Source organism: Rhodanobacter sp. C01 (assembly GCF_002001045.1).
Classification (GTDB): Bacteria; Pseudomonadota; Gammaproteobacteria; order Xanthomonadales; family Rhodanobacteraceae; genus Rhodanobacter.
This window is the reverse complement of sequence record NZ_MUNR01000005.1, coordinates 113992-171662: the sequence shown is the minus strand read 5'-3', so window position 1 is coordinate 171662 and position 57671 is coordinate 113992. Positions and strand designations below refer to the sequence as shown.

The 57671-nt window shown below is 63.7% G+C and carries 46 protein-coding genes, 1 tRNA gene and 1 pseudogene (2 of these 48 only partly in view); 20 read left to right on the top strand and 28 right to left on the bottom strand.

Annotation, left to right across the window (positions count from 1 at the left end):
* A protein-coding gene (locus B0E50_RS02160; RefSeq protein WP_077439547.1) for a hypothetical protein crosses the window boundary here: on the bottom strand, positions 1-85 show its 5' end (the start). Its footprint begins 167 nt before the window's first position; the window shows 85 of its 252 coding nt (coding positions 1-85); the start codon lies at positions 83-85; its stop codon lies off the left edge, out of view.
* A 170-nt stretch (positions 86-255) separates the two neighbouring features.
* On the opposite strand from B0E50_RS02160, the gene B0E50_RS02155 reads away from it, so the two are divergent.
* Entirely contained in the window at positions 256-924 is a 669-nt protein-coding gene (locus B0E50_RS02155) for a DUF4142 domain-containing protein (RefSeq protein ID WP_077439435.1), read from the top strand.
* Positions 925-1281: 357 nt separating this feature from the next.
* Here B0E50_RS02155 and B0E50_RS02150 read toward each other — a convergent pair.
* From B0E50_RS02150 to B0E50_RS02135, 4 genes are all read right to left on the bottom strand, one after another.
* Positions 1282-1357, bottom strand: a tRNA-Thr gene (locus B0E50_RS02150).
* A gap of 37 nt (positions 1358-1394) precedes the next feature.
* Positions 1395-2069 (bottom strand): SPOR domain-containing protein, encoded by a 675-nt coding sequence (locus tag B0E50_RS02145; protein WP_077439434.1) that lies wholly within the window; start codon positions 2067-2069, stop codon positions 1395-1397.
* A 31-nt stretch (positions 2070-2100) separates the two neighbouring features.
* A complete protein-coding gene (locus tag B0E50_RS02140; RefSeq protein WP_077439433.1) occupies positions 2101-2871 on the bottom strand; it encodes a type III pantothenate kinase in 771 nt (256 codons plus the stop codon).
* Positions 2868-3857 carry a biotin--[acetyl-CoA-carboxylase] ligase gene (locus tag B0E50_RS02135; RefSeq protein WP_077439432.1) on the bottom strand — a complete coding sequence of 330 codons (990 nt, stop codon included), beginning with the start codon at positions 3855-3857 and terminating at the stop codon, positions 2868-2870. The genes B0E50_RS02140 and B0E50_RS02135 overlap by 4 nt, the downstream gene beginning before the upstream one ends.
* A 278-nt stretch (positions 3858-4135) precedes the next feature.
* Here B0E50_RS02135 and B0E50_RS02130 point away from each other — a divergent pair, with 278 nt between their 5' ends.
* Both B0E50_RS02130 and B0E50_RS02125 read left to right on the top strand, forming a co-directional pair.
* A complete protein-coding gene (locus B0E50_RS02130) occupies positions 4136-4399 on the top strand; it encodes a hypothetical protein (RefSeq protein WP_254427151.1) in 264 nt (87 codons plus the stop codon).
* Between the two features lie 11 nt (positions 4400-4410).
* The gene (locus B0E50_RS02125; RefSeq protein WP_077439430.1) at positions 4411-5205 is read left to right on the top strand and encodes a M90 family metallopeptidase; all 795 of its coding nucleotides are present in this window, start codon (positions 4411-4413) and stop codon (positions 5203-5205) included.
* A gap of 15 nt (positions 5206-5220) precedes the next feature.
* Here the strand turns inward: B0E50_RS02125 and B0E50_RS02120 are convergent, their stop codons facing one another.
* The 4 genes from B0E50_RS02120 to dusA form a co-directional block, all read right to left on the bottom strand.
* Positions 5221-6645, bottom strand: a complete 1425-nt coding sequence (locus B0E50_RS02120; protein ID WP_077439429.1) for an ATP-binding protein — start codon at positions 6643-6645, stop codon at positions 5221-5223.
* Positions 6611-7303, bottom strand: a complete 693-nt coding sequence (locus B0E50_RS02115; RefSeq protein WP_077439428.1) for a response regulator transcription factor — start codon at positions 7301-7303, stop codon at positions 6611-6613. Before B0E50_RS02115 ends, B0E50_RS02120 begins: the two co-directional genes overlap by 35 nt.
* Positions 7303-7623, bottom strand: coding sequence for a hypothetical protein (locus B0E50_RS02110; RefSeq protein WP_077439427.1), 321 nt, complete (start codon positions 7621-7623; stop codon positions 7303-7305). Before B0E50_RS02110 ends, B0E50_RS02115 begins: the two co-directional genes overlap by 1 nt.
* Positions 7624-7705: 82 nt before the next feature.
* A complete protein-coding gene (gene dusA / locus B0E50_RS02105; protein WP_077439426.1) occupies positions 7706-8713 on the bottom strand; it encodes a tRNA dihydrouridine(20/20a) synthase DusA in 1008 nt (335 codons plus the stop codon).
* 280 nt (positions 8714-8993) lie between these two features.
* Here dusA and B0E50_RS02100 point away from each other — a divergent pair, with 280 nt between their 5' ends.
* From B0E50_RS02100 to B0E50_RS02055, 11 genes are all read left to right on the top strand, one after another.
* Complete coding sequence (locus tag B0E50_RS02100) at positions 8994-9617, top strand: XrtA/PEP-CTERM system exopolysaccharide export protein (RefSeq protein ID WP_077439425.1); 624 nt, start codon at positions 8994-8996, stop codon at positions 9615-9617.
* Between the two features lie 37 nt (positions 9618-9654).
* Entirely contained in the window at positions 9655-11205 is a 1551-nt protein-coding gene (locus tag B0E50_RS02095) for an XrtA system polysaccharide chain length determinant (RefSeq protein ID WP_077439424.1), read from the top strand.
* A complete protein-coding gene (locus B0E50_RS02090) occupies positions 11202-11972 on the top strand; it encodes a polysaccharide biosynthesis protein (protein ID WP_254427148.1) in 771 nt (256 codons plus the stop codon). Before B0E50_RS02095 ends, B0E50_RS02090 begins: the two co-directional genes overlap by 4 nt.
* Positions 11973-12169: 197 nt before the next feature.
* Complete coding sequence (locus B0E50_RS02085) at positions 12170-13480, top strand: outer membrane beta-barrel protein (protein WP_168170785.1); 1311 nt, start codon at positions 12170-12172, stop codon at positions 13478-13480.
* Positions 13477-14259 carry an alpha/beta fold hydrolase gene (locus B0E50_RS02080; protein WP_217343184.1) on the top strand — a complete coding sequence of 261 codons (783 nt, stop codon included), beginning with the start codon at positions 13477-13479 and terminating at the stop codon, positions 14257-14259. Before B0E50_RS02085 ends, B0E50_RS02080 begins: the two co-directional genes overlap by 4 nt.
* Entirely contained in the window at positions 14259-15074 is an 816-nt protein-coding gene (locus tag B0E50_RS02075) for an alpha/beta fold hydrolase (RefSeq protein WP_077439421.1), read from the top strand. Before B0E50_RS02080 ends, B0E50_RS02075 begins: the two co-directional genes overlap by 1 nt.
* Positions 15071-15211: a hypothetical protein gene (locus tag B0E50_RS18115; RefSeq protein ID WP_168170783.1), complete on the top strand. Its 141-nt coding sequence runs from the start codon at positions 15071-15073 to the stop codon at positions 15209-15211. The genes B0E50_RS02075 and B0E50_RS18115 overlap by 4 nt, the downstream gene beginning before the upstream one ends.
* Positions 15212-15213: 2 nt before the next feature.
* Positions 15214-16944: a hypothetical protein gene (locus B0E50_RS02070; RefSeq protein WP_254427147.1), complete on the top strand. Its 1731-nt coding sequence runs from the start codon at positions 15214-15216 to the stop codon at positions 16942-16944.
* A gap of 97 nt (positions 16945-17041) precedes the next feature.
* Entirely contained in the window at positions 17042-18589 is a 1548-nt protein-coding gene (locus tag B0E50_RS02065) for an oligosaccharide flippase family protein (RefSeq protein WP_168170782.1), read from the top strand.
* Positions 18586-19719 (top strand): GNAT family N-acetyltransferase, encoded by a 1134-nt coding sequence (locus tag B0E50_RS02060; protein WP_168170781.1) that lies wholly within the window; start codon positions 18586-18588, stop codon positions 19717-19719. Before B0E50_RS02065 ends, B0E50_RS02060 begins: the two co-directional genes overlap by 4 nt.
* 170 nt (positions 19720-19889) lie before the next feature.
* Positions 19890-20717 (top strand): hypothetical protein, encoded by an 828-nt coding sequence (locus B0E50_RS02055; protein WP_077439418.1) that lies wholly within the window; start codon positions 19890-19892, stop codon positions 20715-20717.
* Positions 20718-20740: 23 nt separating this feature from the next.
* Here B0E50_RS02055 and B0E50_RS02050 read toward each other — a convergent pair whose 3' ends face one another.
* From B0E50_RS02050 to B0E50_RS01990, 13 genes are all read right to left on the bottom strand, one after another.
* Complete coding sequence (locus tag B0E50_RS02050; protein ID WP_077439417.1) at positions 20741-21508, bottom strand: glycosyltransferase family 2 protein; 768 nt, start codon at positions 21506-21508, stop codon at positions 20741-20743.
* A gap of 10 nt (positions 21509-21518) precedes the next feature.
* The gene (locus B0E50_RS02045; protein ID WP_077439416.1) at positions 21519-22709 is read right to left on the bottom strand and encodes a hypothetical protein; all 1191 of its coding nucleotides are present in this window, start codon (positions 22707-22709) and stop codon (positions 21519-21521) included.
* Positions 22709-23875 (bottom strand): glycosyltransferase family 4 protein, encoded by a 1167-nt coding sequence (locus B0E50_RS02040; protein ID WP_077439415.1) that lies wholly within the window; start codon positions 23873-23875, stop codon positions 22709-22711. The genes B0E50_RS02045 and B0E50_RS02040 overlap by 1 nt, the downstream gene beginning before the upstream one ends.
* On the bottom strand, positions 23872-24513 hold the full coding sequence (locus B0E50_RS02035) for a polysaccharide deacetylase family protein (protein WP_077439414.1): 642 nt from the start codon (positions 24511-24513) through the stop codon (positions 23872-23874). Before B0E50_RS02035 ends, B0E50_RS02040 begins: the two co-directional genes overlap by 4 nt.
* The gene (locus tag B0E50_RS02030) at positions 24510-25685 is read right to left on the bottom strand and encodes a glycosyltransferase family 4 protein (protein ID WP_077439413.1); all 1176 of its coding nucleotides are present in this window, start codon (positions 25683-25685) and stop codon (positions 24510-24512) included. The genes B0E50_RS02035 and B0E50_RS02030 overlap by 4 nt, the downstream gene beginning before the upstream one ends.
* A 3-nt stretch (positions 25686-25688) precedes the next feature.
* Complete coding sequence (locus tag B0E50_RS02025; protein ID WP_077439412.1) at positions 25689-26804, bottom strand: glycosyltransferase; 1116 nt, start codon at positions 26802-26804, stop codon at positions 25689-25691.
* Positions 26801-28162 carry a phenylacetate--CoA ligase family protein gene (locus B0E50_RS02020; RefSeq protein ID WP_077439411.1) on the bottom strand — a complete coding sequence of 454 codons (1362 nt, stop codon included), beginning with the start codon at positions 28160-28162 and terminating at the stop codon, positions 26801-26803. Before B0E50_RS02020 ends, B0E50_RS02025 begins: the two co-directional genes overlap by 4 nt.
* Before the next feature lie 106 nt (positions 28163-28268).
* Positions 28269-29531 (bottom strand): O-antigen ligase family protein, encoded by a 1263-nt coding sequence (locus B0E50_RS02015; protein ID WP_077439410.1) that lies wholly within the window; start codon positions 29529-29531, stop codon positions 28269-28271.
* Positions 29519-30628, bottom strand: coding sequence for a polysaccharide deacetylase family protein (locus tag B0E50_RS02010; RefSeq protein ID WP_077439409.1), 1110 nt, complete (start codon positions 30626-30628; stop codon positions 29519-29521). Before B0E50_RS02010 ends, B0E50_RS02015 begins: the two co-directional genes overlap by 13 nt.
* A gap of 69 nt (positions 30629-30697) precedes the next feature.
* Positions 30698-37135: a non-ribosomal peptide synthetase gene (locus B0E50_RS02005; RefSeq protein WP_168170780.1), complete on the bottom strand. Its 6438-nt coding sequence runs from the start codon at positions 37133-37135 to the stop codon at positions 30698-30700.
* A gap of 2 nt (positions 37136-37137) precedes the next feature.
* Positions 37138-44382, bottom strand: a complete 7245-nt coding sequence (locus tag B0E50_RS02000) for a polyketide synthase (RefSeq protein ID WP_254427146.1) — start codon at positions 44380-44382, stop codon at positions 37138-37140.
* Between the two features lie 54 nt (positions 44383-44436).
* Complete coding sequence (locus tag B0E50_RS01995) at positions 44437-45354, bottom strand: cupin-like domain-containing protein (protein WP_077439407.1); 918 nt, start codon at positions 45352-45354, stop codon at positions 44437-44439.
* A 204-nt stretch (positions 45355-45558) separates the two neighbouring features.
* Entirely contained in the window at positions 45559-46347 is a 789-nt protein-coding gene (locus tag B0E50_RS01990) for a hypothetical protein (protein ID WP_217343182.1), read from the bottom strand.
* 447 nt (positions 46348-46794) lie between these two features.
* Between B0E50_RS01990 and B0E50_RS01985 the strand changes: the two genes are divergently transcribed.
* Both B0E50_RS01985 and B0E50_RS01980 read left to right on the top strand, forming a co-directional pair.
* Positions 46795-47775: a cupin-like domain-containing protein gene (locus tag B0E50_RS01985; protein WP_139350721.1), complete on the top strand. Its 981-nt coding sequence runs from the start codon at positions 46795-46797 to the stop codon at positions 47773-47775.
* A gap of 103 nt (positions 47776-47878) precedes the next feature.
* Positions 47879-48559 carry a J domain-containing protein gene (locus B0E50_RS01980; RefSeq protein WP_217343180.1) on the top strand — a complete coding sequence of 227 codons (681 nt, stop codon included), beginning with the start codon at positions 47879-47881 and terminating at the stop codon, positions 48557-48559.
* A 42-nt stretch (positions 48560-48601) separates the two neighbouring features.
* On the opposite strand, the gene B0E50_RS01975 is transcribed toward B0E50_RS01980, so the two are convergent.
* From B0E50_RS01975 to tviB, 4 genes are all read right to left on the bottom strand, one after another.
* Positions 48602-49990 (bottom strand): TIGR03013 family XrtA/PEP-CTERM system glycosyltransferase, encoded by a 1389-nt coding sequence (locus tag B0E50_RS01975; RefSeq protein WP_254427145.1) that lies wholly within the window; start codon positions 49988-49990, stop codon positions 48602-48604.
* A gap of 224 nt (positions 49991-50214) precedes the next feature.
* Positions 50215-51024: a 4'-phosphopantetheinyl transferase superfamily protein gene (locus tag B0E50_RS01970; RefSeq protein ID WP_077439402.1), complete on the bottom strand. Its 810-nt coding sequence runs from the start codon at positions 51022-51024 to the stop codon at positions 50215-50217.
* 23 nt (positions 51025-51047) lie between these two features.
* A complete protein-coding gene (locus B0E50_RS01965) occupies positions 51048-52100 on the bottom strand; it encodes an SDR family oxidoreductase (protein WP_077439401.1) in 1053 nt (350 codons plus the stop codon).
* Complete coding sequence (tviB, locus tag B0E50_RS01960) at positions 52100-53377, bottom strand: Vi polysaccharide biosynthesis UDP-N-acetylglucosamine C-6 dehydrogenase TviB (protein ID WP_077439543.1); 1278 nt, start codon at positions 53375-53377, stop codon at positions 52100-52102. The genes B0E50_RS01965 and tviB overlap by 1 nt, the downstream gene beginning before the upstream one ends.
* A 396-nt stretch (positions 53378-53773) precedes the next feature.
* On the opposite strand from tviB, the gene B0E50_RS01955 reads away from it, so the two are divergent.
* Together B0E50_RS01955 and B0E50_RS01950 are read left to right on the top strand one after the other, a co-directional pair.
* Positions 53774-54550 (top strand): ferredoxin--NADP reductase, encoded by a 777-nt coding sequence (locus B0E50_RS01955; RefSeq protein WP_077439542.1) that lies wholly within the window; start codon positions 53774-53776, stop codon positions 54548-54550.
* Between the two features lie 91 nt (positions 54551-54641).
* Positions 54642-55121, top strand: a pseudogene (locus B0E50_RS01950) (DUF456 domain-containing protein); the annotation flags it as partial.
* A gap of 35 nt (positions 55122-55156) precedes the next feature.
* On the opposite strand, the gene B0E50_RS01945 reads toward B0E50_RS01950, so the two are convergent.
* Together B0E50_RS01945 and B0E50_RS01940 are read right to left on the bottom strand one after the other, a co-directional pair.
* Positions 55157-55411, bottom strand: a complete 255-nt coding sequence (locus B0E50_RS01945) for a hypothetical protein (RefSeq protein WP_254427157.1) — start codon at positions 55409-55411, stop codon at positions 55157-55159.
* Between the two features lie 104 nt (positions 55412-55515).
* Positions 55516-56184 carry a hemolysin III family protein gene (locus B0E50_RS01940; RefSeq protein WP_077439398.1) on the bottom strand — a complete coding sequence of 223 codons (669 nt, stop codon included), beginning with the start codon at positions 56182-56184 and terminating at the stop codon, positions 55516-55518.
* Between the two features lie 506 nt (positions 56185-56690).
* Here B0E50_RS01940 and B0E50_RS01935 point away from each other — a divergent pair.
* Both B0E50_RS01935 and B0E50_RS01930 read left to right on the top strand, forming a co-directional pair.
* Positions 56691-57362 (top strand): energy transducer TonB, encoded by a 672-nt coding sequence (locus B0E50_RS01935; RefSeq protein ID WP_077439397.1) that lies wholly within the window; start codon positions 56691-56693, stop codon positions 57360-57362.
* A 290-nt stretch (positions 57363-57652) separates the two neighbouring features.
* A protein-coding gene (locus B0E50_RS01930; RefSeq protein WP_077439396.1) for a cysteine dioxygenase family protein crosses the window boundary here: on the top strand, positions 57653-57671 show its beginning. Its footprint extends 560 nt past the window's final position; only the first 19 of its 579 coding nucleotides appear in the window; the start codon lies at positions 57653-57655; its stop codon lies beyond the right edge, outside the window.

The following is a 57671-nucleotide window of genomic DNA, read 5'->3' as shown; positions in this document are numbered from 1 at the left end:
CTTCCATGCCATGCAGTACCGGCTTTTCGGGCAGGACGGCACCATCAACCTCGTGAAAACTCTGCACCACGTAAAGTGTTTCCATGACCCGCTCTCTCTGCTGGCACTTGCAGAGCGTGCCGCCGCCGAAGTGCACGATGCGCGACAAAGCCGTTAAGTACGCATTGACGTTCAGTCCCGGTATGGGTTTTTGTCACGAACTCTTTTCGGTCGATACGCTCTCATCTTGGTTCTCCAGCCACCGGGAAGATCGACATGACTTCGCGACACTTGCTCCAGGTGTTCATCAGCGCCTTGCTTCTGAGCGTGGCTTGTACAGCCATGGGCCAGCCTGATGACTCACCCGACATGAAGAGTTCAACCAGCGCCGAGGACAGCACGTTCTTGCAACATGCCGCGGCCGGCCGTCTGGCCGAGATACAAATGGGGAAAATGGCGCTGGACAAGTCCTCCGATGCCAAGGCCAGACAACTGGCACAACGCACCATCGATGACACCAACGGGACCAATGACCAACTGAAGATGCTGGCCCGGAACAAACAGGTAATGCTGCCCACGGGTCCCTCACCGGATGCTCTGAAAGAAATCGGGAAGCTGCAAGCGAAGAGCGGCAGTGCGTTTGACCAAGCGTGGTCGAAGGCCATGGTCAAGGATGATCAGGCTGCCGCGAAACTGTTCACGCAGGAAAACAAGCAGACGAAAGACACGGATCTGCATAAATTCACGCAAGCCACGCTGCCCACGCTCCAAGCCCATCTGAAGTCGGCTCAGGAACTGGCCGCTGTCTCCGATGCACGCGACAAGGCCATGGATCAGACCACCAAGTCGCTGGCGAACGATCCCATGAGCAATATGCCTGCCGCGACGGCTCCGACAGTTGCGGCACCTGCCGTGCCTGTTCCTGCACCCGTTGCCAAGCACTGAACACGAGTGGCGCCCAAGACAGTCGCCTGTCATCCATGCACTCAAAAGGAGCGGCAAGCCAGCGGGTCAATTTCGTGATGAAAATCACAAAATAGTGCTCGGCAACATGAGTGAATGTGAACTGTGTCACCTCTGTAGCTGTTGTCGCCGTGAGGCGCATAATCCCACGCCGTCCCCCGGCATAGATGGCCAAGCCCGCTCAGGCGGGCTTTTCTATGCCTGACCTTGGCTTCGCTGTCATCAACTTGCATCGCATCCACGGCGGCGAATGGCGGCAGGGACACACTTGAGCATGCGGCTGCTTCCGGAATCCGGCCCAGCAAAAAGGCCTGCATCGCTGCAGGCCTTTGGCGTTGCTGGTGCCGGCACCCGGATTCGAACTGGGGACCTACTGATTACAAATCAGTTGCTCTACCAACTGAGCTATGCCGGCGAAGGACGGGGATTCTAGCAGGCTCCATCATCCGAGCTCAAAAACAGCCGGTGCTGTGCGAGCCGATCCCGCTGGTTTGGATGCGACTGCGCCAGTCGAAATGGCTGCCGTCGGCCACGACCAGATCAAGCCAGTATTCGGGCACGCTGTCGCCGCGTTCGCTCATGCGGGCCGGAAAGCCTGCCGCAATAACCTCGTCGCGGCGCTTGCGCGCGTTGGCCGGGTCCTTGAACACGCCCAGCGAGATGGTGTTGGGCTGATCGCCCGAGCTGACCACGAAGTAATCGTTGAAATTGTGCGCGCCGAGCTGTCGTGCTTGCTCCAGCGCCTGCTGCCGGCTGCCTGCTGCCGGCAGATACACCCACCAGCCGCTGGTCTGGCTGGCCTGTTCCTGGCGCGAGCGCATGCGTGTGGCCTGTGCAGCCAGTGCCTGACGCGCATTGCGCAGGTCCTGCGGTGTGGCAAACGGACCGAGCGCGAGGCAGCTGTAGCTGATTGCCTGCGACGAAGTTGCTGCTGCCGAAGTAACTGCAGCAGCTGGCACCGAGACGGCACTTACAGGCGTCGTCGGCAATTCCGACAGCAGGCGCAGTTCCGCCACACCAGGATCGGTCGGACTGCCACCGTGCGCATACGGCTGCCCCAGCAACAGCCAGGCGCCCACCGCGATATTGAACGCACTCAAGAGGACAAACAGCAGACGCAGGAACATCGAACCCCCATCACCGGCAGCAACCTTCATTCTAGCTGGGGAGTGCCGTCGCCACCTGCGTATCCGCCCATACAGCCAGGCCACGCAGCACGCCATCGTGACTCAGCCGCACCGGCAACGAGAGCAGCGGCAGCAGGACCGCGGCACCGCCGCCGCCCAGTACCAGTGCCGGTGCCAGTGACGCGCTACCCAGCCGCATCGCCATGCGCGTGGCGAAACGTTCGACCAGTGCCGCTGCCGCCTGCCAGCAACCCGAAGCCACCGCATCGGCGGTATTGTCGGCCAGTTCCAGAATCTCGCCAGGTCGTTCCAGCCGCACCCGCACGGTCGCATCCAGCAGGGACTGCTGCATCAGCTGCGGCCCCGGTGCAATCAAGCCACCCAGATGCCGTCCGTCGGCGGCCAGCGCATCGAGCGTGAGCGCCGTTCCCACGCTCGCCAGCACGCACGGTGCGCAACCGTCGGCATGTGCCGCCACCATGGCAAGGAAGCGGTCCACGCCCAGTCGCTCCGGTTCGGCATAGGCATTGCGCACCCCGCAGGCACTGGCGGGCGTACGCAACCAGTGCAGCTTGCTGTTGAACTGCTTCGCCACGCTGGCACTCACCTGCGCCTCGCGTCGATCATCAACCACCGAAGCGGCCACCACCATGGTGGGGTGCGGCAACCCGGCCCAGGCCTGATCGAGCGCGGCGGCAATATCCTGGTTCCAATCTGCCGCGCCTTGCGCCAGCCATGCGCCGGGTTGCGACTGCAGCGCCCATTTCAACCGCGTATTGCCCAGATCGAGCAGCAGTTTCATGCGCGCCGCACCGTGACATCCGCACTGTCGATCCGGCGCAGGCTGCCGTCGGCCACGCGCACCTGCAGCGCACCGCGGGCATCCACGCCGGCACCGATGCCGTCGAACACGCCGAGCGCACCGCTCAGTTGCAGCGGCTGGCCATGCAGCAGGTCGTGCCGGGCGTAGTCGGCGACGAAGCCGGCAAAACCGTCGTGCTCGAATTGCCGCAGACCATCCGCCAGCGCAGCGATCAACGCCGCGGCCACGCGATTGCGGTCCGGTGGCGAGCCAGCGGCCAGCGTGGCCAGGTCGCAGGCTGGCTGTCCGGCCTGGGCATGCAGCGCCGGAGTCAGCCGCAGATTGAGGCCGATACCGATGACCGCCGCGCATGGCCCCTGGTATTCGCCGCTCAGCTCGACCAGGATGCCGCCCAGCTTGCCACGCGGCTGTCCGCGGGAAATGGCCAGCAGGTCGTTCGGCCATTTCAGGCCTGCCCCGGCCACACCCAGTTGTTCCAGCGCGCGCAGCACGATCACCCCGATCGCCAGTGACAGGCCGCTCAATGCGGCAAACCCTGCATCGAAGCGCTTGAGGCAGGACAGATACAGGTTCAGCCCGGGTGGCGACAACCATGCACGACCGCGCCGACCACGTCCGGCGGTCTGCGTTTCCGCCAGCAACACGCTGAGATCCGCTGCCGCAGCTCCACGCCGCTGCAGTTCACTGGAAGTGGAATCCAGCTCCCAGTGCACTTCCAGCGCGCCCAGTTCGCGTTGCAATGACGCTGGCAATGCGGCACGGATCCGCTTCGCATCCAGCATCTGCAGCGGCCACGGCAGCTGATATCCGCTCGCGCCATGCGCCTCGATCGGCACGCCACGAGCGCGCAAGGCCTCGATCTGCTTCCAGATGGCCGCACGCGTCACTCCGGTCTGCTCAGCCAGGCCGGCGCCGGAAAGCGGTTCGCCGGCAGCCAGCAGGGCCAGCAACTGCGCCGGTTGCATCAGGCGCCCTCGCCCATGGGTATGACAACCGGCCGGTGGCCGCTATGAATGGAGAACATGGGCAATATCGACATGCGCAGATTCTAGCCCGGCCGGCACGACGCGGTATCCGGCACTCTCGACCCATTGCCGGAGGGCTGGTTGGCAGCACTGGCACGACCATGATGTTTCTGAGACGATCCTCAGTCTTCGCTTGCGGGGCAGGGAGTTTGGTCACCATGCGTGCCACCCATTGGCTTATCGGATGCACTTTGTGCCTTGCCGGCATCGGGAATGCCGTGGCAACGAACCTGGACACCCAGGAGCAGGACAGCGCCCAGCACACGGGCACCGACAGCGCCAGTTCACACGATGCCAACAGCAGCGGCGGCGATGTATTCGGACTGACCCGTGACACCCCCTCGCGCAACACCGGCAGCGACAGCACCGGCAATACCTCCGGCAACAGCAACGATCGCTCCGGCAGCACACCCGCCGCGCCAGCACCTCCTCGCCAGCCGCATCTTGGCTGGCAATCGCTGCTGCCCGGATCCATCCAGTAGCGCCAGGCATCATGCCGGGGCGTTGGTGGGCAACACTGCGGGCACGCTTCGAACCCACGCCGATTGCCGATCCACTATGGCGGCGCGCGCTGGGTGCCTGCCCGCTGGCGCGCCGGCTGGATAGCGAGCGGCAGCGCCAGCTTCGTCGACTGGCCACATTGTTCCTCGCCCGCAAGCGCTTTCATGCACTGGCCGGCGCTGTACTGGACGATTACTGGCGGCTGTTGATTGCCATGCAGGCCTGCCTGCCAGCGTTGCAGCAAGGAGCCACCAGCTTGCGCGGGTGGCGCGACGTGTTGATCTATCCGGGCGAGTTCAAGGTGCGTCGCAACCATCACGACGAGCATGCCGGCGTGGCCACCGAAGGCGACGGAGCCTCGATCGGCGATGCGTGGCAAGGCAGTCCGCTGGTGCTTTCGCTGGCCGACGTGCAACTGGATCTGGAGCAGCCGTGGGACGGCTACAACGTGGTCGTGCACGAGATGGCACACAAGCTGGACATGCTCGACGGACCGCCGGATGGCGTGCCGCCACTGGTGGAAATTCCGCGGCGACGCTGGATCGAGCAGTTCGAGCTGGCCTACAACCGCCTGGCCATGGCGCCGTTGGACGGCCTCGACAGCCCGATTGACCGCTACGCGGCGGAAAGCTCGAGTGAGTATTTCGCCGTGGTCAGCGAGCTGCACTACTCGCAGCCTGCACTGTTGCGACAGGCGGAGCCGACCATCGCCGAACTGCTGGAAGCGTTCTATGGCCGTTCGCCAGCCGAAGGTCGTGAACCGCCCGGTTTCCGCCGAGCGGGCTGAGCGCCGGGGAGCACGTCAACTTGCCGCCAGGGTGACCGTGAAGCGGGCTCCACCGAATTCCTGCGAACGATCCACCACCAGCTCACCGTTATAAGCGTGCACGATGTCCTGCACGATCGACAGACCGATGCCATGGCCCTGCACGCGTTCGTCACCACGCACACCACGCTGCAACACTTTCTCGATCTTGTCCGGAGCGATGCCCGGACCATCATCTTCCACACTCATTTGCAGACCCGGACGCTGCCGTCCCGGTTGCGGTTGCATCCGGACCACCAGCAATACGCGATGGGCCGCCCACTTGAACGCGTTCTCGAGCAGATTGCCCATCAACTCCAGTAGATCACCCTGCTCGCCATAGAACACCGCGCCGTCCTCGATATCGAACTCGCACAGTACGTTCTTGACGGCATGGACCTTTTCCAGACTCTGCACCAGGTCTTCGGCATGACTGGCGATCGGTACGGCACTGGCGAAGGTCTGCCGACCGGAAGTGGCAGCCCGCGACAACTGATAGGCGACCAGCTCATCCATCCTGCGCACCTGCATCAGCACGCCGTTGCGCCGCGACGTCTCGTCGCCGGTGGACGATTCCAGCTGCGAGCGGATCACGGCCAGCGGTGTCTTCAGGCTGTGCGCCAGATCCGCCAGGGTGTGCCGGTAACGCGTGCGCTGCTCGCGTTCGTTGGTGATGAACGCATTGATGCGTTCGGTCAGGCCGGTCAGCTCCATCGGATACTGGCTGTCCAGCCGTTCGCTGTCACCGTGCTCGACCCTTGCCATGTCGCTGGCCACCTTGCGCAGGGGGGTCAGGCTCCAGCGCAACAGCAGCAGCTGCAGCACGATCAGCATCACGCCCAGGATCGACAGCCAGATCACCAGCGTGCGCCGGTATGCCGCACTCTCGCCCTCGAACTGCTCCTCGGTCTGCGCCACCGTCATGGTGAGCCGCACCGACTTCTTCTCGTCGGTATCCCACGCCACGCCGTAGCTGTAGTAGTAAAGCCGGCCCATGCGTGTATCGATCGGGCCGACGAACTCGCCTTGGCCCGGCTCCAGTGGCTTCAGGAAACTGAAGTCGCGACCGATCGACGACGAAGACTCCCAGTGGAATCCGTGGTCGCCGACAGCCACCGCGTACAGCCCGGAACCGGGCCGCAGGAAATTCGGGTCGGGCAAGGTGTCCGATGACGGTGGCAGCAGCTTGCCGTAGCGGTTGACGTCGGTATTGGTGATATACGCGATGACGTAGTTCTGCAGCCGGTCATGCAACGCGCTCAGCGCGCGCTCCTTGTTCGCCTGCGACAGGGTCAGCCCGACCAGCCCGAGGAAGCCCGCCAGCACGAAGCCGGTGGCAATCGCCGCGCGCGCCGCCAGTGACAGCGGCTGGCGCGGCGACTCCGGCTCATTCGTCGTCGCCGTCGGTGCGCGGGATGGCAAAGCGGTATCCGCGTCCACGTACCGTCTCGATGGGTTTGAGGGTGCCTTCCGGGTCGAGCTTGCGCCGCAACCGGCCGATGAACACTTCGAGCACGTTGGAATCGCGGTCGAAATCCTGCTGGTAGATGTGCTCGGTGAGATCGGCCTTGGAGACCAGCTCGCCGGCATGCAGCATCAGGTATTCCAGCACCTTGTATTCGTAGCTGGTGAGGTCGACCAGCTTGCCTTCCACCGTCACCGTTTGCGCGGTGGTGTCCAGCTTGATCATGCCGCAGGCGAGGATCGGCTTGGACCAGCCGCTGGCGCGACGCACCAGCGCGTTGATGCGCGCCAGCAGCTCCTCGACGTGGAACGGCTTCACCAGGTAGTCGTCGGCGCCGTACTTGAGCCCCTCGACCTTGTCCTGCCAGCTGCCGCGTGCGGTCAGGATCAGGATCGGGTAACGCTGGCCGGCCTCGCGCAGCGCCTTGACCAGATCCATGCCGGACATTTTCGGCAGGCCCAGATCAATGATCGCCAAGTCGAACGGCACCTCGCGGCCAAGGTAGATGCCTTCCTCGCCATCCTGTGCCGCATCGACCGCAAAACCGTCCCGCTTCAGGCGCGCCGCCAGCGTTTCGCGCAACGGCGCCTCGTCCTCCACCAACAGGATGCGCATCAGTGTCTCTCCTTGCTGCCCGCGTTCTTGACGGGCGGAATTTTGATTGATGGTGCCGGAGCGGGATTCTTGCTTGCCTCGGACGAAACCGCCATCACCCGTACATGCCCATCCGGCGTGAGTACCTTGATGCGGTACTCCTGCCGGCGGCCGACCCCGCGTTGCTCGGCCGAAAGCACCTTGCCACGGGTCTCCTGCTGCACCTGGAGTACCGCCTGGTCCATGGTCACCGATTCGGCCGACTGGGCCGCGACCGCCGACGCCACGCCCGACAGTATTGATATCAGCAGGGCAAAGATGAAGTTTTTGTACGTCGTCATGCGTGAAAATCCCGCCCGACACGGGCCAGAGCGTCCAGCGTAGGCAGTCACGGCTGAATACTGACCGGATGGCCGGCGCCTGTCACGCCGCTACCGAACATGGTGCCATTGCCTGCTCCAGCAACGCCCAGCCGGCTCCCGGCAAATGCGCGCCCTCGCTCAGCGTGCGACGGAACGCACGAGCGCCTGGCTCTCCCTGGTACAGCCCAAGCAGGTGGCGGCTGATGTGCTTGAGCGCGGTGCCGCGCGCCAGCTCGGCCTCGACATACGGCCGCAAATGCTGCAGCACGCTCTCCCGCGTCGGCAGCGGCTCGCCGCAGAGCGCGGCTTCGATCTGCGCCAGCAAGTACGGATCGTGGTAGGCCGCACGGCCCAGCATCACACCATCCAGGCGTGCCAAATGCGCCTGCACCTCGGCCACCGTGGTGATGCCGCCGTTGATCACCACCACCAGTTGGGGGAATTCGCGCTTGAGCCGGTACACGCGCTCGTAGTCGAGTGGCGGGATCTCGCGATTCTCCTTCGGCGACAGACCCTGCAGCCAGGCCTTGCGTGCATGTACCACCAGCACCTCGACTCCGGCCTGCAACATGGTCTCGGTAAAATGCTGCAGTCCAGCATAATCGTCCTGATCGTCCACACCGATGCGGCACTTCACCGTTACCGGGATTCCCACAGCATCACGCATTGCCTTTACACAGTCGCCGACCAGCGCCGGCTCGCGCATCAGGCAGGCACCGAAGCGCCCCGACTGCACCCGATCGGACGGGCAGCCCACGTTGAGGTTGATCTCGTCATAACCCGCCTCGGCACCGAAACGCGCCGCCTGCGCCAGTTCGCGCGGCTCGCTGCCGCCCAGTTGCAGGGCCAGCGGATGCTCCTGCTGGCTGTGTTCGAGCAGGCGCAGCTGCCCGCCGCGCACCAGCGCCGCACTGGTCACCATCTCGGTATACAACCGCGCTCGCGGCGACAGCAGCCGATGGAAATAGCGGCAATGCCGGTCGGTCCAGTCCATCATCGGGGCAATGCAGACGCGCCAGTCGACGCCCTCTGCAGCAGGGACAGTCCGGGGGGAAGTGGTGGCGAACATGGGGCTATGGTCGCCGAAAACCATCACGTTGTCCTGCTGTAACCGAAGTCGCCAGACCAAAGACAGCCCCTTTGCCCTCTCCCTTGCCCTCTCATGGCATCGTGTTGCGCCCCTCGCGCAATGCCATCCAGACGCAGGTTCGTCCGAGGTTACGTGGGCCGCACAGAAAAGCGTCGCGTAACACTGGCCAGATTGCCTACAACCATTTCCATAAACGTGACGCAGTTCAATTGACTTATGATAACGTTTGTGGTCCCGAACAGATGGTTGTCAAGCCGCCATGAAGAGTTTCTGTCGCCTGCTCGCGCTATCTCTCGTCCTGATGCTTGCTGCCTGTGCCACCGTGCCCGGGTCGGACAAGGCACCCCCACTCGATCCCGACGTCCAGGCCGTGACCTCCTATCACATCGGCGTGGATGACCAGCTGCAGATCTCGGTCTGGCAAAACCCGGAACTGAGCGTGAGCGTCCCGGTGCGTCCGGACGGCATGATCACCGTGCCGCTGATCGGCGATGTCCAGGCTGGCGGTCATACGCCGGAGGAAGTGGCCACCACGATCAAGGGCAAGCTGCAGTCCTTCGTGCGTGACCCCCAGGTCGCGGTAATCCTGACCGAGTTGCGCAGCCACGAATACCTGTCGCGAGTCCGCGTGACCGGTGCCGTACGTACACCGGTATCGGTACCGTACCGCCAAGGCATGACCGTCCTTGATGCCGTGTTGGCGGCCGGCGGCCCCACCGAATTCGCGGCCCCTGATCGCACCGAGCTTTATCGCGAGAGCAAGGGCGGGATCACCACAGCCTACGCCGTACGTCTCGACAAGGTTCTGCAACGAGGCGATCTAACCACCAATTACCCGTTGCAGCCAGGCGACGTCATCACTGTGCAACAACGCGCTTTCTGATATCGAGGGAGCCGGGTTGAGGGACCAGGGGGATGCAATGAGTGAAGAACTCGTACCTTTCGGAAGCTTGCTGCCCGTAGTGCTGAGCGAAGCACGGCGCCATCGGATCACGATGTGTCTGATTTTTGCGGCCATCGCAATGGCGGCGCTGGTCATCGGTGTGCTGTGGCCGAAAAAATTCAATGCCTCCACAACCATCCTGGCGCAGGAAAGCAGCATCATCACCCCGCTGATGGAGGGGGCCGCGTCGCCCACCGCCAACAAGAACCGCGCCGGCATCGCGCGTGACGTGATCTTCAGCCGCAAGGTGATGGACCAGATCCTGATCACCGGCGGCTGGATGAGGACCCATCCGGCGCCGATCGAGCAGGACCGCATCATCGAAGGGATCAAGGCTCGCACCACGGTGCAGATCTCACAGGACAACCTGATCACGATCAGCTACTACGATTCCGATCCCGGACGGGCCTATGACGTCACCCGACAGCTTGCCCGGCTGTTCATCAGCGAGAGCCTGGCCTCCAAGCAACGCGAAAGCCGCGACGCCTACGAATTCATCAACAGCCAGGTCGAGGCCTACCGGACGAAGCTGACCGACGCCGAAGACAAGCTCAAGGCATACCGCGATGCCAACGCCGATGCACGCCCCGGCAGCGAAGCCGATACCAATTCGCGGATCAGCCAGTTGCGCAGCCAGATCGAAAGCTCGCGCATGGATCTGATGGAAAAGCGCTCGCAGGAGGCATCGCTGAATGCGCAGCTGTCCGGCGAATCCGAAGTCAACGCGGTTCAGACCACCCAGGGCATCTATCAGGCTCAGCTTGCCGAATTGCAGACCCAGCTCGACAAACTGCTGCTGACCTATACCGCCCAGTATCCCGACGTGGTTCGTGTCCGCCACCAGATGCAGGATCTGCAGCAGCAACTTGCGCAATCCGAGCAGCGCAAGCAGAACGCCAGCCTCGCCGGCATGCCGACGACACTCGACAACGGCGTGCAAATCAACCCGCTTTATCAGCAGTTGAGAAGCCAGGTATCGGCAACCCGCAGTGACATCGCCGCGACCAGCGCACGCATGAGCGCGAGCGAAGCCATGCTGCAGTCCGAACTGGAGCGCAGCAATCGCATCGCCAACTCGGAAAACGTGACCTCCGAATTGACGCGCGACTACAACGTCAACCGCGACGTCTACCAGGATCTGCTCAAGCGTCGCGAGAATGCGCGTGTCTCGATGAACCTGGATGCCGAACAGCGCGGCCTCACATTCCTCATCCAGAACCCTGCCGTGATGCCACTCGTCCCATCGGGTCTGCGCTTCATGCATTTTGCCATCGCGGGGATCGCACTCGCGCTGGCAGTTCCGTTCGGGCTGCTGTTCGCTCTAGTGCGATTCGATCCGAGGGTACGTTCGGTCGAACAACTGGAGCACTCCACCGGGCTGATGGTACTGGCAACGGTCCCGTTCTACTCCACGCCACAGGACCGTCGCCGCGAACAACTGCGAAACGTGTTCCTTGTCGCGACCGTCCTCACAGTCGTCGTGGTCTACCTGCTTCTGTTCGGGCTCAAGCTGAAGGGGATGGCATGAACGGCAAAGATGATGACAAGCTGATTGCCTTTCCCAGCAACCCTGAACTTGAGGTCACGACGGGCAATCATGGCGCGGCCGGTCATTCGATCGCCCGCATGCACGAAAGCACCGCACTGGCGCCGCAACAGCTGGAGCAACGTCGGCTGATCCATCGCGAAGCATCGCTTCGCGAACAATCCGATGCCTTTCGCGAAATTCGTACGCGCCTGCTCAGCCTTGGCGGCGCACAGAACTTCGTGACCCTGGTGGTATCGGTGAGCCCGCGATCGGGTGGCAGCTTTGTTGCCCGCAACCTCGCTACCGCCTTTGCCTTTGACGAGGCCAAAAGCAGCCTGTTGATCGACTGCAACCTGCGCTATCCGGTTCAGCATGAGGCACTGGGCGTGAATCCGGTCGGTGGTGGCCTGATCGACTATCTCGAACATCCGGCGCATGGCATCAAATCGGTGCTTTACCACACCGGCATCCCGCGTCTTCGCCTGATGCCGGCGGGCAAATTGCGTGAAAACGTCGCCGAATACTTTTCCTCATTTCGCATGCGCGCGGTCATCGACTCGCTGCGCTGCCGTTATTCGGATCGCTACCTTTTTCTTGATGGTCCGGCGATCAAGGGATCACCGGATGCACGAATCCTGTCCGAACTGGCCGACTTCGTGGTCGTGGTTGCGGGCTACGGTCGTGACACGCCGGCATCGATCAGCCAGGCCGTCTCCCATTTCGATACAAACAAGCTTGCCGGAGTGGTGTTCAATCACGCCCCCTGACCGGAGTCCTGACGTCGATCACGCATGACTTGTCGCCAGACGGACGTGTAGCCGCCCGGTCGGTGCAACAAGGGCAAGCAAGGGATATGGCGAAAGGGAGCGTGCCAGAAAGGCAACGGGGACGATCCAAATTCGACTACATGCAGTGCTGCGTCACCGGGCACCCGCCACAGATGCATCCATGGGGGAGAGGGAATATGCCAGCATCCATCAAGCTTGCCTGCACGACGACGCTGGCGCTGGCCGCTGCCTCAGGCGCGGCTTTCGCCGGACAGCTCGACTACACGCTGTACACCGGCATCGAGCACAGCAGCAACATCAACCTGAGCACGACCGACCCGATCAGCCAGAACATCCTGATACCCGGCCTGGACTTCACGTACACGCAACAGGGTTCAACCCTCCAGGCCAATATCGCCGGCGACCTTGAGTATCGCGATTTCTTCGGCAATAGATTCAATAACCAGACACAGGTCCAGCTTGCCGGCCAGGCCAACTGGACCGTGTCACCGCAGCGCCTGGATTTCACCGTGCAGGATTTCGCGGGAATCCAGCCGATCGACTCGCTGGCCAGCAATGCACCGAACAACCAGCAGCAGACCAACGTGTTCGCGCTCGGCCCTACGCTGCACTTCCAGCTCGGCGGCACGTTGCGCGGGCAGGCAGAGTTGACCTATATCAACAGTTACGCGCAGAAGACCGATGAATTCAATTCGCAGCGCGGGCAGGCTGCGTTGCGCATCTTCAAGGAGCTCAATCCCACCGATCTGCTGTCGGTCAACATCGAGAGCCAGCGCATCGCTTTCTCAAACAGTGACGGCGGCCCCGACTACACCCGCAACGAGGTGTATGGTGAATATGTGAGCAAACTGACGCACTTCGATCTCGACGCCGTACTCGGCTGGTCGCAAATCGATTTCGATGGCGCAGGCGCGCAGACCGCGTCGAGTCCGCTGGCGCGGGTGTCCCTGGATTGGCGCTTCACGGAACGCAGCACCTTCACTGTCGCTGCAGCTCATCAATATTCCGATGCAGCACAGGGCATGATGGTGCAACCCGGCATCGGCCAGATCGTCGTCCCGACCACGGGTGGCATCAGCGCCGGCGACACCACGATCAATTCGCAGGTATATCTGGAACGGACTGTCGAACTGGGCTATGCATATCGCGCCGACCGGTTCACGGTAACCGTGGCTCCGTCCTACACCAAATTGAGCTATCTCAACGGGCCAACATTCAACCAGAGCGGCCATGGCGGAAATTTTGCCATTGACTATCGACTGCGGCCGACGCTAACCCTGACGGCATTTGCCAATCAGCAAACCACGAAATACCAGACCCTCGACAGACGTGACAACACCGTCAACTACGGGCTGAACCTGACCGAGCAATGGACGCCGCACTGGAGCTGGCGTGCCTCCGTGAGTCGTCAACGGCGCAACAGCAATTCGCTGGATCAGAGCTATCGGGAAAACGAAATCTATCTCGGCATCGTGTACAAGCGATGATGACGCAGGTCGAAGCAGAACTGCCATGCCACTTCGGGGCGAGCGGCGAGTTGTTCGGCATCTACCATCCCGCGCCTGCCTCTCCCAGCAAAGCCGTCTTGTTGTGTCCGCCATTTGGCCAGGACCTGGTTCGCAGCCATCGACTCTATCGGCAACTGGCTCATGCCCTCGTCGCGCAAGGTATCGCGGTGTTGCGTTTTGACTATTACGGTAGCGGCGACTCGGCCGGCAAAAGCATGGACGTCGACTGGACCCGCTGCATCGACGATACCCTGGCTGCCGCCAGCGAATTGCGTGCGCTCAGTCGCTGCGACTGCGTAGCCGCCTTCGGCGCCAGGCTCGGGGGCAGCGTCGCCCTCGCAGCCGCCACCGCCGCACGCCTCGTCGAACTCGTCCTATGGGACCCGGTGCTCGACGGCGCCACCCACGTCGACCGGCTCGATGCGCTGCAGGCTTCGCTGCAACACGACACGATACGTTTCACCAGACCGCGGACCAGTGAGGATATCGCGGGCCAGTGGCTCGGCTTTGTCATCGACGCCAAGTTTCGCCAGCAGCTGATCGACCTTCACCCTGATCCGCCAACCATCCCGACACTGTTGCTGGATTCATTGCCGGCCGCGGCGACGCACGACTGGACACGCCTCGCTGCCACCGATATGACGGTAACGCCACTGCAAGCTCCGACGCCCTGGGACGATCTCGATCGCCTGGAACTGGCGATCCTGTCGCACGAGCTGATCCAGCTCGCGTGCAGCCGCCTGCGGGAGACGCCTTGATGCAGGAACACGCCTACCGTTTCGGACGCGCCAAGCATCTGGTGGGCATGGTGGGCCTCCCTCCATCGCTCTCCGGCAATATCGGAGTGATCGTGCTCAATGCCGGCCTGGTGCATCGGATCGGACCGTTCCGGCTGCATGTGGAGATGACTCGCCGCCTGAATGCCTGCGGCTATCCGACGTTGCGCTTTGACTTGTCGACACTGGGCGACAGCGGTGCCAGCAGCGAGTCGCAATCGCGCGAGCAGCTGGTTTGCGCCGATGCAGCCGACGCCATGGCCCTGCTGAGCGAACGAGCCGGCTGCACGCGTTTCGTCCTGATCGGACTGTGTTCCGGTGCCGTGAACGCGCACCGGGTGGCCTGTACCGATGCCAGGATCGTCGGCGCGATCTTTCTCGACGGCTATGCCTACCGTACCCTCGGCTACCGGGTACGCCACTACCTGCCGCGGATATTGAATCCGGCGCGAGTCTTCCGCTTCCTGACACGTCGCCTGCACTCAGCCCAGCAGGTCGATGCCCCGGTTTTCGGTGTCGATTTCCCGCCGGTGACGCAAGTACGTGGCGACCTGCAAGACATGCTGCGGCGCGGCCTGAAGCTGTGCTTCGTCTACAGCGGCGGCGCAAGCAAGTATTTCAACCACCTCCGCCAATTCCGCGAATGCTTCGGCCGTGTGGGCACTCATCCGGACGTCAGCGTCAGCTTCCTGAAGGAAGCCGACCATACCTACATTCTCGCAGTCGACCGTGCCCACCTGCTCGACCTCATCGAGGGCTGGCTCCATCGCAACCTCCCTGCGAGTACTTCGGCATGAACACCCCCATCGCCACCGGTGGCACCGGGCATATCGGCGGACGCGAGACCGGTGCGAGAAGCATGCGCAGCGGACGCCGTGACATGCTTGACGCTCATGCCCACGCGTTTCGCGATAGTGAACCCGTGGAGAAGTGACCATGCGCACGTTGCCGTTTGTCATGCTGCTCCTGGGTGCCATGGCGCTGAGCGTCGCGATGTTGTCGAATTCCGACGCATCGACCCGACACCACTCACCCACTGCGGCCGGCACGCCCGCCAACAGTCATGCCGGCGCTGCTCACCACGATCCAGCTCCTCCCGGCGCACAACCGGACCAGCGCATCGTCCTGCACAGGAACGCGGGCTCCGACAAGGCGGTTCTGGTATCTGTCGGTATTCCGTTCGCACCCGGTGTTCTCGACGATCCCCGCATGCTGCGCATACTCGACGCACACGGTGCGGAAGTGCCTGCCGCTGTCCAAACCACCTTGAAGTGGCACTTCAAGGATGGAAGCGTGCGTGCCGTGCGCGTGCAATTCGACGCACAACTGGACACCGACGAGTCCACGTTCTATTTCGCGTTCGGCAAGCCACGTACGCTCGATCTTGCTCCGTGGCCATATGCCAAGGGTCTCGTCGCGGGCGATCAGGGTCTGCTGGTGCCAACGGTCGTGGCGACCCTGACGCCCGAATGGCTGTGCCAGTCGCTGATCGCGGGGCCACAGCAACCGGCCGCTCCGAATGAGCCCTACGCCAACTACGTTTCCACGCAATTCGACTGGGCCCGTGACTTGCCGGTCAAGGACTCGACGGCGTGGCTGTTCGATCGCCCCACCACCTTGTACAAGGCTTATATCCGAACCGGTCGGTTCGACTACCTGCAGGCCGCCATCCTCAGCTACCACTTCTACATGAAATACATTCGCCGCGATGGATTGCCGATGAGTCCGTCCTGCGCCGGCGGGTGGTCGTACGGTGGCAAACCTTGTGACGTGAAATACGTCTACATCGAGCCGATCCTGCTGGCGCTCGCCCTGACCGGGGATGACAGCGCGCACGATGCCCGCATGGTCGACGACATGGCGACGCTGTGGGCAAACGGTGGCTGGAGCGGAGAACCCGGGCCATACACCGGCGCCGGTCAGTACTTCACGGAACGCCTGGCGGGCCTCGGCTTGCTGGAGACCGTGAGTGCCTACGAGCTTACCGGCGAAGCCCACGATCTCACCCGCGTCAGGGAGCGCATCGACTGGCTCTACGCACACCAGCAGAACAACCCGGATGGCCTGGGCAACGACGGCTCATGGCGCAACAGCTGGAACCTCCACGAAAACGATTCGTGGAAACCCGAAACCGACGTGCGCGGAACATCCCCGTGGATGACCGAAAACATCATCGATGGTCTGTGGCACGCATGGCTGGTTACCGGTGACAAGCGCATCCCGGAAATGATCACGGGATTCGGCCGCTACCTGGAGCACTATGGCTGGATCAGCCCCGACCTCATCGTGAAGCCGCACGACTGGCGCGACCCATGCACGGGCCCCGACGGCCTGATCGGCTGGTACTGGTCGTCGGCCCACGCCACGACCAAGGCACTGGAAGCCATCCAGGACTCCGAAGGCTGGTACAGCGATTCGCACAATGTAGAGCTCGCGCTGCCGATCGCGGCTGCCTACTATTTCGAGCGCGATCCGAAGCAGAGCGCCGCCCTCAAACATCGATTCGACGAACTTGTCTCGTCCTACGACAGCGCATGTGCGGCCAACAGCAAGACGCTCCGCCGATTCAACTGGAACAATCGCGGCACCGGTGTGGCGCAGTGGTTGATCCGTCAGCCGGCGGGCAGTGGCGAGCCGCAGTCCTCCACGAAACATGAGACGCCATGAATCAGCCAAAGACATCGATTCACGCTGATTGGCGCGCCCCTCGACGCAGGCTGCCCGCAACCGCCACGGCATGGGCATGTCGCATGGTGCCCACGGCATGAACCAACGCCTCGCCGTTCTTCGCAGCGTCACCATCGTCTCGGTCTCGACCTATATCGAGTACGCGCTCGGCCTCGTCGTCAGCATATGGATCGCGCGCGCGCTGGGGCCAGCCGACTTTGGCCGCTATGCCTTCACGGTCTGGTTGTGCGGCTGGCTGATCACCTGCAGCAACAACGCCTTGACGACATCGTCCACCAAGTTCATCGCCGAGGCCGATGGCGCGGGCGAGCCTGGCATCGCCTCGCACATCTCGCACCGGCTTGGCCAGCTCCAGCACGCCAGCTCGTTCATCGTGCTGGCGCTGTTCGTGTTGGCGACATTCATCGTCAAGCCCACCGAATGGAATCAGTTCCTGCTCCCGGTAACGGTGCTGGTGGTCGTGGCGGTGGGCGCCAAGGCCAACTACGCCATGTTGGTGGCGATCGAAAAGGGGCAGGAGCATTTCGAGCCGGAGGCGATCGCCACTGTGATTGGCGGTGCGATCGGGGTGGCCCTGGTGATCGGTGCAGCCACCATGCACGCCGGGCTGCTCGCCTTCATCGCCATCTTCGCGATCGCGTGCCTGACCCTCAATCTGCTCAACCGCCTGGCCTATCGAAAATATTGCCGACCCTACGCGAGCGGCCCCATTCCGAAGGACATCGGCACGCGCCTTTACCGGCATCTGCGCCTGACCGCCGTCCTGGTGCTGCTGGGTTCGTTCAAGGGCAGCACGATCGAGGTCTTTCTGCTCAATACGTTCGCCAGCACGACCGCGGTCGGCTTCTTCGCGATCGCCCTCACCCTCACCCGCGGTGCGGTGCAGCTGTTCTCGGTGGGGCTCACCTCGACCCTGCTGCCATACATGGCCAAGTCGTTCGGACAGCACGGACAGGAACATGCCACGCACTTCCTCGCCGAGGCCACCCGCTTCTACTGGGCTGTCGGCATTGCGATCGCCGGCCTCGGCCTGGTGACGACACCCGAAATCGTCACCCTGATGTACGGCAACCGCTATGTCCACGCGATACCGGCGATCGAGGCCATCCTGGTCCTGGGCGGCTTGCTGCTTATCGTCAACAGCATCTCGGCGTTCCAGACCGTGGTCGATCGCCAGGACGACCGCATCCGCATCACGATCATCGCCCTGGTGGCCAATGCCGTGTTGGGCATCAGCCTGATCCCGCATTTCGGGCTGGTGGGCGCCGTGCTGACTTACGCCGGTACACGCATCACCGAACTCGGGCTCGCCATCTTCTATCTGCGACGCGCCACCACCGGCGGCATTCCGGTAGCCCCGATGGCACGGCTGTTTGGCGTCGGCATCGTCGCGACCGCAGTGGCATGGCTGGTCACGGCAGTGCTGCCCAGCCATTACGGCTTCATCGCCGGCGCCGGCACCTTTGTCGCCGTGTACGTTCCGGCAAGCATCCTGGTGCACTACTGGACCGACGATGACTATCGGTTGATGACGACAATCACCAGTCGCCTTGGCCTGCCGGGCAAGATGTTGATGCGCCTGTTGAATGGCCTGCACCGACCATGGAGCAAGACACTGCCATGACGGCTCTGAGAAACGATCAGCTGCCATGGGAAACCATCGACAATGCCGCAGCATTGCGAGGTTTGCGCGACGAACTGGCGCGCCTGGCGGAAATATCCGGCGCCGCATCCGGCATCGTGCAGCATCCGGACTGGATACTGTTCGAACTGGAAAGCCGCGGCAGCACGGCGTCGCTTCATCTCGTGCTGGCCCGGGACGACAATGGCCGCATTGTCGGCTATGCACCGTTTATCGTCAGGCAAGGCACCACCCGTGTTGCATTCGGCGGGCGCCAGATCCCGATCTATCGGGGCCGTATGCTGCGTCTGCTCGGGGCCGGCATCGTCGCGGCACCATGCGACCGCGCGCACGCCGAGAACACGATTTCTGCCGCACTCCAGCGTGATCCAACGGTTCGTGTCATCCATATCCAGGAGACCGCGCTGCCGAATGATCTGGCCATCGCGCTGTCGCAGGGCCAGCAAACCTTCACCTGCGTGCGTTCGAACCTGCTCGATCAACTGAACTGGGCGATCCAGCCGCAAGAGTCGCTCGCGACATATCTCACCAAGCTTGGATCCAAGCGCCGCAACGATCTGACACGCCGGCTGCGCAATGTGTACAAGAAGCTCGGTGCGCAAGCGCAGCTGCGCATCTTCGATGCACCGGAACAGATCGACGACTACTGCCAGCTGATGAACCAGGTGTACGCGCGGAGCTGGCACGCAACTGCACTGACCATCGACTGGGAGCTGCCATCACGCCGTGCGCTGTTTCAGCAACTGGCACGTGATCGCCACATAGTCGGGCATGTGCTGATGCTCGGCACGCAACCGATCGCGTATGTGCATGGCTATCGCCTCGGCGGCCGCTACCTGCTCGACGACACCGGCTACGACGAGGAATTCGCCCAGCTTGGCGTGGGCTCGGCGCTGGTATTCCAGTCGATCCAGGATCTCCTTGAGCGCCATCCCGACGAGCTGATCGACTTCGGCTACGGCGACAACCAGTACAAGCGGGTGCTTGCCGACCAGAACAATCCGTGCGGCTCCCTGCATATCATCCGCGGCATCGGTCCGCTCGCATGCTTCCAGATGATCACGCCGCTGCGCTGGGCCTATCGTTGCCTGCGCCGGATGCAACGCAAATAACGCGCAACCGCGGCGATGCGCTGACCGGGCCGCATGAAGAAGTTCGCTGGAGATTCATGATGCACTGGAAACTGAAAGCCCGTATCCAAAACACGGTCTCGCTGCTCCCATCCCAATCCTCGTACGCCGCCTATTTCTGGATCCAGCGGCACTTCGGTGGGCTGCGAAGAATGAATCCGGTTTCCCGCCTGACTGCCGGCATCGAGACCTGGCAGCGAATCAGGAAACTGGGCTACGACCCAAGCGGAAAAACCTTCTTCGAGGTTGGCACGGGACGCGCACCCATCACGCCCCTCGCGTATTGGCTCATGGGTGCGAAGGGCGTGATAACCATTGACCTGAATCCTTACGTGAAACCGGAACTGGTCAAGGAAAGCCTGCAGTACATGGCGGACAACCATGCGGAGATTCAACGCCTGTTCGGCCCCTTGCTCGATCAGGGCCGCCTGGATGCGTTGCTCAAGCTGCATCTGCAGACGGACTTCGGCATCGACGCTCTGCTCGGGCTGTGCAACATCCAGTACATCGCCCCAGGCGATGCCACGCGGACTGGGCTGGACCCCGGCGGCATCGACTTCCATACCTCGTTCAATGTCTTCGAACACATCCCGCTGGCCATCCTGGAAAAGATCCTCGCTGAAGGAAACCGGATCATCCGCGATGGCGGCCTGTTCGTTCACCGCATCGATTATTCCGACCACTTCTCGCACTCGGACAGCAGCATCTCGCCGATCAATTTCCTGCAGTATTCCGACACCGAATGGGACAAGTACGCGGGCAACCGCTACATGTACATGAACCGGCTGCGGCACGATGATTTTGTAAAACTGTTCGAGGCGGCAGGGCAGCACATCCTGGCAACCGAACCCACGGCGCATCCGCCATCGCGCGAGCTGCTAGGCAGTCATCGCCTGAAGATCGACGAGCGCTTCGGGATGAAATCGCAAGAGGTGTTGGCCACCACAGATGCGTGGATCGTGTCGAAGAAACGCGACTGACAAGACATTCACCACCACCCCACTCATGCTGGCGGTTGCGCACCCCTTCGCTTGGCCAGGGCATGCCATGCGTAGCGAAACATGCACCACACCGAACGCGCCATGCCAAGCTTCTCCACCTCGCGGTAGATCGCCCATTGCCATGCGGCAGCACGCAGCTTGTTGGCTGATAGCGAACGCTCACGTACCAGGTACCAGGCCAGCGGCTCTGCAGACTCGACACACACCGCTGACCCAGCGCGACGCACCTGCTCCAGCCAGAAAACATAGTCCTCGTGACCGATGCGTCGGAACGGCACGTCTCCCAGGCTGCGCGCGTACATGCCGGTCAGGTTGCCGATGAAGTTGCTGGCCAGCATGTCGCGCCACTCGACTCGTGCCGGCGGCGTCACCTGCCCCAGTACGCGGCCATCCTCGGCGACGCGCCAGTACGCCGCATAACTGATCAGCGCACCGCTTTCGCGCATGCCTGCCAACTGCCGCTCCAACTTGGCCGGATGCCACCAGTCGTCGGCATCGAGGAAGGCAATGAAGTCGCCGTGCGCGGCCGCGATGCCGGCGTTGCGGGCCGCCGCCACACCGCCATTGCCCGATTGCCGCTGCACGCGTACGCGTGTGTCTGCGCGCGCATAGGCTTCGAGAATCTCCAGCGAATCATCCCGTGAGCCATCGTCGACCGCAACCAGCTCCACGTTGGCATGACTCTGCGCCAGCACCGAGTCGACTGCCCGACGGAGCCACGCGGCAGCGTTGTATACCGGCATGATCACGCTGACCAGATCACCGCTCACCGTCTGTCCCTCATGCGCTCCGCATGGCACGTGTGGCAGCTATGCCTGGCGGTGGCGGCAACTCGTAGTCGCGATAGTCCCCGGGGTTGCCCGCATGACCCGCTTCCGCCGCCTTGATGATGTTGTACACCTCGCGCGCGGTGACGTAGTGCAGTACGTAGTTCGCGCCGTCGTTATAGGTCTGCTCGAGATGGTTGTGCATGCGATGCGATGCGTCACCCAGCAACGTATCCATGTCACGCTCCTGGGTTCCATGGGTATGCACCTTGACGAAGACCCATTCGGGGCGTCCCTCGACATGCACGCCAGTGCGCACCCAGGCATCCACCCGCGCCGGGGTCGGTGGACAGGCACGGCGCACGTCAGCATTCTCGATGCGAGGAATGAACCCATAGCGGCGATCACGCCAGTTCAGACCCAGCGGTCCCTGCACGATCATCAGGTCCCCGCTGGCCTTGCCGCCCACCCGCACCGGCTCACCGGTGTTGTGCGACTTCGGCCGCAGCGGATCATCGGTGGCGTAGTAGATCGCGTTGATCATGCGCGTCTGCGTATCGCTCGGGGCCGACGGCAAGGTGAAATCGGCATAACAGCCCAGCTCGCGCAGCAGGATCAGCTCGTTGTTGAGACCGCACCAGCGCCCGTCCGCACGCGAGTTGTCCAGGCTCCAGTTGCCGTGGATGAAACCGAAGCGCAACTGGCCGCTGCGCGGATCACGCGGCAATGCCCCGTGGCGCTCGTGCAACAGCTCGTTGAAACGACTGATCGTCGCGTTGAAGTTTTCCGCGGTGTCATCATCGTGATGCAGGTGGATCTCGATCTCGCCGTAACCTTCCGCACACAGCGCAGCGATTTTCTGCAGGTGTTCCTCGAGGTATTCCTCCTCGGGATAGAAGAAGCTGTGCTGCGGCGGCCTGCCGTCTGCATCGCGATGGGCGGCGGCGAGCAGGCGATAGTCACGGCACCAGCGATCGACCCGCTCGCGTTGGGTGGCCAGATCGACCCGTCCCCAGGCCGGCTCGAAGTGGTCGACGAAGCAGAACATCACGTGCACCGGCCCACTGACAGGAGGCGATGGCGGCCGGCGACGCAGATAGCTGGCGAGCCATATCTGCATGTTGCGCGCGCGAATGGCCCACAGCAGCACCAGCGCGCCCACCACGAAAAGCAGGACGAGGATCAGCAGGACGATGGTCACCATCAGCTGGATGCTCCCAATGGCAGCAGGGTCAGCAGTTGCTCGGCGTTGTTGCGCCATTGACGCTCGCGCGCAATGTAATCCCGCGCAGCCGCACCGACGCGATGCCGTTCGTCTTCGCGTGCAGCCAGATCCAGCACGCGTTGGACACAAACGTCCGTCTCCCGGCGCGGAAACAACCAGCCAGTCTGGCCATCGCGGATCACTTCCGCCACGGGCGCGTAATCGGGTGCCACCACCGCCACGCCCATGGCCATGAATTCGAACAGTTTCATCGGCGAACCGTACTGGTTCGAATCCGGGAGCACTGCATAGTCCATGCAGGCAATCCAGGCGGCAATTTCATCGTGCGCCACCCGGCCCGGCAGCAGCACACGCCCGGCGAGGCCACGCTCGGCCACCAAGGCACGCACCACCGGCAACGTGCGACCGTCGCCGACGAGGACCAGGGCCAGCTGCGGAGCCTCGGCAAGGCGCGTGGCAATCGCATCGACAAAGGCATCGACACCATGCCAATGCGCAAATACACCGATGTGACCGCATACCACACGATCGGCCAGGCCACGCTCGGCGCGCATGCGCACGCGATCGAAACGGCCGGGATCGAAACGCACCAGATCGGCGGCGTTGGGAGAAATCACCGATGGCGCAATCGCACCGTAGGCCGCCTCGGCCTGTGCACGGAAATAGGTGGAAATGAATACCAGGCCGGTGCAATTGCGCAGACACCAGCCTTCGATGCGTCGAGCCAGTCCCCGCAGGCGCAGCGGCCGCACACGCTCGACCAGGGCCGAGTCGTTGATCTCGAGGACCAGCGGAATCCCGCGACGACGCGCCAGCCAGACAGTGGCAAAAAGGAACAGCGAGTAGCGCTCGTAGATCAGCTGTGGGCGCAACCGGCGAATCGCTGCGCTCATGCGCAACAGGGTCACGAAGTTGTAGCCTAGCTCGAGCATCTCGAACAGTACGCCGGGCAACCGGGCAATTGCACCGGCCAAGCGACCCCGACCCGAGGCAGCCTGCGCAGCCGGCTCATGCTCGGGATCGGCACCCGGAAACGACATCAGCGTGACCTCGTGACCGAGTTCGCGCAGGGCATGCACGATGCCGCGGATGTGCACGCCTTCGACATGCCGACCACGCGTGCGATGGTGATACAGGATCCTCATGCGGCTTCCGGCGACAGTGCGCGGAATTCGTGTCCGCTGGCCCGCCATTGGGGCAGCAATGTGCTCAATGCCTCGCCCGCACAATCACTGTCGTCATGCATCAGCACGATGTCACCGGCAATGGGGGGACGCTTGTGCATCCGCGCAGCCAGTTCCGCGCCCGACTTGTGCTGGTAGTCGAGGCTGTCGTAGGACCAGTACGCCACGCTGCGACGACGACGCGCCAGATGCAGCAGCAGGGGCATGGTCAGGCAACCTTGCGGTGGCCGTATGCGATGCAAGGGACACTGGTCGAATGCGGCAAGCACCTCATCCGTGCGGTCGAGCTCGGCCACTTGCTCGTGCAGCGACATCTGGGCGAACTGATGGTGCCAGAACGAGTGATTGCCGAGCAGGTGCCCCTCGGCCACGATGCGCTCGACCACAGCCGGATAGAGTTCGGCCTTGCGTCCCACCACGAAAAAACTGGCATGGGCGCCGGATTCGGCCAGCAGGTCCAGCAGGCGCGGGGTGTACTCCGGATGCGGACCATCGTCGAAACTGAGAAAGCGCACGTTGCCACGACGAGGCCCATGCGTCTGTACCAGCGCATTCGGCAACAGGCCCAGCAATTGCTGCTTTTTCGGCTTGAGGTTCATGCAGTCGAATCGGAAAAGGTGGGAGATCCGGCGGCGGCCTGCAGAATACGGTCCAACTGTTCCACATTATCGCTCCAACGAAAGCGACTCGCGTGTGCCACGATGCCGGCACCGTCCCAGACGCGGCCACAGGCTTCGATCAGGGCGGCCGACAAGATTTTGCGTTCGCGCGCGGGTACCAGGATCCCGGCAAACTCGGGCACCACTTCCGGGATGCCGCCCACGCGGGTGGCCACCACCGGCGTGCCGCAAGCCATGGCCTCGAGCACCACATTCGGCACGCCCTCATTGTGACTCGGCAGGCACAGCAGGTCAGCGGCACGGAACCAGTCGCCGAGCGCCGCATGTGCGACGGCACCGACCAAGTCCACCCGCTCGGCGCAACCAAGTGCCGCTGCGCGCTCAAGCAACTCTGTGCGACACGGCCCCTGCCCTACGTATACCAGTCGTGCCTGTGGCTGCACTGCCAGCAGCGCGGGAAACGCCTCCAGCAGATCGAGGCACCCCTTGCTCGACTTGAGATTGCCGACGTACAGCAGTAGTGGCGACCCGATTTCGAGCTGCAACCGTGTCCGCGCCTTGCTGCGCGAACCGGGTGCAAACAGCTCGCTGTCGACCCCGTTGTAGAGCACATGCACCTGCGCCGCATCTGCGCCGATCGCCACTGCCCTCTCGGCGAGTGCGCGGCTTACCGCAATCACCGCGGCAGCACCGCGCAAGGCCGAGCGGATCTGACGTCGACGCAACGCATGGTTGGCCTGCACATTGAGATCGCTGCCATGCACTTTCACCACATAGGGAATGCCGAGGCGACGCGCCAGCCAACCTGCGGCAGCGGCGTCGGGATAGGCCCAGCTGACCAGGATGCAATCGTAGTGCGCGGCGCGCAAACGGCTGCCACGTTGCCACAGCAACGAAAGCCGCCAGCACAGCGCATGCAGCGATCGGCCGATGCGCGGCGGATACACGAATACAAAATGATCCGTGTGCAAGCCAGGCACCTTGACCTCGCCGCGTACGCCGGCCAACCGTTCGCGAAAGTCCACCGCCGTCAGCACGTCGACATCGTGGCGCTGCCCCAGGCGCTCGAACTGCTGGCGGTTGAACGCGCCGCGCAGCGGATCCCAGGGGGTTGGAAACAGGTTGGTCAACACCAGGATCTTCAATCGCATCGTTCAGTCCGTTGAACCCTGACCCTGATAAAGCGCAGCATAGCGCGCTGCCATCGCCTCCAGCGAACCGTGCTTCTCGACCCACAGACGCGCCGCATCGCCCAGTGCATCCGCCTGCCGTGGCTCCTGCAGCAACGTCAGCATCGCCGTTGCCAGCGCCGATGGATCGCTTGCCGGCACCAGCCGGCCGGTACTGCCATCGCGAATGATTTCCCCGTTGCCACCGACGTCGGTAACCACGATCGGCAGGCCCACCGCACAGGCTTCCAGCAAGGCCATCGAATAGCCTTCGCTCAGCGACGACAGCACGAACAGGTCAAGCCCCTGCAGCAATTCATGCACGTCGTCACGATCGCCAAGAAAATGCACGCGATCCGCCACACCTTCGGCGATGGCACAGTGCTGCAGCTCCACACGCAGCTCACCGTCACCGATCAACACCAGTGCGGTATCGGGTTGTTGTTCGTGCAGTTGATGAAATGCACGGATCAGAGCGACCTGGTCCTTGGCCCAGTTGAGCCGCCCCACGGTGCCGATCAGCTGCGTCTGCGCCGGCAGTCCCAGCATTTGCCGCAAACGTTGGCGCATCCCGTCGGAGGCCCGCCGAAACGATTCGACCCGGATACCGTTCGGCACCACCTTCGCCTTCTGCCTCGGCACGATGCCGCGTGCAATGGCATCGCGACGTGCCGCTTCGCAGACAGTAACCACCGCATCGGTGCGCGCCAACGCCTGGCGATACAGCCATTCACGCCGGCCGGATCGCGGATTGCCGCCCATGCCGTGCCGCGTATTGATCACGTGACGCACGCCAAGGCCGCAACTGGCCAGTACCGCCTGGTAATGCGCTACTGCATTGTGCGTATGCAATACCTCGGTGGCATGGGTACGAACCAGACGCCGGGCCCGTGCCAGCGCCCGCAGATCCAGGCCCTGGCGCTTGTCGCAGGCGTTGACCGGCACACCCAAGGCATCCAGTTCATCTGCCTGCGCACCAAGCTCGAACAGGCACACGACCTGACAGCGATGTCCCTGCCGTTGCTGGGTCTTGACCAGTTCCAGCACCATGCGCTCCAGGCCGCCACGATTCAGGTTTTCGACGAAGTGGGTGATATTCACGATGACAATTCGGAGACAGTGACGCGCAGCTTGCCACTGCACGTCAATGGAATGTCGTCGACGAAATGGCAATGCAGCTCGACGCTGTCGCCCAGCACCTTGGCGACTTCGCGGCGGATATAAGCCAGCGAAGCATCGTCGAAACCTTCCCCGCGCACGATCGCAAGGTCAAGCCGATCGAGCCGTCGCTGCACCAGCTGGAAGCGCTCGACCCCATGCACGTCCTTCAGCATATGCGGAAAGAATTCGCCGGGCAGCACGTGGCCGGCGGGCGTGCGGATCGCATCGAGCACGCGACCATCGACGTGACCCAGCAGCGGCAGGCCGCGACCGCAGGAACAGCGAGCGTCCGATGCCGTCGCCATGTCGCCATTGACGTAGCGCACGAACGGCATGCCGTAGTTGAACAGGTCGGTGATCACCACCTCGCCGCTCTGCGCATCCGCCGGCGCGTCTTGTGGCTTGCGCAGTTCGACTAGCAAGTGGTCGGCATTCACATGCAGGCCATGGCGCTGCTCGCACTCCGACGCGATCAGCATGAATTCGCGGCAGCCATAGGTATTGTAGGCGGGACAACCGAACGCCTGTTCGATGACCTGACGCTGGAATTCGTGCAGCGCCTCCGCCGCACCGATGATTGCATGTGGCCGCCATATCTTCCGCCCGGTGGCGACCAGCCACTGCGCCAGCCGCACCAGCGGCCCGACGTAGGCAACGATGATGTCGGGACGGTAGCTGTCGATGGCGTCGGCGTACTCCGCCATGTTGGCCTCGGTCATGTGAAAACTGTTGAGCACGCGCCGTGCGAACACGGCGTTGTACAGGCGATCCTTGAACTGATGGCTACGGGTCGGCTCGCCCACCGCCCCACCCCACAGAAACAGGGTACGCCGCCCCATCCGCGATCCGGCCCAATCGTAACCGCGCCACATCACCGCCGTGCGGCGATCGTTGCTCTCGCGGGTATAGCCGAAGCGCATGGGCTCACCGGTCGAGCCCCCGGTGGCCTTGTACAGCAGGCGGTCGCGCCAGGAGTCGGCCTTGAGCTCGTCGAAGTGGTTGCGGATGTCGGCCTTGGTCAGCACCGGCATGCGCGCGTAGTCATCGAGATTGCGGATGTCCGCCACCGCAATCCCCAGCTCGCGCCAACGCCGGCGGTAGTAAGGCACCTCGCGCTGGCAGTGCTCGAGCAGAAGCTTGAGTCGCTCCCATTGCAGCGCGGCAATCTGTTCCGGCGCCAGCCACTGGTCGCGCTGGTATTCGTCGAGGTACTTCAACGTCCGGCGACGGCGCAGTCCGGTCTCGTAGAGCGGATAGAGCATCCGACGGAAAACCGGCTCGTACCAATCGCCGGTCATGGATACCTCTCCACGCCCGCGCCGTCACGCTGTCGAGCTTGCTCTGGCCAGCGCATCGCCTGCGCCACGACCAGGCCCGGCATTCCGATGAAGGCCGTCACCTCCGTCATACGCTGCGCAACAACACGGCAACCACCACGAACATCACGGCAATACTGCCCACCGCCGCCGGCACCCAGCGCCACCAGCTCTCGGACAACCTGAAAGCCGGAAGCCCGGGAAAGCGCTGCCGGACCCCCATGTAGTAACCCACCACCACCGCGATCAACAGATACATCACCACCGTGTAACTTCGACTCAGGAAGAAGGCCGAGGTAAACAGGCCGCATAGCGACGACAACAGGGTAAACGCGATACCGCACTCGCCACGCCACTCGTCCACATGCTCCGGACCCGCGGCCGTATCCGGCTTGTGGCGCAGTACCGCAAGCATCATCAGGAATCCATAGCTGACGAAGGCCAGCCACAGGATGTATCCGACGAAACCGGTCTCTGCCAGTACCAGCACAAACGAGTTGTGCGCGGTCAGATCGTTGTACTCGGTGAAATTTCCGGCACCCACGCCAAACACCGGATGCGACATGAACATGTGCAGGCCGGAATACCAGGCATCCACCCGGCCATAGGCCGATTCGTCGTCGACATCGAGGTCCTGCATGCGTGACGAAAGCACTTGCATGCAAGCCAGTCCGATGACACCGAGTACCCCGGCCGTCACCATGCCACGGCGACGCCAGATATAGATGCCGGCGACGACCAGCACCGAGAGCATGGCTCCACGCGAATTGGTGAGATAGGTGCCGTAGAGCAGCAGCGCCGCCGCAGCAAGCCAGAAGATGCGTCCGAAAAAGCCGCCGCGACGGCTTAGGAAAACGGCCATCGGCAGGGTTGCCGCGAACAGCAGGCCGAGATCGTTCGGATCATTGAAGATGCCCACATACTGGATGCGCCCGTCCTCGCCGATCGGGATGCCCGTCCAGCCGACGCCGGTGTCGGCCTGCTCCACGCCATGCAGCGCCAGCACGACCGCACACAGCACGAACACCGTCATGGCAACGATCACCCGGCGCTGGCTGTTGCAGCATGTGGCAAGCACGAAAAAGGCGATCACGGTCGGGCCGAATTTCGCCAGTTCATCGAGCGCACCGCCACTCCAGCCGTTGACGACCTGGGAAATCATCAGCACCACGAGGAATACCGGCAGTATCAGGAACTGTGGCGCCGCGAATGTCTTCGCGGTGGACATCAGCCATGCAAGGAACGCCAGTACCAGCACCACCGGCAATACCGGCACGCCTACCAGCCCAGGCAGGTAATCCTGTGGCCGGATGATCGTCAGTACCAGATAGAGCAAACTCAACAGGAACATGCTTGGACCGATTCGGCGATGCCCGCGCGACTTGCCGTGGGATAGCCCATCAGCTCGGGCAAGGTCAGCATCGCGGCAAACCAGCCCATCCCCATCGTACGCTCCACCGGCAAACGGAACAGCGCGTAGCGGTTCGTCGCCGAATGCAGGTTGGTACCGCAGATATAACTGCAGGCAGCGCGATAGCCGGCTGCCGCCGTCGCCTTGATCACGCCATCATCGAACGCCAGGTCGCCGCCAACCGGATAGGAAAGCAGCATGGCTGACGTTCCGAGCTCGCGCTCCAGCGTGGTCTTCGACCCCATCAGCTCTTCCTCCATCTGGTCATGCGGCAATTTCGCCAGCATCCGATGATGCACGCCATGGGAACCCACCTCGAAACCCGCCGCATGCATTTCGCGCAGCTGGTCCCAGTTCATGGGACGACACTCCGGAGGCCGTGCCGCCTCACGCGGCATCTGCCATTCACGTTCCATGCGCGTGATAGCTGCCTGCTGGGCGGTATCGTCGAACAGCTTCATGTGCCGAAGCACGCTTGCACCAAGCTCTCGACGTGCCGCGCGCTCGTCCGGTATCGGCACATCCAGCTTCAGCTCCGGCAACACCAGCTGTTGCGCAGACGTGCGCAGGAGCATGTGCACCAGCCAGTCATAGGCAAATGGCTGGCCGCTGTCGATGTGCCCGGTAGACACAAAAAAGGTGGCCGGTATGCCCAGCTCGCGCAGGATCGGATATGCCGCGCGATAGTTGTCGTCATAACCATCGTCGAACGTCACCACCACCGCGTTCGCGGGCAGGCGCGATCCCGAATCCAGCGCAGCGACCACATCGCTCAACCGCATCGGGCGGAATCGCCGTTTCAGCAGCTGCATCTGTTCGCGGAAACGCTCGACCGAGGCGCTGATCAGGGCCAGGTCGAAATCGAATGCCCGTGAATCCGGCAAAGTCAGCACACGGTGATAGGCAAGAATGCGCAAGTCCTGTCGCATATAGCCACGCGCGTGCTGCAGGGGTCGCAGCAAGCCGCTGGCATAACACAGCTCGCCCAGGCGTCCGCGGATACCCGCGGCTTGAACGTCATCGTCGTCGATCACCATGGGTGCAGTCTCCGTTTGCAGGTGAGGGCAGCACGCACCCGGGTAACGAACGCGTGAGTCGCATGCATGTCAGTGGAATCCAAGCAGGTGACGCAGGCGCGTCCCCAGCGAAAGGCTCTTCGGCTCCGTGCTGGCGATATCGGGCAGCTCGGTGGCCAGCGACGCCATGGTGCCGGTGGCGATATCAAGCAGGTTCAAGCGTACCTTGGTTTCACGCCGTACCCGGGCGACCAGCTCCATCGCCAGCAACGAGTGTCCGCCAATATCGAAGAAGTTGTCGCCAGGCTGCACCCGCTCCACGCCGATGAGTTCGCACCAGACGGCCGCCAGATAGCGTTGACGCGGATCCGCGATGCTTGCCGTCGCCGCATCGGCGGGCGGCGCGCTGCTCCACACCGGCAGCGGCAACGCCTTGCGATCGATCTTGCCGTTCGGCGTCTGCGGCAATGCCGTCAGCCGGACCAGATGTTGCGGCTGCATATAGCCCGGCAACTGCGCCGAGAGGCCGGCGCGCAGCCGCGGCAGCAAGGTCTCCTCGGATTCCTCCGAAGCAACGTACAGAATCAGGCGGCGATCATGTTCGCTGACATCGTGCGCCACGGCGACGCAATCGCTGACCGCCGGTTCCTCGCGAGCTACCGCCTCGATCTCGCCAAGCTCGATGCGGAAGCCACGCAGCTTGACCTGGAAATCGAGCCGTCCCAGATGCTCCAGCGTGCCATTGGCCAGCCAGCGACCGCGATCGCCGGTGCGGTACATGCGTGCCTCGGGTTGATCCGAGTAGGGGTCGGCGACAAAGCGTTCCTGGGTCAGTTCCGGTCGATGCCGGTAGCCGAGCGCAACGCCCGCGCCGCCGATCCAGATTTCACCGGGGACGCCGACCGGGCAGCGCTGGCGCTGCGCGTCGAGTATCCATACCGAGGTGTTTGCGATCGGCGTGCCGATCGAGATGCCTTGCTCGGGATGCTCGACCCGCCAGCAGGTCGACCACACTGTGGTCTCGGTGGGACCATACAGGTTCCACACTTCGGCGCTTGCGTTCAGCAACTGGGCGGCCAGATCCGGTGCCAGTGCTTCGCCGCCGCACAGCGCACGGAACCCGGACTGGCCCGGCCAGCCGGACTGCAGCAGCACGCGCCAGGTGACTGGCGTCGCCTGCATCAGCGTGGCCCGGCTCGTCGCAAGCAACGTCTTGAGCGTTTCGCCGTCCATCGCGTCCTCGCGTCGGGCCAGCACCACTTCGGCACCGACACTGAGCGGACCGAACAGCTCCAGCACCGCGATATCAAATGACAGCGTGGTCACCGCGACCAGCCGGTCGTCCTCGCGCAGCCCCGGTCGCTCGATCATGCCAGCCAAGAAGTTCGCCACGGCACGATGCGGGATTTCCACGCCCTTGGGCCGACCGGTGGAGCCGGAGGTATAGATCACGTAGGCGATCGAATCTGCCGTCGCCGCAGCGGCATCGTGACCGATGCGCGTCGCCGGTGCGGCGTCCAGTTCCGTGACATCCCGATCGAGCACCAGCAGCGGGCGCCCGCGCAGATCGAACCGCGCCGCGTGTCCATACTGGGTGACCAGGGCGGCGAGGTTCGCATCACTGATCATGTGGTCCAGGCGCTCACCGGGAAAATCGGGATCGAGCGGCACATAACCTGCGCCTGCCTTGAGCACGCCGAGCACCGTGGCGACCATGTCGATGCTTCGATCCAGCGCGATGCCGACCAGGTTTCCGTTGCCCGCACCGCAGGCGCGCAGCACGTGCGCAATGCGGTTGGCACGCGCATCCAGTTCCGCATAGGTCAGCGCATGATCACCACAGCGTATCGCGATACGCTCGGGCGTGCGATCGCACTGCGCCTCGACCAGCGCATGCATGCAGCAATTCGTCACCGCGACAGACGTCGCGTTCCAGTGCTGCAGAAGGTCCTGTTCCCGGGTAGACAGCAAGTCCAGCTGTGAAACCGGTCGCTGCGGATCAAGCAGTGCCGATGCGAGCAGCGTTTCGTAGCACTCGCGAAAACGTGCCGCCGTCGCGGCGCTGAAAAGATCCGTGCTGTAGGTGATGCCACCCAGCAGGCTCTGCTCCTGCTCGATGAACCACAGGCCAAGATCGTCGGCCACCCCGCGCTGGAACACCGGCAGGTGCTCATGCCGGAGCTCACCCCACGTGCCGATACGCTGGCGCACATCCTGGAACGAGAACATCGCCTGGTAGACCGGCGACCGGCCTTCGTCACGCGGCAACCTCAGCGACGACACCAGATGCTCGAACGGCACGTCAGGGCAGGAGAAGGCATCAAGCACCACGCCACGCACGACACGCAGGACATCCAGGAACGATGCCTGTGGATCAATTTCCGCGCGCAACGGCAGCGCGTTGACGAAAAGCCCCATCACCGGCTCGAGATCGACGCTGTCGCGACCGCGCACCGGCGTGCCCACGATCAGGTCGCGCTGGCCACTGAGCCGATGCAGCAGGACATAATATGCGGCCAGGAGCACCATGAACGAGGTCGCCTCCACGCGCTGGCCCAAGGCATGGATCGCCGCCAGACTGTCGGTGGGCATGCGGATCCATTCGGTGGCCCCGGCGCCGGACATGCGCGCCGGCCGCGGCTGGTCGGTGGGCAGCTCAAGTGGTTCCAGCGTTCCGCCCAGGCGCTGCAGCCAGTGCGTCAGCTGGCGGCTCAATTCATCGCCACGCATCCAGTCGCAATGCCAGGCGGCAAAGTCGCCGTATTCCACCGCCAGCGGCGCCAGCGGCGTCGATTGCCCGGCACAGAATGCGACGTAGGCCCGCGAAAGATCTTCATACAGCAGGTCGAACGACCAACCGTCCCAGATGATGTGATGGGTCATGAAGAAGAACACATGATCCTGCTCGCCGAGCCGGAACAGCCGTGCGCGAAACAGCGGCGCCACGGTCAGATCGAACGGCTCGGCGATCAGCGCATCGAGGCGTCGGTACAATTCGAGTTCCCGCGTCCCTTCCGGCAGACCCGACAGGTCCTCGACCGGCAACAGGCTGACTACGACATCGTCGTGGATGCGCTGCATCGTCGATGTCTCGTTCAACTCGATCGAGGTGCGCAACACTGGCTGCCGCCGCACCGTTTCGCGCAACGCCCGCTCGAAGGCGACTTCGTTCATCGGACCGCGCAGGCGGTGTGCCGAAGGCGTGTTGTAGACCACCCGTCCCGGATGCAACTGTTCGAGGTACCACAATCGCTGCTGCATCGATGACAGTGGTGCGCGCTGCCGATCCGGCAGGCGTGGAATCGATCGCTGCGGCGTGGATACTCCGACGGTACCGTTGGTGCGAATGGCTGCCGCAAGACGTGCCACGGTCGGTGCTTCGAATACCGTGCGCAAGGGCAACGCGAGGTTCAGATCGCGGTTGAGTCGTGCCGTGAGTTGGGCGACCAGCAGTGAATGGCCACCATGCTCGAAGAAATTGTCATCCACGCCAAGTGGGCCGCTGCCGAGCGCGCTGGCCATGGCTGTCGCCACGCGCTGCTCGAGCTCGTCGCGCGGCGCAAGCCGTTCGGCGGCCGCACCGGCGACGGTCGATGGCGCCGGCAGGCGTTTGCGGTCGATCTTGCCGTTCGGCAACAGCGGCATCGCATCGAGCACGATGAAATGCTGCGGGATCATGTATTCCGGCAACACGTTCCGCAGGTGCGTACGCAACGCAGGCTCATTCACGCCGTCCCCGGACGTAGCCACCAGGTACGCGACCAGCCGCGCATCGCCGGGCACATCCTCACGCACGATGACCACGGCGTGTGCCACTCCGGGCTGGCCGGCGAGGTTCGCCTCGATCTCGCCAGGCTCGATGCGGAAGCCACGCAGCTTGACCTGGAAATCGATCCGGCCCAGATGCTCGATCGTGCCGTTGGCGAGCCAGCGACCGCGATCACCGGTGCGGTAGAACTGGACATCGGGCCGACCGGCATACGGGTCGGCAACAAAGCGTTCGGCCGTCAGCTCCGGCCGGTCGAGGTAGCCAAGCGCGACACTGGCACCGCCGATCCAGAGCTCGCCGGGCACACCGATCGGGCACAACTGGCGTTGTTCGTCCAGCACCCATACCGTGGTGTTCGCCACCGGGCGTCCGATCACGATGCCGGCGCGCTGGTTCTCGACTTTCCAGAAGGTTGCATAGACCGTGCACTCGGTGGGTCCATAGCCATTCCACACTTCACCGCAACGCGCGAGCAGCGCATCGGCCAGCGCCAGCGACAACGGCTCGCCGCCGGACACCGCCTTGAAACGCGGATGTCCTTGCCAGCCCGATTCGAGCAGCAGGCGCCAGCCGGCCGGCGTGGCCTGCAGGTAGTTCGCCTCGCTGGTTTCAATGAGCGTGCGCAAGGCAGCGCCGTCACGCACCTGCTCGCGGCTCGCCACGATCACCTGGGCACCGACGGCCAGCGGCAACATCAGTTCCATGAAGGCGATGTCGAACGACAGCGTGGTCACCGCCACCAGCCGGTCGTCGACCTCTATACCTGGTGCCTGCTGCATCGCCGTGAGGAAATTGGCGGTCGCCCGATGCGGTACCAGCACGCCCTTCGGATTGCCGGTGGAGCCCGAGGTGTAGATCACGTAGGCCACGGATTCCGGCGTGCCTGCATCCGCGTCACGTCCGATGCGTGCGGTCGCTGCCTGCTGCAGTTCCGCGGTCAACCGGTCCAGCGCCAGCACCGGGCGCCCGCGCAGATCGAAGCGCGTTGCGTGTTCGCTCTGCGTGACCAGCGCGGCGAGGCCAGCGTCACTGACCATGTAATTCAGTCGCTCCAGCGGAAACCCTGGATCGAGCGGCACGTAGCCGGCACCCGCCTTCAGGACGCCGAGCAAGGCCGCCACCATGTCGATGCCACGATCCAGCGCAATGCCGACCAGTGCACCACGGCGTACGCCGTTCGCCCGTAGCAGATGGGCGATGCGGTTGGCGCGTGACTCGAGCTCGGCGTAGCTCAGCGCGGCAGTGCCTGCACGCACCGCCACACGATCGGGCATGCGGTCACATTGCGCTTCGAAAAACTCATGTGCGCGCTGCTCCGCATCGAATGGCCTGGCCGCAGGCTGCAGCGCCTGCAATTCACGGCGCGCGGACTCGCTCACCAGTGGCAATACGCCAAGCATTGCCTCGGGCCGCTCGACAGCCGCGCGCAGCAAGGTCTCATAAGCGGTCAGCCAGCGGCGCACCGTGGTGGCGTCGAACAGGTCGCGGTTGTACTGGCACTCAAGCCGGAGCTGGCCATGCTCCTGCACGGCGTTGATGAACAGCTCGAAGTTCTCGAAGCTGCGCGCGGTACTGGAGAACTCCATTGCCAGCCCCGGGAACGCAGTAGCCTCATGATCGAGTGCCTGGTCGATATTGAACAGCACGCTGACCAATGGCAGCCGGCTCGGGTCGCGACCGATGCCGAGCTTCTTCAATAAAGTGCCGAAGGTGTACTGCTGGTGATCGAGCGCATCCAGCAGCGTGACCTGGCCCGTCTTGAGCAGTTGCGCAAAGGGTGCCATCGGATCGGGAGTGAAACGCAGTGGCAGCAGGTTCACACCGTGCCCGACCAGATCCTGGTGGCCATTGATTGCCTGTGCCGCAGCCGGAATGCCGATCACCACGTCGGCCTGTCCGGCCAGCCGGGCCAGTACTGCGGCAAAACTGCCAAGCAAGGTGGCGAACAGACTCGCGCCACGATGTGCGCCGAGCTGCCTGATGGCGGTGAGCAGCGCGGCATCGAGCACGTGATCCTCGCGCGCCGAGGCAAACGAGCGACGCGGCGGGCGCGGTCGGTCGGTTGGCAACTCAAGCACCGGCGTGCCGTCGGCATAACGCGCCAGCCAGTACGTCTCGTCGTCGGCGAGTGCACGGATATCCGGATGCGCTGCCTGCGCCAGCGCAAAATCGGCAAACGAATCGGTGGCCGGGAGTGTTTCCACCAATATCCCGTGATGCCGGGCATACAGGGCAGCCAGTTCGCGCACGATCACCCACCATGACCAGCCATCGCAGACGATGTGATGCGCCGTCAGTATCAGCACCTGATCGTTTGCACCGCAGCACACCAGTTCGGCACGGAACAGCGGCCCCTGTTCGAGCACGAACGGCGTTTCCACGGCACTGCGCTTGCGTGCGGCGAGCGCGTTGCCGCGCGCCTCGTCGGCCAGCGGGGTCAGGTCGCTTTCCGGCAGCGCCAGCGCGAGCCGTTCGAGTACGCAGAATGTCTCGCCATCCGGGCCGAACGTCGCGCGCAACGCATCATGGCGATCGACCAGCTCCTGCAGTGCCGTGTGCAGGGCCTCGCGATCGAGCGCGCCGTGCAGGCGCAGCGTGACCGACTCGTTGTAGGCCAGCGAGGCTTCCGGACTGAGTTTCGCGGCCAGCCAGATCTCGCGCTGCGATTCGGTGCTCGGCACCACGCGCACCAGCGGTACCGCGCCAAACGGATCGTAGTCGACGGCGGTCAACATGACCTTCGTGGACTCGCTGGTCATGTTCATCCACCCACCTTCATGAACTTGCCAGCCTCATCGGGGTTGGGCACGAACCAGCACGGACGGCCGTCGAGGTCGCGCCCGAGGCGTGCACCCGGCAGCGGCGGCACATTCGCGTCCATCACCGTGTGGACGGTCGCAGTACGTCGCGGCAGGAATTCGGCTTCCTGCAGTTCGATCACCGAATCCTTGTAGGCCTGGGTGATGCGCTGGAAATCCGCCTCGCTATGCGCGCTGGTGAAGAAGCACGGGAAATTGTCCAGGATGTGGATGCCGCGGCTGCGCATCATCGCGAACAGCAGATCCTGCAGCGGGTGATCCTCCAGGAACTGGGTTTTCCATACCGAGGCAAACTGCTTGATCGCGATCGGCGCACCCACCTCGCTGCAGAAGGCATTGAGTTCGTCGGCCAGTGCCGCCGTGCGGGCGTTGAGGCGCTCCTGCAGCGTGGGGCCAGCCTCCTTCATGTGCTCCAGCACCGCCTTGGCCGCCGCCAGCGCGAGCGGATGGCGCACGAAGGTGCCGGCGAAATAGGTAACTCCCACCGTCGGCACCGAATCGTCGCCGAACTGCCAGGCGCCGCCATCAAGCGCATCCATGTATTCGCGCTTGCCGGCGATGACACCAATCGGATAACCGCCGCCGACGACCTTGCCGTAGGTGGCGATGTCGGCCTTGATGCCAAACAGTGCCTGGGTGCCGCCCGGATGCGCACGAAAGCCGGTGACGATCTCGTCGAAAATGCACAGCGTGCCTGACGCGGCGGTGATCGCCCGCACTTCCTTGAGGAAATCGACCGGCTGGAAGTCGGGGCGCCGGCTCTGCACCGGCTCGATCAGCACCGCCGCCAGTTCGTGTGCGCGGGCGCGGATGATTTCCAGCGATTCCGGCGTACCGTAGTCGAGCACCAGCACGTTCTCGGCGGTGTTGCGCAGGATGCCAGGCGCCGCCGGCACCGCACGCAGCTTCTTCGTGCCGCGCACGATGACCTCGTCGATGATGCCGTGGTACGAACCCGTGAACAGCGCCACCGTGCTTCGACCGGTCACCGTGCGCGCGATGCGCAGCGCTCCGAGGACCGCTTCCGATCCGGTGTTGCACAGCGCCGCGCGATCGTGCCCGGTGATCTCGCACACCAGGCGCGCCACGTCGCCCGACAACGGATGCTGCGGGCCGATCTCGTAGCCGAGATCGAGCTGGCGGCGTACCGCATCGACGATGAAATCGGGCTGCCAGCCGAACAGGCTCATGCCGAAGCCGTTGAGCGCATCGACGTACTCGTTGCCATCCAGGTCCCACATGTGGGACCCCTTGGAGCGGCCGATCACGATCTGGTAGATGATTTCCTTGAGCAGCGGCCGGAAGCCGTTGACCACTCGTGGATCGGCCATATGCGGACGCTGGGCCTCGGTATAGGCCTTGGACTTCTGCGTGCGGGCCACATAGCGCTGGATGAATTGGTCGAGACGGCCCTGCTGGCGTGCGGACAATTCGAACTTTCCGGCAGTGTCGATGCGGGCAATCGCGCCGAAAGCCTTCTTCACATCGTACTTGGTGTGGGCGAGCGCGGCTTCTTCGTCATTCGGCTGTGCAGCGGCCGGTGCGGCGACCGCTGCCGGCACCGCCGCCGCGTCGGTGGGAACCGAAGCGACCGGCGCGCTGGTGCCAGCATGGCCGGCCAGCAACGCCAACTGCTGCCCCATCAGCTGCATCTGCTGCTCGATCACCTGCTGCACATAGTCATTGTTCATGGCTGTCCCCTGCGCTGGCCGTGCCGGCTGCAATGGTCCCGCGACGGCGGCCAACACCGGCGCCACGGCTGGCGATCGCGCTGCCTCGGCCGGCAACTGCTCATCGATCAGGCTGGCAAGCTGATCGATGCTCGAATAATCGGTCATCAACTGGCGGAAGGTGACGGTGACCGGAAACACCTTGGAAAGATGCAGTGCCATCTGCGTCAGCATCAGACTATCGAGGCCAAGCTCGACGAAATGAGTCGAGTCATCGGCATCGGCCAGGTCGATGCCGGCCACATCCTCGAAGGCTGCCTTCAGTTGCGCGACCAGGCGCGGCCGACGGTTGGCAGCGGGAACTGCTGGGGCAATCGACATCGGGAGTTCCTCGATAGGCGGGGGCACAGCGACAGTCGCCGGCACGGCCCCGGCGATCATCGGGGTACTGGCTGCGACGGCCTCGACCCAGCAGCGCTGACGTTCAAACGGATAGGACGGCAACAGCACACGATGGCGTTTCCCGCGCCGGTCGAGCTGTGCCGGGTCGATCGCCACGCCGTGACACCAGAGCCGACCCACAGCAAGGCGGAAGCTCGCCACCTCGGCCATCGGTGTGTCTGCCAATGTCGGCTGCGCGACCACCTGACTGCGCTGCACACCGAGGTGCTGGCGTGCCAGGGTACTCAACGTGGCGCGTGGCCCGACTTCCAGCAGTACCCGCGCCGGAGCATCGAGCACGCGACCGAGTGCCGTGGAAAAACGCACCGGCCGGCGCAGATGATCTACCCAGTAATCGACCGAACCGGCTTCGGCGGCGCCAAGCCAGTCACCGGCGGCCGTCGATACCAGCGGCAACTGCGCCGTGCCGCGCACCACCTTGGCCACTTCGGCGCGGAACGGTGCAAGCACCGGATCCATCATCGCCGAGTGGAATGCATGCGAGGTCTGCAGCAGGCGACAGGCGATGCCATCGGCCTCCAGCGCAGCCTGGAATGGCGCAATCGCCTCATGCGATCCGGCGATCACGCACAGGCCAGGTGCATTTTCCGCTGCCAGCGAAAGATCCGTCGGCAGTCGCGCCTGCAGGGCCGCCAGAGGCAGCCGCACCGACAACATGCCGCCTTCCGGCTGCGCCTGCATCAGTGAGCCGCGGCGAGCCACCAGATGCAGTGCGTCGTGCAGTTCGAATACGCCCGCCAGCGTTGCAGCGACGAACTCGCCCACGCTGTGGCCAACCATTGCCGCCGGCGTGACGCCCAGGCTCATCCACAATTTGGCCAGTGCGTATTCGATCGCAAACGTGGCCGGCTGCATGACCGCGGTCGGCAGCAGGGCCTCGGCATTGTCGGCGAAGACCCGTTCGCGCAAATCGAAGCCAAGCTCCTCACGCAGGGCTTCGGCGCAGGCATCGAAGGCATCGCGGAAAGCCGGTTCGCGGGCATGCAGTTCGCGCCCCATGCCAGCGTATTGCGCACCCTGGCCGGGGAACAGGAACACCACGTCGCTGGAGCGGGTCGGGTGGCTGCGTGCCACCATGGCGGCGGTTTCCGGACTGCGGAGGCGGCCAATCGCTGCCTCGACATCCTCGGCCACCACCGCCACACGATGCGCGAAGACCTTGCGACCTACCGCCAACGTCCATGCCGCATCGGCGAGATTGATCCCGGGCTGCGCGATCAGGTGATCCGCCAGACGCGTCACCGCGGCACCCAGTGCGCTTGCCGTGCGCGCCGACAGCAGCAGCAGTTGCGGTCCATCTGCGGCATCGGAAGCTGGCCGCGCGGGCGCCTGCTCCATCACCACATGCGCGTTGGTGCCACCGACACCGAACGAGCTGACGCCCGCGCGCAGGGGGCCACCGCCGGAGCGCCATTCCTGCAGCCGCTGGTTGACCACGAACGGCGAGCCGGCGAAATCGATGCCCGGGTTGGGTGCCTGGAAATGCAGGGTCGGCGGAATCCGCTGCTCGGACAGTGCGAACGCGGTCTTGATCACGCCGGCCACGCCGGCGGCAATCACCATGTGACCGACATTGCTCTTGACCGATCCGACATGGCAGAAGCCGATGTCGCTGGTACTGCGCCGGAAGGCACTGGTCAGACCCTCGATCTCGATCGGATCGCCGATCGGGGTAGCCGTACCATGCGCCTCCACATAGGAAATGCTGCGCGCATCGACGCCGGCATCGGCCTGGGCCATCGCGATCACCGCCGCCTGCCCGGCACTGCTTGGCGCCATGAAGCTGGCTTTGGTCGCGCCGTCGTTGTTGACCGCACCGCCACGGATCACCGCATAGATCGGGTTGCCATCGGCCAGCGCATCCGACAAACGCTTCAGCAGCACCACACCGGCGCCGTCGCTGAACACGGTGCCGCGCGCCTCTGCATCGAAGCTGCGCGTATGCCCGTCCGGCGAAAGCATCGTGCCCTCCTGGGAAAGATAACCACTGCGGGGCGGACAGGTGACCGAGGCACCACCGGCCAGGGCCATGGCGCAACGGCCCGCACGCAAGGCATCAAAGGCCTGGCAGATCGCGACCAGCGACGTGGAGCATGCGGTATTCATGCTGATCGCCGGACCGGTCAGGTTGAGCCGGTGGGCGACACGGGTCGCGATGAAATCCTTCTCGTTGGCCAGCATGACCTGGAACGCGCCAAGCTTGTCGACCAGATCCGGTCGCATGCTGAGGTGCCGCTGGAAATAGGTGGTGTGATACATGCCACCGAATACCCCGACCGGCGCTGCGTGCGCGTCCGGCACGTGGCCGCCGCGCTCCAGGCATTCCCAGCACAGCTCAAGGAAGATCCGCTGCTGCGGATCCATCAGCTCCGCCTCGCGCGGCGGGATGCCGAAGAACGCGGCGTCAAAATTCTCCACGCCGTCGATGATGCCGCGCGCGGCGACGTAGGCCGGATCGCGACGCTGTTCCAGCGGGATGCTCGGATCAAGCTCGTCGGCACCAAAGAACGTGATCGATTCCTGCCCCGCGCACAGATTGCGCCAGAACGCCTCGACGTCACCCGCGCCCGGGAACCGCCCGGCCATCGCGATGATGGCGACCGGCTCGGCATCGGTGTCACGCTCGCCGCGTGCCATGTCATGCGTGGTGGGCGCGGGCTGCGGCCTTCCCTCCATCGCCACCACCAGCGCCGCTGCTGTGGGGTTCTGGAAAAACGCCAGCATGGTCAACTCATGCGCTGCCAGCTTGTTGAGTTGATTGACGGCGCGAACGGCTGATAGCGAGTCGCCGCCAAGGTCGAAGAAATTATCGTCGCGACCCACACGATCCAGTCCGAGCAGTTCGCCGAATACCGTGCATGTCTGCTGCTCCATGGATCCGACAGGGTCCATGTACGGCACGGCGAGCTGTGGCCGGCTGGCATCCGGAGCGGGCAGCGCGCGGCGATCGATCTTGCCGTTGGCGGTCAGCGGCAGCGCATCGAGCCGCACATAGCACGCCGGCACCATGAATTCCGGCAGGCTCGCGCCCAGATAGCCCCGCAGTGCCTGCGCCGTCACCTCGGTGCCGATGCAAACGTAGTACGCGACCAGGCGCTTGCGGCCGGGCTGGTCCTCGCGCGCCATCACGGCACATGCGCCGACGGAGCGATGGCTCGTCAACACGGCCTCGATCTCGCCGGTCTCGATGCGGTAACCGCGGATCTTGACCTGGCCGTCCATGCGGCCGACGAATTCGATGCATCCGTCCGGCAGATAGCGCACCAGATCACCGGTGCGATACAAGCGCTCGCCCTCGCTGCCGAACGGGTCGGGGACGAAGCGCTCGGCGCTCAGCTCGGGACGCCGCAGATAGCCACGCGCAACCCCGATTCCCCCCACGAACAATTCGCCGATCACGCCGATCGGCAGGAGCTCCATGCACTGATTGAGCACGTAGAGACGGGTGTCGGCAATCGGACGCCCGATCGGGATCGTGGGTGCATCCGCCGCGAGATCGCGCGACACGCGATGGGTGGTGGTGAACGTCGTGCACTCGGTCGGGCCATAGGGATGAATGATGGTGGTCCCCGGCAGCGCATCCAGCGCCCGCCGCACATGCCGGACGGAAACCTTCTCGCCACCGGTGAACAATTCATCCAATCCGGCCAGGTGGCGCGGATCGACATCGACAATGGCATTGAACAGCGCAGTGGTCAGGAATGCCGTGCTGACCTTGTGTCGTGCGATGGTGCGCGCGAGACCGGTGCCGGTGGGAATGGCCTCGTCATGCACGATGACGCAGCCGCCATTGAGCAATGCACCCCAGATCTCCAGCGTCGAGGCATCAAAGCCCAGCGGAGCCGCATGCAACAACCGCGTGTCGGAACCCAGCGTGATGTAGTCGACCCCACACACCAGGCGAATGATCGAGCGATGCTGGATTTCCACGCCCTTGGGCGTACCGGTCGAGCCGGAGGTGTACATGACATAGGCCAGCGCGTCGCCATCCAGCACGACACGCGCGCAGGTTGCGTCGATGCCCTCGGACGCGTCCGCGACAGCCACACGCATGATCGAGCCAGCAAGCGGCAACACCCGATCAACGCGCGGAGTCACCACGATGCGCACCCCGGCATCGTCCAGCATGAACGCCACGCGTTCTTCCGGATAAGCCATGTCGAGTGGCAGGTAGGCCGCTCCCGCTTTCAACACGCCGAGAATCGCGGTCACCGCATCGACCGAGCGATCCAGCATCACGCCCACGATCGCACCCGGTGCAACACCGGCATCACGCAGACGCGCCGCCAGCCCGTCCGAGCGCTGATCCAGCTGCGCGTATGTGAGGCTGCCCTGATCGTCGACGACCGCGATCTTGTCCGCATGCTGCCCGGCAACAGCCGCGAACAGACCGTGCACCGTATCCGCAGCGCACCGCGGTACGTCGGTGGCATTCCATTCGACCAGGAGCCGATGGCGTTCAGCCGGATCGACGATGTCGATCGATTCCAGTGCGCAATCCTGCGGGAGACCGAAAGCGGCAAGCGTGCGCAGGAGGCATCTGGCAAGCAGGTCGACCGTCGCCACATCCAGCGATCCGCGGAAATCCACATGCAGCTGCGCATCGCCTGACAGCTGCAGGCGCCATGCCAGCGCTGCCGATACCTGACCGGAGGACGGCATCGTTTCATCGTCATGGACAAACCATGCACCGGGCACCGGTGCCTCGACCGGATTGCCGGACGGACCCGCACTGGTTTCGAGCCATGCGTCGCGCATGCCCTTGCGCGATACCGCGATGGACTGCTGCACAGCACCCGGTGCTTTCCACGCTGTCGCGAGTACCGCGTCGGCACCCGTCAGACGTGACTCGACCAGCACCATGGCTGCACTCAGCAGCTGCGATGGGCTGATCGAACGTAGGCGCACAGCATCAACCAGATTGGCAGCCAGTGCGGCGTCGAGTGGGTACTGATGATGATGCCAAGCCACGCCCGCACTCTCGGCCTGACACGGCAACGCATCGAGCAACCCCATGTTTTGCATATCGCCATGCGCCATGATCTGGATACTCATCGAACCTGCTTGTGTGCCTGCCGACGATCGAGGTGGCCAACAGACCCCTCGAACTCAATCATCGGAGGCGTAGGGCACTCCATCGGAACGTGTCGACCGCCCGAACCAGCGGCGGGTGGATCTGCGCAAATCGTCTGCAGTACGGGCACCTGCATGCATCCATGCATCGAACAGCGGCCGCTGGCCGACCGGGGGCAGTCCGATCCCGAGCCCACGCAACCGGTCGCGCACGACATGCAGCAACGCATTGCGACGCGAGGCATGGGTGTTGTAGCTGAGGCTCAATGTGATGGATGGCTCGTCACTGGTCTCGACCATGTGCGGGCTGGTCAACGGCATGTACACGCCCATGCCGGGCTGCAGGTGGAACACGTGCGCGCGGGCACGGAACTCCTCTTTCCACTGGACCAGGGCAAGTTCACGATGACCATGGAACCAGTCGCGCGCGCGCTCGGTGACCACCGTGGCATCGTCGGGGTCCCACACATAGACGGTCTTGGTCCCGCTTACCTGCAGCAGGATGCCGTGGTTCCGGTCGATGTGGAACGGTGTGACCGTGTGCGGAGAGGACACGAAAATCCAGCCGGCCCGGTAGCACATGCCCGGATCCTTGTGATCGATCTGCGGTTTGACTTCATCGAGTACGGAGTCGACGAGCGCACGGTAGGCCGGATCACCCTGCACGTGGCGGAGCAGCATCCATGCCTTGGCATGGCTGATGTCCTGCAGGGTTTCCTGCGCGGACTTGTGGTTCGGATGGGTGCTGCCCACCTCGTTGAAATTGGCGGCGGCGGTGGCATCGTTGCTGAACGAGTAGAGCTGGGCCGCGCGCTCAAGCCGCCGGCCGAACTCCACCAGTTGGGCAGGCTGCAGCAACGGGTGTTCTGTCAATCGATGCCGTACTGCCTGGGGGCGCCACGGATCGAACGCAGCCCAGTCGGCATCGATGAGCCCGGCGGCCCTGGCATTCATGATTTCCGCCCCCCATCCCTTTGCGGAGACCGTTAGTTTCCCCTTCTGTGACGGCCGTGTCACTACTCAAAGCGGCAAATGTGGTAATCCCTCCGGAATAGGCCATGAGGCACATCGCGGAAATCACCTCACGCGCACGCATCCAAAACCCTCGGGCATGCACCGTGCCACGTCATGTTTCGGCCTCCTGTCCGACGGCTCTGGCTATCCGCCGGACTGGAACGCGAACAGCCACAGGATGGCCCCCTGGGCCGGACTGCCCGTCCAGGTGACGCTGTAGGTGCCGGCCGCCGCCACCTGCCTGAATGCGACGGCACACTGCGTGCCGCTGTTCGGCGGCAACTCCAGGAAGCTGTCAATCACCTTGAACCCGCTGTCGGGTACTGCCGTCATCGAATAGACGGTGGCATCGCCCCACCATACCGCTATCAGGGTCGCCGGCCCGGTCGTGGTGACGCTGCCGCTGGTCAGCGATGTGCTGGAAACCGAAGGATTGCCGGCAACATCGTGCCAGACACGTGCGAGCTTGTTGGTTACCCTGCCGACGGTCCCCGGGACCGGGTAATTCTGCGCAACATCCTTGAGTACGCCGGCATGCCTGATCTCGATGATGGGCACCGAGATCTCCCCTCCCGCATCGCCGCTCTTGGTGATGCTGACCGTATGGTTGGCGCCGCCCCTGGCCGAAAGCACCACATAGGCCCGGGCGTTGAACTTGCCGTCATAGCCGTTGTAGATGACGCTGGGACCCAGCTGCTTCCAGGTATTCGAGTAACTGTCGGTCGGATCATCCGAATTGCTCGCATAGCTGCTGATCAGAACCAGTAGCGAGCTGCCGCTTGCCTCGGTCGTGAGTGGTTTGCTGACTGCCGGACTGACTCCCTTCCCTTCCGTCTGCACGAGCAAGGTGTGCGCCCCCAATGCGGGGACCTGCGCGGGAGGCGACGCATCCGTGAAAGCTGCGCCATGGGCGCTACCGATCACCATGGTCATCAGCGCTGCCGCCACGGCTTCGTGGAGATTGCGATGCCTTGAATCTTGACGCCTGGAATCATTGCGCATGAGGCAGTCCCCTTGTTGGCGTGTCGGGTCGAGCACTTTCGATTTTGTCAGGATGCGAAACGAGCAGGTATCTCGCGCATGGCCTACGCCGGATTCGCCAGCCATGCACCGCAAGACCAGTGGCATCCGGGATCGGCGCACACGAGAGGCCGAAAAGCCTTCGCGAAATACTTTCCGCATGATCTTTCGAAGCTCTTGCATCGCAGTTTTCGACGCATGATTTTGCTGAATTGACACCGCAAAAAAGGCCGCGTAGCGTCATTCGTGATTGATACGTTGCATCGGTCGGCTCGCCATCTGGCGGCCCTTTCGGCTTGGCATGCAGGAGCCACTCCGCTGAATACCGTAGCCAGCCATCCGGATGCTCGCGCTGCCCTGGTGCAGACCCGGGTTGTGCTGGAACGTCGCCATGCCGATGACTTGCCGTATGCGTCTTTCGTGCGTGATTACGTAGCGCAGAACCGGCCGGTAATGGTGGAAAACGCCATGCCGGCGTGCCCGGCCATGCACAAGTGGACGCCCGAATTCTTCAAGCACCAGTTCGGTCCGAGGCAGGTCAACATCAGCCACAGCCAGCGGATGACGTTCGAGACATTCATCGATGCCGTGCTGGCCTCTCGCGAAGACGCGCCGGGGCCGTACATGTACCGGCTGTTCATCGGCCCGCATCTGCCGGAACTGCTGCCCGACCTCGAACCGCAGAATCCCTACGCATTCCCACGACGGCTGGCCAGCCCGTTGATGCTGAGGCCATGGAGACGGCCGGACGGCTATCTCAAATTGTTGATCGGTGGCACTGGCGGTCACTTTCCGATACTGCACTATGACGGCGAGAACGGGCACGCAACGATCAGCGAGATCTACGGCGACAAGGAGTTCATCCTGTATCCGCCGGAGGATTCGGCCCATGTGTACCCGAAATCGGGTATACCGAATCAATCGTTGATCCCGGATGTACAGCACCCCGATCTCGAGCAATTCCCGCTCTTCGCCCGAGCCACTCAGTACCACACCGTGCTGCGCCCCGGCGACATGGTTTTCGTCCCTTCCCGCTGGTGGCATGCCGCACGCGCGCTCACGCCATCGATATCGATTTGCCAGAACATCTTCGATGCCTCGAACTGGGCCGGCTACGTCAACGAGATCTGCCCGCCGGTGGCCGGCTTGCATGGCCTCAAACGCATGGCGAAGAGAACTTATCTGACCGGCCTGGGCAGCATTCTCTCGGTACTCGAACGACAGCCTCGCGGTCACGGTCACGGCAGCCTGACGGCGCGCATTGCCCGGCTGGCTCCGACCAGCATTGTCGATGTCGGCGATTCCAGCACCTGGCCCGTCGACAACTGGAGCGCAAACTGACGTATCAGCCCGGATGGTTGAAATTTCCAGCCGGAAATGCGGCATGCTGTGGCTGCGAGTCGGGCCGCAGCATTCCAGCCTGCCGCGTTTCAGGGGGAAAGACGTGGCTCGCGAGACCGATTTTCTGGATTTGTACAGGATCCTTGGATTGAACCCCGGCTGCAGTCTGGCCGAGTTCAAGCAGGCTTATCGCCGCCGTGTATCCGTACTGCACCCCGATCGCCGTAGCGGTGACGGCCGCAATAACACCATTGCGGCAGAGCGGCTGCAGCAGCTCACTGCGCTATATGGCGCAGCCATCGAGTTCGAGCGTCGACACGGGCGACTTCCGGGTGCCGCACAGGGGCGCCAGTCGCCGGACATTCCCATCCGGCCGGCAACAGTCCAGCGTTCAGCCGCCCCGCCACCATCGCGCCGCTCGCCCCGTTTGCTGGTTGCGCTCGTGGCAGCGATCGCCCTCGCATGGCTGCTATGGAATTCGGAATGGCCTCTCTGGAACAACGAGGGAGGATCACCCGCGTCCGAATCCCGCCCGGTCGCCACCCTGACGGAAGGCACTCCTGGCGAACATGCAACTGCAGCATCACCATCCGTGCTTGAGCTCGGCATGGACGCGGATGTGGTGCGTGCCATCCAGGGCGAACCCATGATCGGCAGCACAGACCATTGGGAGTATGGACCGTCATGGATCCGCTTTGAAAACGGCAAGGTCGTTGACTGGTACAGCTCGCCGCTGAACCCGCTCAAGACAACCACCATGCAGCCCGCTCATGCGCGCGACTGAGCTTCCCGGGAGGCGAACGATTCAACCTGTCGCGATTGGCAATCAGCGCGCGCCACGCCGGAACAGCACGACTTCGACCGTCTGGATCAGGATCATCACGTCGAACAGCAGATTCTGGTTCTTGACGTAGTACAGGTCGTACTTGAGTTTCTCGGCCGCATCCTCCTCGGAGGCGCCATACGGAAACCGAAGTTGTGCCCATCCGGCCAGCCCTGGCTTCAGGCAATGGCGCAGGTCGTAATAACGGATTTTCCGAGCCAGATCGGCAACAAACTGCGGGCGCTCCGGACGCGGGCCGATAAAGCTCATTTCGCCCTTGAGCACATTCCACAGCTGCGGCAGTTCGTCGAGTCGCACCTTGCGAATGAAGCGGCCGACGCGGGTGACACGATCATCATCCTTGCTGGCCCAGCGTGCCACACCGTCCAGTTCGGCATCGGTACACATGCTGCGGAACTTGATCAGATGAAAAGTCCTGCCGCGTGCGCCGACACGTTCCTGACGATACAGAATAGGTTGACCCGCGCCGGATTCGATGCAGATCGCCAATACCACCAGCAGCATCAGCGGCCAGGTCAGCAGCAACACCAGCACGGCGACGCTGACATCGAAACAGCGTTTGCTAAGCAGGCGTACCGGCGTGGCATTGAAGCCACCCGAGAAGACAAACCAGGACGGGTCGGTAAACGACAATTGCAGGCGACCCGCCTCGCGTTCGAAAAACGTGGTCATATCGGTGACATCGATGCCCAGTTGCCGGCATTCGAGCAGGTCCTCGATCGGCAACCCGCCGCGGCGATCGTCGACACCGACCACGATCTCGTCGACCTGCTCCCGTTGCACAAGAACATGCAGGGGCGTGTCCGTGGCCCATACCTGTTCGGCCGGCACGGCAATCTTCTCTCCCGGCCGCGGCACAAAACCCACCACGGTGAAGCCACGTCGATCCGAGCGTCGACGCATGCGGTTATGGATCTGCGCCGCGCGCGTACCCCCCCCGAGTATCAGTACGCGCCGCTTGAATACATCGACGTCCACCAGGCGCAGAAACACCGCGCGGAAGCCGGTTACGGCAACAAAACCCAGCAACAGGGCAATACTCAACACGCCGCGGCCGACATAGGCCTGCGGAACAATGTAATACGCCACGACAAGTCCGAAACCACCGAGGACAAAGCCCACGGCCTGGCGTGCAAGCAGGCCAAACCAGCTGGTACGCATATGCGCCTGGTATTGGCCCAGCGCAGCCAGGCCGAGCAGGAGGACGACTCCGAAGATCAGCGAGCGTTCGGGCATGTGCCGCGAAAACTCCGCCAGTTCGTCCGCACTCCGAAAATAGCGCAGATACATCGCGACATTCATCGAGATAGCCAACAGCACCAACTCGCCCAGGCCTAGCAGCAGAAGCCAACGCCTAGCGTGCTTGCTCATGAACTTGTACATCACTTTTCCTCTGCCCCTGGTCGACTCGTCTTCTCGTTCTTACGCAGTCAAATCGTGCACGCCCCCATGTAGCCGAGCCGTGAGGTTATCCCCCGCTCCGACACAGTGTCCATGCATCCAGAACGTCTACGCCTTATCGTGGATGCCTTGGCCCGAAGGGCGCGCGGCATGCCCTCGCACAGACATGCACGTCTTGTGCCGAATCAGGATAATCAAGGGCTAGAGGGCGCCCCATCCGTGCCCGCACCCACGGCAAGCATGATTCGTGCCCCCGTACCGGCCGACATGTACAAATGGCATAGGCCTATGGCGACTGGCACCGCGACTGCCCCGACCACTTCCGCGGGCAGGCTCAGATCGCACACACGGCATGGCGGATATGCAGAACCCGGTGGCGCCTTCACTGACGTGGACACTGCCGCAGGCAGTGTCGAGGGAGGCTCAAGCAGCCCCGTGCCGAATGCCTTGAGCAATGCTTCCTTGCGTGTCCATAGCGCCAGCAGGGCCGCTTCACGCGCAGCTACGGGCAGCTCGCGCATATCCGCCGCTTCGGCCGGCGTGCAGATCGTCGTCAGCAGGTCGGCCAGCGCAATCCGCGCCGGCGAGCGTTCGATATCGACGCCAACAGTGACGGCATGGCCGACGGCAAGCGCCACCCAGTTGCCGCTGTGGCTGAGACTGGTGGCGAGCGGCGTGCCCGGCAGTTGCGGCTGACCCGACGGCATCCGGACCAGCGGCACGGCAGTCGCATCCACATCCAGGCAGATGCCCAGCACCATGCGCCACAATGCATGCGCCAGTAGGTAGACCGTGCGGTCGCGCTCGAAATGGAAGCGCGCTGCACGATCACGCTCACCAGCATCGAGCACGCGTTCCGCCGCTGCCGCGTGGGTCGCCAGCGAGGAACTGTCGAACACCAGCACACAGGCCTCGTTGATGCCGGGGGGAGCAAAGCCGGCACGCAGCAGGATCCCTCGCACTGCACGCGCGAAGTCATCCATCGCGATGTCGTTGCTGCTCATCGGACCACCGGGTTTGCGCCGGCCTATGCGTGATCGTGCCGCGCGATGAAATCCAGATACCAAGGCATCGCTTCGCGCAAGCCCGCCGGCAGCGTATGCGTGGGCACGTAACCCAGCCGGGAACTGGCGCGGCCGATATCGGCCAGCGAGTGGCGCACATCGCCCGCGCGGAAATCGCGATAGACCGGCTTGCGCGCGTAATGCCGGCCTTCCTCCACCAGTTGCGCGACGAGCGCGTCGAACAGCTCGTTCAGGCTGGTGCGCTGGCCCACGGCCACGTTGTAGACCAGGTCACGATGCTCGTCGGCCGACAACGCAGCGAGCAGGTTCGCCTGCACCGCGTTGGCGACGAAACAGAAATCGCGGGTAGTCTCTCCATCACCGTTGATGAACACGTCTTCGCCGCGGATCATCGTCGCGATCCATTGCGGAATGACCGCCGCATAGGCGCCGTCCGGATCCTGGCGACGGCCGAACACGTTGAAGTAACGCAGGCCGATGGCCTTGAAGCCATAGCAACGTGCAAATACCTCGGCATAGATTTCATTGAGCAGCTTGGTCGCCGCGTAAGGCGACAGCGATCGGCCGATCCTGTCCTCGACCTTCGGCAAGGTAGGCTCATCGCCATAGGTGGAACTGGACGCGGCATAGGTGAAACTGGCCACGCCCGCATCGCGTGCGGCCACCAGCATGTTGAGGAACCCGGTGGCGTTGGCCGCGTGCGTGGCCAGCGGATCCTCGATCGAACGCGGAACCGAACCCAGCGCGGCCTGATGCAGCACGTGACCCGTCCCTGCACAGGCCGCGCGGCAATCCTCGATGCTGCGGATGTCGCCCTTGATGAAGCGGAACCGCGACCACGCCTGCGCACCGACAAGTTGCTGCACCTCGTCGAGATTGCGCTGATAGCCGGTGGCAAAATTGTCCAGCCCGACAACCTGTTGGCCCAGCCTCAGCAGGGTCTCCACCAGGTTGGAGCCGATGAACCCCGCCGCACCGGTGACCAGCCACGGTACCGACTCATTCTGCACGCGCGCCTGCAGCGCCGGCGGCAACACGACTTCGGCAACGACCATCACAGCCTCCCGTCCACCGCATCGCGCGGCAGCACATATTTCACGTCGTAGATGACCGCCGCCGGCTTGCCGAAGGCACGGATGCCGTCGACACCCATCGCGACGAACTGCCGGTGGCCGACCGCGATGATCACCGCGTCGTAACTGCCTGCCTGCGGTTGTGCCAGCGGACGGATGCCATACTCATGCTCGGCCTCGGCCGCATTCACCCACGGATCGTGGACGTCGACTTCGGTGCCATAGCCGTGCAGCGCCTGCACGATATCGACCACCCGCGTATTGCGCAGGTCCGGACAGTTCTCCTTGAACGCCAGGCCCAGCAGCAGGATGCGTGCGTGCACCGGGTTGATGCCCTTGCAGACCATCAGCCGGATCACCTCGTTGGCGATGTACGGGCCCATGCCGTCGTTGGTGCGGCGGCCGGCCAGGATCACATCCGGGTGGTGACCGACTTCCTGCGCCTTGTGGGTCAGGTAGTACGGATCGACGCTGATGCAGTGGCCGCCGACCAGGCCGGGTCGGAACGGCAGGAAGTTCCACTTGGTACCGGCCGCCTGCAGCACTTCCAGCGTGTCGATGCCCAGCTTGTTGAACAGGATCGCCAGATCGTTGACCAGGGCAATATTGAGATCGCGCTGGGTGTTCTCGATCACCTTGGCTGCTTCGGCCACCTTGATACAGCTGGCCCTGTGCGTGCCGGCCGTGATGATGCTGCCGTACAGGCGATCGACGAAATCCGCCACCTCGGGCGTGGAGCCGGAAGTCACCTTGAGAATGGTGGTGACGCGATGCTGCTTGTCGCCCGGATTGATGCGCTCGGGGCTGTAGCCGGCAAAAAAATCGCGGTTATAGGTCAGCCCGGAAACCTTTTCGAGGATCGGCACGCACACCTCCTCGGTACAGCCCGGATACACCGTGGATTCGTACACCACCGTGTCGCCCGGCTTGAGTACCTTGCCGAGGGTTTCGCTGGCCTTGATCAGCGGGGTCAGGTCCGGTCGCTTGGCGGCATCGATCGGCGTCGGCACCGTGACGATGTAAACGTTGCAACCGCGCAGGTCGTCGAGACTGGCGCTGAAGCGCAGGCGCATTGCCATGGCCAGTTCACCGGCATCCACTTCCAGCGTGTTGTCGCGGCCACCGCGCAACTCGTCGATACGCGCCGCATTGATGTCGAAACCGACCGTGTCGTAATGCTTGCCGAACTCCACCGCCAGCGGCAGGCCGACATAGCCCAGGCCGACAATGGCGATCTTGGTGCTTTCCAGATTCCGCATGCGAAACATCCCTGATGGATTTTCAATTCGGAAAAATCGGGGCGAACACGTAGCTTCCCGCTCCGATGGCTTGCGCCCTCAGCGCGAACCCGGCGCGCCGAGCCGCCATGATGACACCGACCCGGCCGAATATCGAAGTAGCCAGCCGGCCGATTGCCATTACGCCAGGTGCAGGCTGCGCGGCAGCAAAAAAGAAGTCATGCCCCGGCACTGACTGCCGACACGGGCGCAACCATGCCGAATCGCGTACCCTTTGCCACGGCCACCGCACTCATCATCAATCACGGCACGAATCAGGCGTCGCGGACTCCCCATCCTTGCGCGAATCCCGCCTCCCGCACCCGTGCATGGCCGCACATCATCCCCTGCAACAGCAACAACACGAGACAACCCGACATGGTGGCCATGGCAACCGAGCACGTCATCGACGTGCAGCACTGGAACGACACGCTCTTCAGCTTCCGCACCACGCGCGATCCCGGCTTCCGCTTCGACAGCGGCCAGTTCGTGATGATCGGACTGGAAACGGACGGACGCCCGCTGATGCGCGCGTACTCGATCGCCAGCGCCAGCTGGGAGGAACACCTGGAGTTCTTCTCGATCAAGGTCGCCGACGGCCCGCTTACCTCGCGCCTGCAGCATCTGAAACCGGGCGACCCGCTGATCGTCACGCGCAAGCCCACCGGTACCCTGGTGCTCAACGACCTGAAACCCGGCAGGCATCTGTATCTGCTCGGCACCGGCACCGGACTGGCACCATTCCTGAGCATCATTCGCGACCCGGAAACCTACGAGCGCTTCGACCGGATCGTGCTCGCCCATGGCGTGCGCCAAATCAACGACCTCGCCTACGCGGACTATCTGGAACACGTGCTGCCGCAACACGAATACCTCGGCGAGCTGGTACGCGAGAAGCTGATCTACTACCCCACGGTGACGCGCGAGCCGTTCCGCAACCGTGGCCGCATTACCGACGCGATCGCCGACGGCGTGATGAGCGAGGTCACCGGCCTGCCTCCACTGAACCCCGGAACCGACCGCGTGATGCTGTGCGGCAGCCCGGTGATGCTAGACGACCTGTGCGCTCTGCTCGACGGTCGCGGCTTCCATGCCTCGCCGCGCACGCGCGAGCCGGGCGACTACGTGATCGAGCGGGCCTTCGTCGAGAAATGAGCGATGCGGCACCGGTGGACTGGCGCAGTCCGCGAACTCCTGAAATGCTGTCCACCATGGCCACGCCGCCACGGCGGCAAGGATCCCGTTGATGGATATCGCCCTGTACGCGCTCGCTGCCCTGCTGATCGTCGGTGGACTGGCCGGTTCCGTGCTGCCGTCCTTGCCTGGCATCCCGATGATCTTCGGCGGCATCTGGCTGGTCGCCGCGGTGGATGACTATCGCCACCTCGGCCTGTGGTGGCTGTTGATCATCGGCACGCTGGGCGCCATCGGGGTGATCGTCGATTTCATCGCCAGCACGCTCGGCGCCAAGCGCGTCGGCGCCAGCAAGCGGGCGCTGTGGGGCGCCAGCCTGGGCACCCTGGTCGGCATGTTCTTCGGTATTCCGGGCCTGCTGTTCGGGCCGTTCCTCGGTGCGCTCGCAGGCGAACTCGCCTCCGGCACCAGCGTGCTGCGCTCCGCGCATGTCGGCATCGGCACCTGGCTCGGGCTGCTGTTCGGCACCTTGGTGAAGCTGGTGCTCTCGTTCGTCATGGTCGGCCTGTTCGCCGTGGCCATGTTGCTCGGTGGTACCGACAGCCACCGCAGGACCGACGTATCAGCTCAACGGCGTGACCTGCGCACGTTGCCGACAGCGCCAGCCGCGCTCCTTGCCAGCCATGTGGCCAGGCTTGCCGTGTCGTGGCGCAGCGATGCCGGCAGCACGATGTAATGCCGGCTAGGCGCCGCGCCGGGCTTCGCGATCAGGCGGGAGGCTCCCTCGAGCCGCAGCAGCGCCGGCTGGTCCGCCGCCGCCAGCTTCAGGGCCAGTCCGCCAGCCGTCAGCCAGGCGCAGGGCTTTTCATCCAGGTACGCCATCAGGCCTCCGAACATCGGCTTGAAGCGCAGGTCGTGCGGCCGGCCCAGATGTACAGCCGCATCCTCGAGATCGCGACGCATCGCATCCAGCTCGGCCAACACGCTCAGGCCGCCGCGTCGGGTATCACGTACAGCAGCACGGCAAGGAAATGCAGCACGCTACCGGCCAGCACGAACACGTGCCACAGCGCGTGGTGGTACGGCAGGCGCCGCCACAGATAGAACGGCACGCCCAGCGTGTAGGCCACGCCGCCACCGATCAGCAGCAGCATGCCGCCGGTCTGCAGGTGCGCACTGAGCGGCCTGAACGCGATCATGCCGATCCAGCCCATACCCACGTACAGCAGCACGGCCAGCTTGTGGTAACGCCTGAACAAGCCAAGCTCCAGCGCGATACCGGCCAGTGCCAGCGCCCATATCGCGGCGAACAGGCTCAGACCCCAGGCACCGGGAAGTGCGATCAGGGTGAACGGGGTATAGGTGCCGGCGATCAGCAGATAGATCGCGACATGGTCGAGCACGCGCAGCGCCGGCTTGGCCTTCGCCACGGAAATCGAGTGGTACAGCGTGGATGCGGTGTACAGCAGCACCAGCGAGGTACCGAATACGGCGCAGGCGACCACCGCGAGCGCGTCGCCATGGAGTGCCGCAAACGCCACCAGCGTGGCCAGCCCGGCGATGCTGAGCACGATGCCGATACCGTGGATGACGCTGCTGGCCAGTTCGTCGCCGTAGCTGTAACGCGGGATGGCCGCGCCGGATGTGGCAGACATGGGTGGCTCCTGACAGGGGAATGGTGCCGTGCAGCACCCTACCTTACCCGTCGCCTCCACGATTGCATACCGTGGTGCATGGTCACATCTGCCCATTTGACCAGATTCATCAGTCCGCGCTCCCGTCGTATCGACCTGGTGCCGAAAGCAGATTGTTGGAGGCCTGCGCAGTCACTGGGCACGGTTCTGCGTGAAAATTTCCTTCACTTCAATTCCACACCCAACCCATGCACTCGGAATGAAGCTGACGATGCGGATGCATCTAATCCCCCCTTCATCCGCGTTCTGCCTCGCTCCCCTGCGGGGCATTTTTTTCTGATCGGCAATCCCGACGCGCTCACTTCGACACGATCGTTGCACTTGACACCATCCTTGTTTGGACGTCCAGCCGTCCACTTGCACAATAGCCGAAAACAGGCATACGCTGTCATCGCGGACGCACGATCCCCCTGCCTGTGCGCAGCGTGACGGACGCAACAACCCAAACTGCCGTCAGGAGGTCGCTCATGTCGTCCGCAAGCCTGGCTGTTGCTCATCGCCCACGGCCCGACAGTGCACGCATTGCCGCCCTCAGTGCAGCAATCGCACTCAACCTTGCCGTCATCATGGTCGCCACGCGGCCGCTGGCACCGGTACAACTCTCCGTGACCCACCCGCTGGCTCCCGTGCAACAGGTCCGTTTCATCGACCCGCCCGCGAAGCTACCGCCACCGGTGGAACTGAAGTCACTGCCAAAACCACGGGTCGTGCCGCAGACTCATCTCCCGCCGCTACCGATAGTTGCACATCCCGTGGTGATACCAAGCACGGACGGAGACGTTGCCGCACCGCCGGTCACGGCACCCACGCTGGCACCTACCCGCAGCATGCCCGGCACGGGAGCGGCAACCGAACCATCGGCTGAAGCCAGCCTGGCCTACCGCTCGGCGCCACTGCAGTTCCCGGTCCAGGCATTGCGCCAGCACATGCAAGGCACCGTGCTGTTGCGCGTACTGGTGGACGAGACCGGCAAACCGGTGGATGTGCAGGTGGAACACGGCAGCGGCTATGCCCTGCTTGATCGCAGTGCGCGAGAGCAGGTATTGGCCAGCTGGCGTTTCCATCCGGCGATAGTGAACGGGCAGGCCGTTCGTGCTTGGGCCCGGGTCCCGGTGAGCTTCGCCCTGCAGGGGCAATAGGCGCAAAGTGGAAGGCCCGGCCGGCAACGCATGCCCGACCGGGCCCTTCCACGGCAACCACAAACCCGAACCCGCATGGCGGTGTTCCTGTCACGCCACACCGCCGGTTGTTGCACGGTCGCCTGAACCACCACCATGAAAGTGGGTCAGGCCACCGGCACGGGTCCAGCATGGACACTTCGCGTGCCTGATGCATGGTGCAAAAGTCATGGCATGAAGCCGTCGCCGGCTTACACGTCTTTAACGATAGCCATGCTCCACTGATCGCCACACCCTGTCGAGTTTCATGCATGGGCAAGCACAGCCGCA

Coding starts and splice junctions, on each gene's coding strand:
- B0E50_RS02155 (WP_077439435.1), top strand. CDS start 256: ATGACTTCGCGACACTTGCTCCAGGTGTTCATCAGCGCCTTGCTTCTG.
- B0E50_RS02145 (WP_077439434.1), bottom strand. CDS start 2,069: ATGTTCCTGCGTCTGCTGTTTGTCCTCTTGAGTGCGTTCAATATCGCG.
- B0E50_RS02140 (WP_077439433.1), bottom strand. CDS start 2,871: ATGAAACTGCTGCTCGATCTGGGCAATACGCGGTTGAAATGGGCGCTG.
- B0E50_RS02135 (WP_077439432.1), bottom strand. CDS start 3,857: ATGCAACCGGCGCAGTTGCTGGCCCTGCTGGCTGCCGGCGAACCGCTT.
- B0E50_RS02125 (WP_077439430.1), top strand. CDS start 4,411: ATGCCGGGGCGTTGGTGGGCAACACTGCGGGCACGCTTCGAACCCACG.
- B0E50_RS02115 (WP_077439428.1), bottom strand. CDS start 7,303: ATGCGCATCCTGTTGGTGGAGGACGAGGCGCCGTTGCGCGAAACGCTG.
- B0E50_RS02110 (WP_077439427.1), bottom strand. CDS start 7,623: ATGACGACGTACAAAAACTTCATCTTTGCCCTGCTGATATCAATACTG.
- dusA (WP_077439426.1), bottom strand. CDS start 8,713: ATGTTCGCCACCACTTCCCCCCGGACTGTCCCTGCTGCAGAGGGCGTC.
- B0E50_RS02100 (WP_077439425.1), top strand. CDS start 8,994: ATGAAGAGTTTCTGTCGCCTGCTCGCGCTATCTCTCGTCCTGATGCTT.
- B0E50_RS02095 (WP_077439424.1), top strand. CDS start 9,655: ATGAGTGAAGAACTCGTACCTTTCGGAAGCTTGCTGCCCGTAGTGCTG.
- B0E50_RS02090 (WP_254427148.1), top strand. CDS start 11,202: ATGAACGGCAAAGATGATGACAAGCTGATTGCCTTTCCCAGCAACCCT.
- B0E50_RS02085 (WP_168170785.1), top strand. CDS start 12,170: ATGCCAGCATCCATCAAGCTTGCCTGCACGACGACGCTGGCGCTGGCC.
- B0E50_RS02080 (WP_217343184.1), top strand. CDS start 13,477: ATGATGACGCAGGTCGAAGCAGAACTGCCATGCCACTTCGGGGCGAGC.
- B0E50_RS02075 (WP_077439421.1), top strand. CDS start 14,259: ATGCAGGAACACGCCTACCGTTTCGGACGCGCCAAGCATCTGGTGGGC.
- B0E50_RS18115 (WP_168170783.1), top strand. CDS start 15,071: ATGAACACCCCCATCGCCACCGGTGGCACCGGGCATATCGGCGGACGC.
- B0E50_RS02070 (WP_254427147.1), top strand. CDS start 15,214: ATGCGCACGTTGCCGTTTGTCATGCTGCTCCTGGGTGCCATGGCGCTG.
- B0E50_RS02065 (WP_168170782.1), top strand. CDS start 17,042: ATGAACCAACGCCTCGCCGTTCTTCGCAGCGTCACCATCGTCTCGGTC.
- B0E50_RS02060 (WP_168170781.1), top strand. CDS start 18,586: ATGACGGCTCTGAGAAACGATCAGCTGCCATGGGAAACCATCGACAAT.
- B0E50_RS02055 (WP_077439418.1), top strand. CDS start 19,890: ATGAATCCGGTTTCCCGCCTGACTGCCGGCATCGAGACCTGGCAGCGA.
- B0E50_RS02045 (WP_077439416.1), bottom strand. CDS start 22,709: ATGGTGACCATCGTCCTGCTGATCCTCGTCCTGCTTTTCGTGGTGGGC.
- B0E50_RS02040 (WP_077439415.1), bottom strand. CDS start 23,875: ATGAGGATCCTGTATCACCATCGCACGCGTGGTCGGCATGTCGAAGGC.
- B0E50_RS02035 (WP_077439414.1), bottom strand. CDS start 24,513: ATGAACCTCAAGCCGAAAAAGCAGCAATTGCTGGGCCTGTTGCCGAAT.
- B0E50_RS02030 (WP_077439413.1), bottom strand. CDS start 25,685: ATGCGATTGAAGATCCTGGTGTTGACCAACCTGTTTCCAACCCCCTGG.
- B0E50_RS02020 (WP_077439411.1), bottom strand. CDS start 28,162: ATGACCGGCGATTGGTACGAGCCGGTTTTCCGTCGGATGCTCTATCCG.
- B0E50_RS02015 (WP_077439410.1), bottom strand. CDS start 29,531: ATGTTCCTGTTGAGTTTGCTCTATCTGGTACTGACGATCATCCGGCCA.
- B0E50_RS02010 (WP_077439409.1), bottom strand. CDS start 30,628: ATGGTGATCGACGACGATGACGTTCAAGCCGCGGGTATCCGCGGACGC.
- B0E50_RS02005 (WP_168170780.1), bottom strand. CDS start 37,135: ATGACCAGCGAGTCCACGAAGGTCATGTTGACCGCCGTCGACTACGAT.
- B0E50_RS02000 (WP_254427146.1), bottom strand. CDS start 44,382: ATGAGTATCCAGATCATGGCGCATGGCGATATGCAAAACATGGGGTTG.
- B0E50_RS01995 (WP_077439407.1), bottom strand. CDS start 45,354: ATGAATGCCAGGGCCGCCGGGCTCATCGATGCCGACTGGGCTGCGTTC.
- B0E50_RS01990 (WP_217343182.1), bottom strand. CDS start 46,347: ATGACCATGGTGATCGGTAGCGCCCATGGCGCAGCTTTCACGGATGCG.
- B0E50_RS01975 (WP_254427145.1), bottom strand. CDS start 49,990: ATGAGCAAGCACGCTAGGCGTTGGCTTCTGCTGCTAGGCCTGGGCGAG.
- B0E50_RS01970 (WP_077439402.1), bottom strand. CDS start 51,024: ATGAGCAGCAACGACATCGCGATGGATGACTTCGCGCGTGCAGTGCGA.
- B0E50_RS01965 (WP_077439401.1), bottom strand. CDS start 52,100: ATGGTCGTTGCCGAAGTCGTGTTGCCGCCGGCGCTGCAGGCGCGCGTG.
- tviB (WP_077439543.1), bottom strand. CDS start 53,377: ATGCGGAATCTGGAAAGCACCAAGATCGCCATTGTCGGCCTGGGCTAT.
- B0E50_RS01955 (WP_077439542.1), top strand. CDS start 53,774: ATGGTGGCCATGGCAACCGAGCACGTCATCGACGTGCAGCACTGGAAC.
- B0E50_RS01945 (WP_254427157.1), bottom strand. CDS start 55,411: ATGGCGTACCTGGATGAAAAGCCCTGCGCCTGGCTGACGGCTGGCGGA.
- B0E50_RS01940 (WP_077439398.1), bottom strand. CDS start 56,184: ATGTCTGCCACATCCGGCGCGGCCATCCCGCGTTACAGCTACGGCGAC.
- B0E50_RS01935 (WP_077439397.1), top strand. CDS start 56,691: ATGTCGTCCGCAAGCCTGGCTGTTGCTCATCGCCCACGGCCCGACAGT.